This window comes from Ligilactobacillus agilis DSM 20509 (assembly GCF_001436215.1).
GTDB classification, from domain to species: Bacteria; Bacillota; Bacilli; order Lactobacillales; family Lactobacillaceae; genus Ligilactobacillus; species Ligilactobacillus agilis.
In genome coordinates, this window is sequence record NZ_AYYP01000044.1 from 20,468 (window position 1) to 65,699 (window position 45,232).

43 protein-coding genes and 2 tRNA genes are annotated in these 45,232 nt (G+C 41.9%); 13 read left to right on the forward strand and 32 right to left on the reverse strand.

Annotated features, from left to right (window positions below):
* Positions 1-48: 48 nt before the first annotated feature.
* The 3 genes from FC14_RS05475 to FC14_RS05485 all read right to left on the reverse strand — a co-directional run bounded on the left by FC14_RS05475 (position 49) and on the right by FC14_RS05485 (position 2,781).
* On the reverse strand, positions 49-819 hold the full coding sequence (locus FC14_RS05475) for a TIGR02452 family protein (RefSeq protein ID WP_056976811.1): 771 nt from the start codon (positions 817-819) through the stop codon (positions 49-51).
* On the reverse strand, positions 806-1,351 hold the full coding sequence (locus FC14_RS05480) for a dihydrofolate reductase family protein (protein ID WP_056976812.1): 546 nt from the start codon (positions 1,349-1,351) through the stop codon (positions 806-808). The genes FC14_RS05475 and FC14_RS05480 overlap by 14 nt, the downstream gene beginning before the upstream one ends.
* 122 nt (positions 1,352-1,473) lie before the next feature.
* A complete protein-coding gene (locus FC14_RS05485; protein ID WP_056976813.1) occupies positions 1,474-2,781 on the reverse strand; it encodes an NCS2 family permease in 1,308 nt (435 codons plus the stop codon).
* A gap of 304 nt (positions 2,782-3,085) precedes the next feature.
* Here FC14_RS05485 and FC14_RS05490 point away from each other — a divergent pair, with 304 nt between their 5' ends.
* Positions 3,086-5,443: an ATP-dependent DNA helicase gene (locus tag FC14_RS05490; RefSeq protein WP_056976814.1), complete on the forward strand. Its 2,358-nt coding sequence runs from the start codon at positions 3,086-3,088 to the stop codon at positions 5,441-5,443.
* A gap of 61 nt (positions 5,444-5,504) precedes the next feature.
* On the opposite strand, the gene FC14_RS05495 is transcribed toward FC14_RS05490, so the two are convergent.
* The 7 genes from FC14_RS05495 to FC14_RS05525 all read right to left on the reverse strand — a co-directional run bounded on the left by FC14_RS05495 (position 5,505) and on the right by FC14_RS05525 (position 11,966).
* Positions 5,505-5,750, reverse strand: a complete 246-nt coding sequence (locus tag FC14_RS05495) for a type B 50S ribosomal protein L31 (RefSeq protein ID WP_050610852.1) — start codon at positions 5,748-5,750, stop codon at positions 5,505-5,507.
* A 118-nt stretch (positions 5,751-5,868) separates the two neighbouring features.
* A complete protein-coding gene (gene rho / locus FC14_RS05500; protein ID WP_082618694.1) occupies positions 5,869-7,323 on the reverse strand; it encodes a transcription termination factor Rho in 1,455 nt (484 codons plus the stop codon).
* Positions 7,324-7,345: 22 nt separating this feature from the next.
* Complete coding sequence (locus FC14_RS05505) at positions 7,346-8,614, reverse strand: UDP-N-acetylglucosamine 1-carboxyvinyltransferase (protein ID WP_050610851.1); 1,269 nt, start codon at positions 8,612-8,614, stop codon at positions 7,346-7,348.
* A 242-nt stretch (positions 8,615-8,856) separates the two neighbouring features.
* On the reverse strand, positions 8,857-9,054 hold the full coding sequence (locus FC14_RS05510) for an LBP_cg2779 family protein (protein WP_050610850.1): 198 nt from the start codon (positions 9,052-9,054) through the stop codon (positions 8,857-8,859).
* 72 nt (positions 9,055-9,126) lie between these two features.
* Positions 9,127-10,725: a CTP synthase gene (locus tag FC14_RS05515; protein WP_056976815.1), complete on the reverse strand. Its 1,599-nt coding sequence runs from the start codon at positions 10,723-10,725 to the stop codon at positions 9,127-9,129.
* Positions 10,726-10,914: 189 nt separating this feature from the next.
* On the reverse strand, positions 10,915-11,481 hold the full coding sequence (gene rpoE, locus FC14_RS05520; protein ID WP_056976816.1) for a DNA-directed RNA polymerase subunit delta: 567 nt from the start codon (positions 11,479-11,481) through the stop codon (positions 10,915-10,917).
* A gap of 44 nt (positions 11,482-11,525) precedes the next feature.
* The gene (locus FC14_RS05525; protein ID WP_225363593.1) at positions 11,526-11,966 is read right to left on the reverse strand and encodes a YwiB family protein; all 441 of its coding nucleotides are present in this window, start codon (positions 11,964-11,966) and stop codon (positions 11,526-11,528) included.
* A gap of 115 nt (positions 11,967-12,081) precedes the next feature.
* Between FC14_RS05525 and FC14_RS05530 the strand changes: the two genes are divergently transcribed.
* Both FC14_RS05530 and yidA read left to right on the forward strand, forming a co-directional pair.
* On the forward strand, positions 12,082-13,416 hold the full coding sequence (locus FC14_RS05530) for an HD domain-containing protein (RefSeq protein ID WP_082618697.1): 1,335 nt from the start codon (positions 12,082-12,084) through the stop codon (positions 13,414-13,416).
* Between the two features lie 18 nt (positions 13,417-13,434).
* Positions 13,435-14,244: a sugar-phosphatase gene (gene yidA, locus FC14_RS05535; RefSeq protein WP_056976818.1), complete on the forward strand. Its 810-nt coding sequence runs from the start codon at positions 13,435-13,437 to the stop codon at positions 14,242-14,244.
* 53 nt (positions 14,245-14,297) lie between these two features.
* On the opposite strand, the gene FC14_RS10375 is transcribed toward yidA, so the two are convergent.
* Genes FC14_RS10375 through FC14_RS05550 form a run of 3 tightly spaced genes read right to left on the reverse strand, consistent with a single transcriptional unit; the run spans position 14,298 to position 16,549 of the window.
* On the reverse strand, positions 14,298-14,663 hold the full coding sequence (locus FC14_RS10375; protein ID WP_082618695.1) for a DUF3899 domain-containing protein: 366 nt from the start codon (positions 14,661-14,663) through the stop codon (positions 14,298-14,300).
* A 39-nt stretch (positions 14,664-14,702) separates the two neighbouring features.
* A complete protein-coding gene (locus FC14_RS05545) occupies positions 14,703-15,455 on the reverse strand; it encodes a YibE/F family protein (RefSeq protein ID WP_056976819.1) in 753 nt (250 codons plus the stop codon).
* Entirely contained in the window at positions 15,455-16,549 is a 1,095-nt protein-coding gene (locus FC14_RS05550; protein WP_056976851.1) for a YibE/F family protein, read from the reverse strand. The genes FC14_RS05545 and FC14_RS05550 overlap by 1 nt, the downstream gene beginning before the upstream one ends.
* Before the next feature lie 144 nt (positions 16,550-16,693).
* Between FC14_RS05550 and FC14_RS05555 the strand changes: the two genes are divergently transcribed.
* Positions 16,694-17,653 (forward strand): biotin--[acetyl-CoA-carboxylase] ligase, encoded by a 960-nt coding sequence (locus FC14_RS05555; RefSeq protein WP_056976820.1) that lies wholly within the window; start codon positions 16,694-16,696, stop codon positions 17,651-17,653.
* A gap of 52 nt (positions 17,654-17,705) precedes the next feature.
* Here FC14_RS05555 and nagB read toward each other — a convergent pair whose 3' ends face one another.
* From nagB to FC14_RS05570, 3 genes are all read right to left on the reverse strand, one after another.
* Positions 17,706-18,416: a glucosamine-6-phosphate deaminase gene (gene nagB / locus FC14_RS05560; protein WP_056976821.1), complete on the reverse strand. Its 711-nt coding sequence runs from the start codon at positions 18,414-18,416 to the stop codon at positions 17,706-17,708.
* A 121-nt stretch (positions 18,417-18,537) separates the two neighbouring features.
* Entirely contained in the window at positions 18,538-20,163 is a 1,626-nt protein-coding gene (locus FC14_RS05565) for an ABC-F family ATP-binding cassette domain-containing protein (protein WP_056976822.1), read from the reverse strand.
* A gap of 130 nt (positions 20,164-20,293) precedes the next feature.
* Positions 20,294-20,962, reverse strand: coding sequence for a DUF6198 family protein (locus FC14_RS05570; protein WP_056976823.1), 669 nt, complete (start codon positions 20,960-20,962; stop codon positions 20,294-20,296).
* A gap of 143 nt (positions 20,963-21,105) precedes the next feature.
* Between FC14_RS05570 and FC14_RS05575 the strand changes: the two genes are divergently transcribed.
* Both FC14_RS05575 and FC14_RS05580 read left to right on the forward strand, forming a co-directional pair.
* A complete protein-coding gene (locus FC14_RS05575; RefSeq protein ID WP_056976824.1) occupies positions 21,106-21,690 on the forward strand; it encodes a GNAT family N-acetyltransferase in 585 nt (194 codons plus the stop codon).
* Between the two features lie 47 nt (positions 21,691-21,737).
* Positions 21,738-21,971 carry a hypothetical protein gene (locus FC14_RS05580; protein ID WP_056976825.1) on the forward strand — a complete coding sequence of 78 codons (234 nt, stop codon included), beginning with the start codon at positions 21,738-21,740 and terminating at the stop codon, positions 21,969-21,971.
* Positions 21,972-21,990: 19 nt separating this feature from the next.
* Here the strand turns inward: FC14_RS05580 and FC14_RS05585 are convergent, their stop codons facing one another.
* From FC14_RS05585 to FC14_RS05605, 5 genes are all read right to left on the reverse strand, one after another.
* Positions 21,991-22,404, reverse strand: a complete 414-nt coding sequence (locus tag FC14_RS05585) for a GNAT family N-acetyltransferase (protein ID WP_056976826.1) — start codon at positions 22,402-22,404, stop codon at positions 21,991-21,993.
* A gap of 84 nt (positions 22,405-22,488) precedes the next feature.
* A complete protein-coding gene (locus tag FC14_RS05590; protein ID WP_056976827.1) occupies positions 22,489-23,478 on the reverse strand; it encodes a ribose-phosphate diphosphokinase in 990 nt (329 codons plus the stop codon).
* A gap of 94 nt (positions 23,479-23,572) precedes the next feature.
* Positions 23,573-24,979: a bifunctional UDP-N-acetylglucosamine diphosphorylase/glucosamine-1-phosphate N-acetyltransferase GlmU gene (gene glmU, locus FC14_RS05595; protein WP_056976828.1), complete on the reverse strand. Its 1,407-nt coding sequence runs from the start codon at positions 24,977-24,979 to the stop codon at positions 23,573-23,575.
* 107 nt (positions 24,980-25,086) lie between these two features.
* A complete protein-coding gene (purR, locus tag FC14_RS05600; RefSeq protein WP_056976829.1) occupies positions 25,087-25,935 on the reverse strand; it encodes a pur operon repressor in 849 nt (282 codons plus the stop codon).
* Positions 25,936-26,229: 294 nt separating this feature from the next.
* Complete coding sequence (locus tag FC14_RS05605) at positions 26,230-27,282, reverse strand: PTS sugar transporter subunit IIC (protein WP_056976830.1); 1,053 nt, start codon at positions 27,280-27,282, stop codon at positions 26,230-26,232.
* Between the two features lie 411 nt (positions 27,283-27,693).
* Here FC14_RS05605 and FC14_RS05610 point away from each other — a divergent pair, with 411 nt between their 5' ends.
* The 3 genes from FC14_RS05610 (at position 27,694) to FC14_RS05620 (ending at position 30,077) form a co-directional block, all read left to right on the forward strand.
* Entirely contained in the window at positions 27,694-28,581 is an 888-nt protein-coding gene (locus FC14_RS05610) for a polysaccharide deacetylase family protein (RefSeq protein ID WP_056976831.1), read from the forward strand.
* 114 nt (positions 28,582-28,695) lie between these two features.
* The gene (gene ispE, locus FC14_RS05615) at positions 28,696-29,574 is read left to right on the forward strand and encodes a 4-(cytidine 5'-diphospho)-2-C-methyl-D-erythritol kinase (RefSeq protein WP_050610832.1); all 879 of its coding nucleotides are present in this window, start codon (positions 28,696-28,698) and stop codon (positions 29,572-29,574) included.
* Positions 29,574-30,077 carry a methylated-DNA--[protein]-cysteine S-methyltransferase gene (locus tag FC14_RS05620; protein WP_056976832.1) on the forward strand — a complete coding sequence of 168 codons (504 nt, stop codon included), beginning with the start codon at positions 29,574-29,576 and terminating at the stop codon, positions 30,075-30,077. Before ispE ends, FC14_RS05620 begins: the two co-directional genes overlap by 1 nt.
* Positions 30,078-30,115: 38 nt before the next feature.
* Here the strand turns inward: FC14_RS05620 and rsmA are convergent, their stop codons facing one another.
* The 7 genes from rsmA to FC14_RS05655 form a co-directional block, all read right to left on the reverse strand.
* Complete coding sequence (gene rsmA, locus FC14_RS05625) at positions 30,116-31,012, reverse strand: 16S rRNA (adenine(1518)-N(6)/adenine(1519)-N(6))-dimethyltransferase RsmA (protein ID WP_056976833.1); 897 nt, start codon at positions 31,010-31,012, stop codon at positions 30,116-30,118.
* Positions 31,005-31,565, reverse strand: a complete 561-nt coding sequence (rnmV, locus tag FC14_RS05630) for a ribonuclease M5 (protein ID WP_147628730.1) — start codon at positions 31,563-31,565, stop codon at positions 31,005-31,007. Before rnmV ends, rsmA begins: the two co-directional genes overlap by 8 nt.
* 7 nt (positions 31,566-31,572) lie before the next feature.
* Positions 31,573-32,343 (reverse strand): TatD family hydrolase, encoded by a 771-nt coding sequence (locus FC14_RS05635; protein ID WP_056976835.1) that lies wholly within the window; start codon positions 32,341-32,343, stop codon positions 31,573-31,575.
* A 79-nt stretch (positions 32,344-32,422) separates the two neighbouring features.
* Positions 32,423-34,447, reverse strand: a complete 2,025-nt coding sequence (metG, locus tag FC14_RS05640) for a methionine--tRNA ligase (RefSeq protein WP_056976836.1) — start codon at positions 34,445-34,447, stop codon at positions 32,423-32,425.
* Positions 34,448-34,510: 63 nt separating this feature from the next.
* Positions 34,511-35,215 carry an NAD-dependent protein deacylase gene (locus tag FC14_RS05645; protein ID WP_056976837.1) on the reverse strand — a complete coding sequence of 235 codons (705 nt, stop codon included), beginning with the start codon at positions 35,213-35,215 and terminating at the stop codon, positions 34,511-34,513.
* Between the two features lie 17 nt (positions 35,216-35,232).
* The gene (locus FC14_RS05650; protein ID WP_056976838.1) at positions 35,233-36,186 is read right to left on the reverse strand and encodes a hypothetical protein; all 954 of its coding nucleotides are present in this window, start codon (positions 36,184-36,186) and stop codon (positions 35,233-35,235) included.
* A 3-nt stretch (positions 36,187-36,189) separates the two neighbouring features.
* A complete protein-coding gene (locus FC14_RS05655; RefSeq protein ID WP_056976839.1) occupies positions 36,190-37,455 on the reverse strand; it encodes a hydroxymethylglutaryl-CoA reductase, degradative in 1,266 nt (421 codons plus the stop codon).
* Positions 37,456-37,563: 108 nt separating this feature from the next.
* Between FC14_RS05655 and FC14_RS05660 the strand changes: the two genes are divergently transcribed.
* Positions 37,564-38,325 (forward strand): transporter substrate-binding domain-containing protein, encoded by a 762-nt coding sequence (locus tag FC14_RS05660; RefSeq protein WP_056976840.1) that lies wholly within the window; start codon positions 37,564-37,566, stop codon positions 38,323-38,325.
* A 45-nt stretch (positions 38,326-38,370) separates the two neighbouring features.
* Here the strand turns inward: FC14_RS05660 and FC14_RS05665 are convergent, their stop codons facing one another.
* Together FC14_RS05665 and trpS are read right to left on the reverse strand one after the other, a co-directional pair.
* The gene (locus FC14_RS05665; protein ID WP_056976841.1) at positions 38,371-39,294 is read right to left on the reverse strand and encodes a Ppx/GppA phosphatase family protein; all 924 of its coding nucleotides are present in this window, start codon (positions 39,292-39,294) and stop codon (positions 38,371-38,373) included.
* 17 nt (positions 39,295-39,311) lie between these two features.
* On the reverse strand, positions 39,312-40,331 hold the full coding sequence (gene trpS / locus FC14_RS05670) for a tryptophan--tRNA ligase (protein WP_056976842.1): 1,020 nt from the start codon (positions 40,329-40,331) through the stop codon (positions 39,312-39,314).
* Between the two features lie 309 nt (positions 40,332-40,640).
* Here trpS and FC14_RS05675 point away from each other — a divergent pair, with 309 nt between their 5' ends.
* From FC14_RS05675 to FC14_RS05685, 3 genes are all read left to right on the forward strand, one after another.
* On the forward strand, positions 40,641-41,642 hold the full coding sequence (locus FC14_RS05675; RefSeq protein WP_056976843.1) for a cation diffusion facilitator family transporter: 1,002 nt from the start codon (positions 40,641-40,643) through the stop codon (positions 41,640-41,642).
* Between the two features lie 57 nt (positions 41,643-41,699).
* Positions 41,700-43,973, forward strand: a complete 2,274-nt coding sequence (gene helD / locus FC14_RS05680) for an RNA polymerase recycling motor HelD (RefSeq protein ID WP_056976844.1) — start codon at positions 41,700-41,702, stop codon at positions 43,971-43,973.
* A gap of 62 nt (positions 43,974-44,035) precedes the next feature.
* Positions 44,036-44,108: transfer RNA gene (locus FC14_RS05685), tRNA-Thr, on the forward strand.
* A gap of 21 nt (positions 44,109-44,129) precedes the next feature.
* Here FC14_RS05685 and FC14_RS05690 read toward each other — a convergent pair.
* Entirely contained in the window at positions 44,130-44,819 is a 690-nt protein-coding gene (locus FC14_RS05690; protein WP_056976845.1) for a sigma-70 family RNA polymerase sigma factor, read from the reverse strand.
* 282 nt (positions 44,820-45,101) lie between these two features.
* Positions 45,102-45,173: transfer RNA gene (locus tag FC14_RS05695), tRNA-Gly, on the reverse strand.
* Positions 45,174-45,232 lie beyond the last annotated feature (59 nt).

Consider the following 45,232-nt stretch of genomic DNA (forward strand, 5'->3'; position numbering starts at 1 on the left):
CCGATTTTACGTTCCTTTATAAGCAACAATATAAGCAACAATTTAGCGCTATAAAATTGTTACCCGAAAGGCCTGCTCAGCCACCGGATTTTCCAAAATATCAAAATATATCTCAGCAAAGGCCCCTTGAAACTCCAAGCGAGCCAAAACTTGTTTAAAGGCATGCGCCACCATTTTAGGATCGTTGCCAAATACCCCGCAACCAAAAGCTCCCAACACCAAGTGAGTAACCGCATTGTTTTTAAACATGCGTAAGGTCCGTAAAATTTTATTTTCCAAGTCGGTGTAAATTCTACTAGTATTGAGCTTTATTTTTGCTGCTTTCATCGCAGTCACATTCGGAGCCGCAATCGTCACAAAATCGACTAGTCGTCCCATAACGATTCGATCTTCCCGTTCATCCCTAATCACTTTTACTTGGTTAGCGTAGATTAGCGCGGGACTATAGAAAAAATCATTGGGATATAGTTTATTTTGCTGGTAGTAGGTATACCAATACTTCTTCAATTCAGGGTATAGGAAGCTATTACGGCAGATTGCTTCTTCTTGTGCATTGACTCCCAACATAAAGTTTCCCCCGGGAGTAAGCGGGTCTGCAAAGTTCATACAGCCCACCTTTACCTGGGAACCGAACTGGTGCAGCCGGTACAATAAATTCTCATTCTTAACGTAGATTTTAGTTTGGTAATCATAATCTGTCGGAATTTCATCTGGTTCAAACGTCACCAACTCAGATGACTGCTCAAGCTGATACATTTGTACCTGGTATAAATTCATAGCCTTATGTCCTAAAGCTTGTCTCCTTTCAGTTGGCGTCATCTTTTTTCCTCCAAATAGAGTAAGTCATATCTCCGTACTCCTTTAAAGACGCCAACTCTACTTGCGGCGCCGGTAAATTTGTATTAAATAAGGAAATGCCCGTCCCAAATTCTAGCGGCAAAGTCACTAGCCTAATTTCATCAGCTAAATTTTGACTGGTCAGTTCGTTAATCAGCTCATGTCCTCCCATGACCCAAACAACTTGGCCGATGCGCTCTAAGTAGGTAATTACCGCCTTGATTTCACCCTTAATACAGCTGACATTTTGTTCGGCAGCGGTTAACTTTAAAGGCTCACTAGCCAAAACCACCACTGGTAAGTCACTATAACTGCCCACCGTTAACTCCTGCCGGTAACTTTCGAAGGTGTTATGTCCCACTAAAATTACATCGCAGTCTTGGGGCCGCCGCAATTCAACTCCTGCCGGTTGTCTGATAAAAAACGCTTCTTCTAACTGGTTACTGCTCCGATTTTCTTCTGCAATAAAGCCATCCATAGTCACCAATAAGGAGATGATTATTTTTGCTGCCATCCCAACTTCCTCACTATCTCTAAACAATTTCTTATTTTATCTTACAATGTATCCGGCTACTTGGCTAGAGGACAAAAAAACAGCCAGGCCAAAACCCAGCTGTTTTTAATGATAAGTTGCGCTTAACCGCGACCAATCACCCAGAAGAACCCAATAAAGACGAAGAATAAAACGTACATCAAAGCAGGTACTTCCTTGCCACGCTTAGCAGCTAACATTGTAATTGGGTAAAGGATTACCCCTAAAGCCAAACCATCAGCAATACTGTATGTTAATGGCATTGCGGCGATAATGATGAAAGATGGAATTGCGATTTCTAATTTAGACCAATCAACCCGCGCCATATTTTGGGCCATAAGCACCCCAACGATAATCAAAGCGGGAGCTGTAACTTGCGTAGTAACAATCGCAAGTAATGGCGAAAAGAATAAACCGAAGATGAATAAGATCCCAGTTGTAACGGCTGTTAACCCTGAACGACCACCAACAGCAATCCCAGCGGATGATTCAACGTAGGCACCGACTGGTGAAGTCCCTAGTAAAGTCCCAACGAGCATTGCACTTGAATCAGACATCAAAGCTTGGCCAATACGGGGAATCTTGTTGTCCTTAACAAAGCCTGCTTGGGTACATAAACCAACTAAAGTTCCGGCTGTATCAAAGAAAGCAACTAATAAGAAGGTCAAGACCACTACGACCAATTGGAAGCTGTTAATATCCGTAATGTGCTTAGCAGCCACCAAGAAGGTTGGCTTTAAGCTAGGCGCTGCAGAAACGAATGCAGTTGGCATCTTGATTAAATCAGTTGCAATCCCAAAGATAGTTGATAGGACCATCCCGATAAAGATAGCTCCCGGCACCTTAAGTACCATTAAGATTGCAATCGCGATTAACCCAAAGACAGTTACCCAAACTTGACCATGAAAACTACCCAGGCTTACTAATGTAGATTCGTTCTTAACGATGATGCCCCCACCTTGAAGACCGATAAAGGCGATAAACATCCCAATCCCAGCAGAGATAGCATACTTTAAGTCTTGTGGGATTGAATCGATAATCAATTCACGTAATTTAAAGACGGTGATTAAGATGAAAATTAAAGCAGCCGCAAATGCCCCAGCTAAAGCAGTTTGCCATGGAATTTTCATCCCGATACATACAGAGTAAGCAAAGAAAGCGTTAATCCCTAAACTAGGCGCAGTTGCGATTGGATACTTCGCAATTACCCCCATTAACACACAGCCGATGGCACTAGAAAGTGCTGTCGCCGTGAAGACTGCGCCCTTGTCCATCCCGGCTGCGCTTAAAACAGTAGGGTTTACGAACAAAATATAGCACATAGAAATAAATGTTGTGAAACCAGCTAAGATTTCACGCTTAGGATTAGTTCCTAATTTATCTAACTTAAAAAATGAATTGAGTGCATTCATTAATTTTTTCTCCTTTTTCACGAACATTAATCGTGTTTTTTAGTTTAATAATAGCACTCCATTACTATAACTTATCTTTCACCCAATGTAAATAGTTTTTTAGCAAAAAGATTAACGTTCGCCTTTAAAAACTTAACATTAATTCGGAAAATACCTTAACAAGAAACCGTTTTTAATAAAGGCTTTCGTAGTCTACTCTTACTTAACTTAATCATCAAGAAAAGCCGAACTATAATAGTAGTTGCCATTCTAAGTTCAAAGCTTTATGCTAGTTAAGAAACTATTTACGAAGGGAACAAGCACTATGCCATATTCAGTCGGGGTAAGAGAATTAGTCGAATTTATTTTAAAAAGCGGCGATTTGTCAGCTGGTGGTCTTCAAAGCCCCAACAGTGCCCTCGAAGGAACTAAAATTCACCAAACAATTCAGGCTACTTGGCCAAGCGAGACCGAATGCGAAGTGGACCTCAAACAAACGGTTAACCTCGCTAACCAATCTGTTCTTATCCACGGGCGGGCTGACGGCCTTAAAAAAGCAGATAATCACTATACAGAAGTTCTAGAAATTAAAAGCTCGGCTCCTAGTTTTGCTGATTTAAAAGAAAATACGTTAACACTATACTGGGCCCAGGCCAAAATTTACGCCCAGCTCCTAATGCAAGCAGACCCAAGTTTAAATAAATTAGACCTAACGCTCATCTATGTTCAAGTCACTACTGGCTACCAGTGGCAAAAAACACAGTCCATTACCAGAAAAGAAGCACAAGCCTTTTTTGACCAGGTTACTAACGAGTACGCTAAGTGGTTACAACTTAAACAAGACCTGGCTAACCGACAACAAGAAACGTTAACTAAACTCAAATTTCCTTTTCCAAACTATCGCCAAAACCAACGTGAGCTTGCCGCCGTTGTTTATAAAACCATTCTTAACCAAAAGAAACTCTTCGTCCAAGCTCCTACCGGGACGGGCAAAACTATCTCAACCATCTTTCCTGCCTTAAAAGCGATGGGCCAAGGAAAAATTAACCGCCTCTTTTACTTGACGGCCAAACAATCAACCAGGCAAGTAGCTCAAGACACACTGAAACTTCTCGCCCAATCCGAGCCGCTCGTGACAACCATTACCTTAACCGCTAAGGATCAAATTACCTTTGAAGAAGAAAAAGACCTAGCGGATGAAGAAAACCCCTACTTACTTGGCTATTACGACCGTATCAAGCCAGCCTTAATGGACATCCTAAAAAACGAATGGCTAATCACTAAGGAGTTAGTTTGCAAATATGCACGTAAACACCAAGTCGATCCCTTTGAGTACTCATTAGACATCAGCCTCTTTTGTTCCGTAATCATCTGTGATTACAACTACCTCTTTGACCCAATGGTTTATCTCCAACGTTTCTTCAGTAAACCAGATGATAGTAATTGCTTTTTAATAGACGAAGCCCATAATTTGGTTGCCCGCTCACGCGATATGTACACTAAGGAAATTAGCTTACAGACCTTGACTACCCTCAAAGACAAGCTTAAGCAAACAAGCGGTCACCGGGGCTTAATTAACCGTCTTCAACCTATTATTGCTACCCTAACGGAACTTAAACAAACTTTAGTAAAGCATCACCAGCCTTATTTGGTTATGGAAGATGAGTTAATCGAGCTGGCTAAAAGTTGCCGGAAATTCTGTGATTTTACCAGCAATTGGTTGCGTGAGCATCCAGAAGAAACCTTAGCCGAAGAGATTCTTACCGTCTTTTTTGACTTGTACTCCTATTTAAAGGTAGGTGAATTTTACGACCCTAGCTTTCGGACTAAATTAAGCACTGAAGCTGATGACTTGCTGGTTAAAATCTTTTGCCTCAACCCCAGTAAGCTTCTGGCAAAAAGTATGGCCCTAGGCGGAAGTAGTATTCTCTTTTCAGCTACCCTCTCACCGCTTGCCTACTATCAAGAAGTTCTAGGGGGAACAGATAGCCTTTGCTACCAACTGCCATCACCTTTTGACCAAGAACGGCTCGGACTCGTAATTACGGCTAATATCGCCACGACTTACCGCCAGCGCCAGGCTAGCCTTGATGCCGTCGTCGCTACCATTGCCAGCCTAAGCCAGAGTAAAAGTGGGAATTACCTTGTCTTTTTACCCTCTTACGCTTACCTCACCCAGGTCGTCACCGCCTTTAACCAACGCTACCCCTTGGTTAGGACCATTATTCAGCAGCCCGAAATGACCGCCAAAGAACGCAGCGAATTCCTAGCCAATTTCAAGCCAACTAAGGAATCACTCGTTGCTTTTGCCCTCCTGGGCGGAATCTTTTCAGAAGGAATTGATCTCAAAGGCGATTGCCTAAACGGCGTGGCGATTATTGGCGTCGGTCTACCAGGTATCAGTCCAGAAAACGATGCTTTGCGTACCTACTTTGACCACCAGAAAAAAGCCGGCTTCGAATACGCCTACCAACTTCCCGGCTTAAACAACGTTTTCCAAGCAGCCGGACGCCTTATCAGAAGCGCTAGCGATTACGGGCCGGTAATCTTAGTCGACAGTCGCTTTGCTTCAAGTCGTTACCAACGTTTTTACCCTAATCACTGGTCGCACGGTCGCATCGTCTACAATACTACCCAGCTCCAAGAGTATTTAGCCAGTTTCTGGCAAAAATTTACTTCCTAACAAAAAAAGTGTGCTAAGAAAGCTAACTGCCTTCCTAGCACACTTTTTACTTGCAGAAATCTTAGTTTGTAAAACCGTATTTCTTGTTGAAACGATCCACACGACCATCTGCTTGAGTGAACTTTTGACGTCCAGTGTAGAATGGGTGTGAGTCACTTGAGATTTCAACCCGGATTAATGGGTAAGTCTTACCTTCAAATTCAACTGTTTCGTTTGAAGTCTTAGTTGAACCAGATACAAACTTGTAACCTGTAGCTGAGTCCATAAATACAACTTCATGATATTCTGGATGGATTCCTTGTTTCATTATCCTTTTCGCTCCTTTGCCCTGGTCCATTTGCTGAGCCAGAGTTATTTTCTGTGTATTACAACAAAAACCATGATAACATGATTTAAACTAGACTGCAATCAAAATTTTTTTGAATTTAGTCACTCGTAGCCGCCTTTTGTTCTAAGACGTTTGAACAAAACTTACGGTTAGTCGTGGCAGCCTTTAACATCGTTAACACCTGCCGAGTAGTCTGGGCCATATCCACAGTGCGATTATGACTATTTTCACGCCGATCCGCCACCTGTCCAAACTGATCGCGGAGTTGCCAAATCGCCTTAAGGTACTGCTTTTGTAATAACAACTCTTCTTTGCGAGTACCAGATGCCTTAAGATCGATTGCCGGGAAAATCCGCCGTTCTGCTAACTGCCGATCCAATTTAACTTCTTGATTCCCAGTTCCTTTAAATTCCTCGAAAATCACGTCATCCATCCGGCTGCCCGTATCAATTAAGGCGGTAGCGATAATAGTTAGACTGCCGCCTTCTTCTACGTTACGCGCAGCCCCAAAGAATCGCTTCGGCCTATATAAAGCTGCCGGATCAACCCCACCAGATAGGGTTCTTCCACTTGGGCGTTCCGTGATATTCGCAGCCCGTGCTAAGCGGGTGATGGAATCCATTAAAATAACCACATCTTCTTTTTCTTCCACCAAGCGCTTAGCCCGTTCTAAGACAAAGTCCGCCAACCGGACATGATTTTCTGGCCGCTGGTCAAAGGTTGAATAAACCACTTCACCATTAATTGTGCGCTCTAATTCCGTCACTTCTTCTGGGCGTTCATCTATTAAGAGCATAATTAGCTTAGTATTAGGGTAATTCTTACTTATTCCCTGGGCAATTTCCTTCAATAAGGTTGTCTTTCCCGCCTTAGGTGGCGCCACAATTAACGAGCGCTGGCCAAAACCTATCGGTGCAAACAAATCAATCACCCGGGTAGACAAGCGCGCTGGCGTTGTGGTCAGCTTCATTTGTTCGTTAGGATAAATTGCCGTCAAACTATTAAAGGGTGGCCGATGTCTAACTTGGTCGGGCCGTTTACCATTAACGGTGTCCACCCATAATAACGCCCCACTTTTATCGCCTCTTTTGGCTGGACGCGCAACCCCAGCGACCCAATCACCTTGACGTAACCCTAACCGCAGCTGGGAATATGAAACATAAAGGTCCTCTTTAGACGGGCCGTAATTAACCAAGCGCAAGAACCCAAAGGGATCCTTATCCTTGGGTCTAACTATTTCCAAGACGCCCTCTGCATAGTAACGCCCTTCTTCATCGGCCTGTGCTTGGGCCACCGCTAGCACTAGCTCTTGCTTACTCATGTCAGCACCATCTATCCCATACTTATCCGCTTCCGAAAGTAAGTCAGCTAGTGGCTTTTCTTGCAATTCCGCAATGGCTACCCGCCGCTCTTCGGTAATCGCCTGGCGTTCAGCATCGGATAAGGCTACTTCATCTTGCGTTTCCCCTAAATAATGGTCTGTAGGTCCTTGCTTCTTTAATTGTCTAGGCTTACGTTTTCCATGGTCATTCAAATCGTTTTTTTCCACCATTAAAAAAACTCCTTATCTAATTTCAGACAGTTTCAGTTACTACTTCTAAATTAACAGATAGATTTCTAAATTTTTCTACGATGCGATCATAACCACGCAAGATATGGTCTGCATGTTCAATTACCGTCGTTCCCTCAGCCATCAACGCTAACCCTAAAAGCGAAACCCCGGCTCTGATTTCACTAGCATTGACCACCGCCCCAGTTAATTTAGGCGAGTTACCTACCGTAATCACTCCATCTTTACTCTCAATCTTGCCTCCCATCCGCTTCATTTCAGGGATATGCTTGATGCGTTCCGGATAAAGTGTATCTATAATGGTTGACTTTCCGTGGGCTCTCATCAACAAAGGGGTAATTGGCTGTTGTAAGTCAGTTGCAAAGCCTGGAAACGGCGAAGTCTTCACTGTAATCGGAGCCAAAAAGTCACCGCCTGGAACATAAATTTGATCCTCATCGATTTCCAAGTTAACCCCCATTTCTACCAGCTTAGCAATAAATGGATCCAAGTGTTCAGGGATTACGTTCTTTACTAAAACCCCCTTGCCATTAGCAGCCGCAAAGGAAAGGTAGGTGCCCGCTTCGATCCGATCTGGAATAATAGTATGGGTATTCCGTGCTTCTAAGCGGTCAACCCCTTGAATTCTAATGACGTCTGTTCCTGCGCCCCGAATATGCGCACCCATATTATTTAAAAAGGTAGCCAAATCGATAATTTCCGGTTCGCGGGCTACGTTTTCCATAATGGTTGTTCCCTTGGCTCTTACCGCAGCTAATAGTACATTGATGGTTGCTCCCACTGAAACTAAGTCAAAGAAAATCCGGGCCCCTTTTAAGCCTTCTGGCCCCGTGGTAATATGAACTTCATTTTCTCCTTCTTCGACCCGAGCACCTAGAGCTTTAAATCCCTTGATGTGTTGATCAATAGGACGTGGCCCAATATTATCTCCTCCTGGGAAACCAACCGTCGCTTGACCAAATCGCCCTAATAATGCCCCCATAAAATAGTAGGATGCCCGTAAACTCCGAATGGCATTTCCTGGTAAGGCCGCTTCCTTAATCTTAGTTGGATCAATTTCCAACTCACCATGACCAAATTTGGAAGTAACATTTAGCGATTTTAAAATCAGCATCAAGTTGTGCACATCTAAAATATCAGGGACGCTATCAAACTTGACTGGTGTATCAGCTAAAATTGCCGCTGGAATCAAAGCCACCGTACTATTCTTAGCACCGCCAATCGTAACTTCCCCCGCCAAAGTTTGACCGCCCTTAACAATCATTTTTTTCATTTTTTCTTAATTCCTCACTGTAATTAAATAAAAACTCTTAATAAATCAAAAAATTACACACTTAATCACTATCTTGTCAGCTTCAGTGTGCACCGTGCTAAAAAAAGCACCTCTCTTCATATTACAAGATACTTGTCTTAGTTTCAATCAATTATTAGTGGGTATTTTTATTTTTTAATTCCATTAAAAAAAGGCCAACAAAAACTTGGGAGTTTTCGCTGGCCTTTTAACTAAACTAACCTTTAGTCTTTAGAAGCAAATGCTTCTTCTAACATCTGCATTTCTTCTTCATCAGGTAAAGCGTACATTGCTTTTAGCGCATGTACCTTTTCCACTGACAGTCGACTTAACAAAGCAAAGTCAGTATCATTTAAATGGTGTTTCTTTTCAAATTCAACAATCCGCTTGGAAAGTTGACTTAATTGACTCGTCTTTTCCATTACGACCCTTTCCTTTCACTTAACTTAGTCTATAATAACACGTTTTAATAATGTCAAGCTAGTTTAACGAGCTTAAACGTTAGCAGCAGCGTTAATAAAGGCTTGGAATAAACCTTCTGGTCTTTGTGGACGTGATAAGAATTCTGGGTGGTATTGACTAGCAACAAAGAATTTGTGGTCAGTAACTTCCACCACTTCAACTAAGCGATTGTCTGGTGAAGTCCCTGCAAAAGTTAAACCTTTAGAAGCCAATAATTCCCGGTACTTATTGTTAAATTCATAACGGTGACGGTGACGTTGTTGGATAACATCTTGGTTACCGTAAGCTTGGGCAGTCTTAGTATTAGGCTTCAACTTGCATGGGTATAAACCTAACCGTTGAGTCCCCCCCATATTTTCCACGTCTTCTTGGTCAGCCATTAAGTCAATGACACTGTTCTTACCGTGTGGTTCTACTTCAGAAGTATTGGCATCTTCAATCCCACATACATCACGTGCAAATTCGATACATGCCATCTGCATCCCCAAGCAGATTCCCAAGAATGGTACGTTATTTTCACGGGCATAACGGATGGATTGAATCATTCCTTCTAACCCGCGATCGCCAAAACCACCAGGAACAATGATACCATCATAACCATTTAATGTTTCAGCGACATTATCAGCATCAATATTTTCAGAGTTAATGTAAGTAATATCAACCTTGGAGTTAATGTGGTAACCAGCATGCTTTAAGGCTTCGTTGACAGAAATGTAAGCATCTTGTAAGTTCACATACTTCCCAACTAAAGCAATCTTGACTTCACCTTCAAGATTTTGAACCCGGTCGCGCAATTCAATCCAAGAAGTCATGTCAGCTTGTGGTGTATCTAACTTGAGTTTTTGACAAACAATTTCGTCCATACCTTGCGCTTGCAAATTCAATGGAATTTGGTAAAGTGTGTCCACATCCATTGATTCAATTACCGCTTCAGGTTCAACGTCACAGAAGTTTGCAATCTTGTTTCTCATTTCCTGGGAAATTGGTTCTTCAGTCCGCACCACTAAGATGTTAGGTTGAATCCCTAATCCTCTTAATTCCTTAACACTATGTTGGGTTGGCTTAGTCTTCATTTCGCCAGCAGCCTTAAGGTAAGGAACTAAAGTGGTGTGAATGTAGATAACATTGTCACTACCTACTTCTGACTTCATTTGGCGTAATGCTTCTAGGAATGGCAATGATTCGATATCACCGACAGTTCCCCCAATTTCAGTAATGACCACGTCTGCATCACTAACAGTTCCGGCCCGCATGATTTTTTCTTTAATCATGTTGGTAATGTGTGGGATAACTTGAACGGTCGCACCCAAGTAATCGCCACGCCGTTCCTTTTTTAAGACCTCTGAATAAATCTTACCTGTCGTTACGTTTGAGTACTTATTTAAGTTAATATCAATGAAACGTTCATAGTGACCGAGGTCCAAGTCTGTTTCAGTCCCATCATCGGTTACAAAAACTTCCCCGTGTTGGTATGGACTCATCGTTCCTGGATCCACGTTGATATATGGATCAAACTTCTGAATCGTAATCTTCAAACCGCGATTCTTCAACAAACGGCCTAGTGAGGCGGCAACAATTCCCTTTCCTAATGAGGAAACAACACCACCGGTTACAAAAATATACTTGGTCATTATGACTGCTCCTTTAAAATTATTTGGGTTGGCATGAATTAACAAAAATAACAAGCTCCCTATCCAAAGTTGAATAGGGAGCTTGTCTTGCCGTACACTTGGCTTCACCTATAAGTGAAGCGCCCATAAAGCATTCTACATAATTATTATCGTTAGGTCAAGCACTAATGACTATTTTTTTACGAAAGCTTAGTCTAGTTCTTCATCGCTTAATTCTGTTAATTGACCTTCGATGCCATCTGGCAAATCATCATCTTCGTCATCGTCGGTATCACCGATATCACTTAGATCTTTGCTGTAAGCTTTCAATTCAGGATCTGCATCATCGTCATCGTCATCATCACTGTCATAATCAGCGTCTAAATCTTCATCTTCTGGATCATCATCGTTATAGTCAATTACATCATCATCTGAAGCATCTGCCAGGAAGGCATTAACTTTCTTACGTGGGCGGTCGTCATCTTCATCATCATCTGAATGGACAAGTGCCTCATCAATTGAATCAAATGGATACCATGAACGTAAGCCCCAAAGATTATCCCCTAATGAGATGAAGCTACCATCAACATTCAAATCTGTATAGAATTGAGCTAAGCGGTCTCTAATTTCTTGGTCACTGGTACCAAGGAATTCTTGAATCTTGTTAGTTAAATCTGCAAAAGCCATCACGTCGCCATTTTGACTTAAAATAGCGTGTGCAACTTCAATCATTGATAACTCATTTTTATTTGCGTCTTTGAATTTTTCTAGCTCCAAACTGGTACACGTCCTTTCCACAGTCTACTCTTCATCTTACAATATTAACCTTTAAATTGCAATCTAATTTTATAGCGGCCTAACAGCTGTTGCCCCGAATTTAAAGTGTAGTCAATATTAATCTGGCCGATAATCCCCCTTAAAGTATCATCCACCTCTGCTTGTAATTTGCTTGTTCGACTAGTAACTGGTACTACCCCGTAAGGAGTTACATACTTAGCATTAACTTGTTTTCCAGCCACAAAATACAAGCGTAGATTCATCTCATCGGTTTTACGAGTCAGTTGTACTTCCCCGTTAGCCGTTATCTTAAAGGTTACTAGTGCTTCTTGCTCAGCTGTCTCTTGATAACGGAGGTAAATTGAAGCGCCCATCTGAAAGAATTGGCCCTCAAATACTTCATCATAATCGACGACTTGGTTGTCTTGAATATTTTGGGTCACAACGTGAATCGTTACGGGAATGCCGTTACTTAATTCTGCCACCTTAATCATCCTTTCCGCACACATTTCTTTCATTATAACTTTTATCTTGAACTATTTCCAAACACTTGCGTGGTATAATTAAAAAGAAACTGTTCTCTATAAGGAAGTGATTACCATCGTCTGTAAAAATATTAAGTACCTCCCAAAGGAAAAGGTCCTACGTGACCCTATCCATAATTACATCTACATCCAGCACCAGGTTATTTTGGACCTGATTAATACCCGCGAGTTCCAAAGGTTACGTCGAATTAAACAACTAGGCACTAGCAACCTTACTTTCCACGGGGCTGAACACAGTCGCTTCACCCACTCGGTTGGAGTTTACGAAATCACCCGTCGAATCTGTGATATCTTTGTCCGCAATTATCCTAGCCATAATCCTACCGACGGCTTGTGGAATGACGACGAACGCTTAGTGGCACTTTGCGCTGCCCTCCTTCACGATATCGGCCACGGTGCTTACTCCCATACCTTCGAGCACATTTTTAATACTAACCACGAAGAAATGACTGTTAAAATCATAACTTCTGAGCAAACCGAAGTTAACGCCGTCCTACGACAAGTCAGTGACGACTTTCCCGCCCAGGTTGCCTCAGTCATCACCAAGACTTATCCCAACAAGCAAGTTGTCCAAATAATTTCTAGTCAAATAGATGCCGATAGGATGGACTACCTATTGCGGGACTCCTACTACACTGGGACCAATTACGGTTCCTTTGACCTCACCCGGATTTTGCGGGTAATGCGCCCTGCCAAGGAAGGAATCGTCTTTGACATTAGCGGCATGCACGCAGTGGAAGATTATATCGTTAGTCGCTTTCAAATGTATCAGCAAGTCTACTTCCACCCTGTATCGCGCTCAATGGAGGTCATCTTAAACCATCTTTTGCAGCGGGCTAAAGATCTTAGCCGGACCCATAAACTAAAGAGTGCTTTGGGCACCTACTACCTAAAACCATTTTTTGAAGGGCAAGCCGACCTCGAAGCTTACCTTCGCTTAGACGATGGGGTCTTGAATACTTGCTTTGAAGCCTGGCGTGATTCAGACGATGAAATCTTGGCTGATTTGGCCAGTCGCTTCCTAGATAGGCACCCCTTTAAGTCGGTCAAATTTACCGCAACCACCGCTAACTTATTAGACCCTCTGCGGCAAATGGTCGCCCAAGCTGGCTTTGACCCTAATTACTACACCGCTGAAAATGATAGTTTTGACCTCCCCTATGATAGTTACAGTTCCCAAACTGACAAAGGTCAAATCAAGTTAATTCAAAAAGATGGTAGCCTAAGCGAGCTCTCAGCAGTTAGCCCCTTGGTACTTGCCATCACCGGCAAATTCTTAGGCGATAAGCGCTTTTTCTTTCCTAAGGAAATGCTTGGTACCGATGCGGAAGTCGACCTCCTCGTTAACCCGGCATTTAGAACCCACCTCAAAAACGATCACCTTATCTAGAAAGGAACTCTATAAACTATGACAATTAAAATGATTGCAACCGATATCGACGGAACCTTAGTTAATGACAACAAGGAAATTAGTCCTAAAACCCTAGCTGCCTTGAAAGCCGCCCGAAAAAAAGGGGTCTTTGTAGTTCTTTGTACAGGCCGCCCCGTTAGCGGGGTTAAACCCTACTTGGAGCAACTGGGGCTTACCCAAGACGAAAACTACGTTATTACCTATAACGGCGCATTAGCCACTAACATTGCTAGCGGACAAGTAGTTGTTTCTAACACCCTAGACTATTCGGATTTCACTAAGTTAGATTCATTAAGTCACGAACTTAACGTCCACGGGCAAGCCATCCAACCATCATCAGACCTCTACGTAACTACCCCTGACATTAGTTACTACACCGTGTTGGACTCTTTTTACACTAAGATGCCCCTCCACTACCGTCCGCAAGCCCAAATTCCAACTGAATTTCCAATGGCAAAATATATGTGGGCCGACGAGCCAGCAGCTATTGACCAAGCCTTACCTAACCTTCCAACCGCTATTAAGGAAGATTACTATACGGTCCGCAGTGAAGGTTGGTTCTTTGAATTCATGCACAAAGATGCCCACAAAGGAAAAACAACCTTAGAATTAGCAAACAAACTAGGTATTAAGCCCCACGAAATTCTAACTGCTGGCGATCAGCAAAACGACCTAACCTTAATTCAAGCCGGCTTCGGTGTCGCCATGGGCAATGCTATCCCCGAAATCAAAGACCTGGCCCAATACGTCACTGCCGACAACAACCATGACGGTTTAGGATTAGCCGTAGAAAAATTCGTTCTTTAATCACCAAAAAAGTCTGTCTACTTAGTTAATCACTTTTAAGTAGACAGACTTTTTTAAATCGTTATTACTATTGCTAAAACAATGAGGCCCAATCCAATCACTAGACAGTTAGCCGCAAAACTTTGGAAGTGGATGGGTTTATTTTTTTTGCTAGCCACCGATTTAACATCAATTTTTCTAGCTTGATATTCCTCATCGCTTTCGCCGGCCTGTTTTTTCTTAAACCACCCGGCTAATAGACTAGCGTGTAATAAGATATTGATAATCATCAAACAGATTAACAGTAGCCCCACTAAAAACATCACGTTTGAAACCTGGACAGCCACTCCTAGCCACCGTCCGCATAAGGCGGTGGCTAGCGCTAGTAATAATACTGCCCCGTCTAATTTTAACCAGAGTTTGGTCTGTAAATTTCTCATAACTAACCCCCATTTTTCTCAATTATACCCTAGATTGGTCTAGCGTTGGGTGTTTAATTTACGCCCAGTTAGGTAAATAGTTATCCAGATAACTAAAATCACAGCCAAAGCTGAAAATAAAACGGCTAAACATTCACCCACAAAAATTTTGGCATTGAGGTAATAACCAAAGCTAGCATTTAACCTGGCTAATAAAATAAACAAGGCCAAATCGCCACCAAACATCCCAAAAAAGAGGGTGTTAAATGTCATAGCCATAATCTGAAAGCCAATCGCCTTGCCACTCTTGTAAAGTTGAGCTAGTGTTAAATCCGGCTTTTGGCTAAGCAATTCTTCTAGGCCACTAGCGACTGCAATTGAGGCTTCAGCAATTGCTCCCAAAGTAGCTAAAACGGTCGTCGCAATCAACAAGGATTCAAAGTTAACACCTATCAGTAAGTTGAAGGCCTCAATTTCTTCTGATTGTTCATTACCAAACCCTTGAACCTGAGCTAAGTAATCAACTGGAACAATCAAAACCAACATCACTCCAACCACTAATATAGTTGCTATAAAAGCAGTGTTAGTTGCGGCCTCATCATCATTGCCCATGTAAATAGTGATTGCTAAGATACAGATTCCAATAAAGAGACTGACCCCTAGGGGGGGAAAGCCACCGGCAATCAAAATAACCGCTATAAATAGTAAGGCAAAATTTAAGAGGATGCTGATAAAGGAGCTAAGGCCGTGTTTACCTCCCACTAACAGCATCAGAATTAACAGAATTAAACTCAATAAGGTTATTGCTGACATTATTCTTCCCCCAAGACATAAGCAGATAGCAAGCTTGCAGTTGGTACTACCAAACTAATCCCAATCCCACTAATTAAGGACTGGACAACACCTAACGACATGGTCCACTCAAAGGTATAAGCAAATGTATTGCCCGTCCGCAAGTACAACACGGCCATTGCGAAGGTTTCTGCAAAGAAAATTAAAAATAAAACGTTAATCAAAGGCCCCATGATAGCCCGTCCAACCTGCCGTCCCGACAAAAACAACTGGCTGCGACTAAGCTCTGGCTTACTTTCCTTAAGTTCAAATAAGGTTGCCACAATGTCGGTGGCAGCATCCATTACTGTCCCTAATAAGCCAATCAAGGTGGCCGCAAAAAATAACTGTTCTGGCGATTGGGTAGCCATATCTAAGGCTTCATAATGAACCCCTTGGTTATTCGTCAGCCATAAAGCAAAATAACCTAACCCCAGCCCAAGACTTGTTCCCAGTACGATTGAACTAAAGGTTACTAAACACTGTTTGCTAAAGCCCATAATCATCACCAATGATAGGGCTGTAAAAATTAAGGCACTGAGTGCAAATAACCAAAAGAAGTAGGTGAGGTTTAAGGCGATATCTAGCTTGACAAAAATCAAAAAGATCACAAAGTTAGCTACCACGCTAGCTAAGGCCCTAATTCCTTGAAACCTCATTGTTATGTATAACAAGACTATTACTAGCCAGGCTAACATTACTAAAATCGTATCCCGCTTACTATGAGAAAAAGAAGCGGTTAGCTTGCCACCCTCGTGATGAAAGTCGACAAAGATTTCTTGGCCTAACTTTAAGCGCTGATCAAAAGCTTTAGATCCTGAATAGGTATTGGTTACGACCATTTCTTGGCCCCGCTTAGTCCCATTTAGCAGCCTAATTTTTAACCTTTGTTTCACTTGATAATCCTGGTTATTGTACTCGTCTTTGACCACCTGCTTAGGCCCAGTTTTTACAGAAATAATTTTACCTAGGTCTTGGTGGTATAGCCAAGCATCATGACTTGTAAACCAATATAGGCTTAAGCCACTCAAAAAAATTACTACTATTTCAATTACCCAACTTTTTTTGATGATAATCACACCCTTCTTAGTCCATTTCTAAGCCTACCACTTTTAAAGCTAATTCATAGTTGCTACTTAAAAGCTTAACCAATAATTTGCACTTTCATGTGGCTTTTCCTATAATTAAAGCAATATTATTCGATGAAAGAAGCTGATTTAATGTCAACCAGCAGCCAACTACTAAAAATTTTAGGAGAAAAGTCACAGCCCGTCTCTGGTCAAGAGCTAGCCGACCAATTAAATATCTCTCGGACCGCGATTTGGAAAGCCATCAATAACTTAAAAGACGCTGGCTACCAAATTACCAGCCAACCACGGACGGGTTATTTTTTAGAAGATAACGGGTATTTAGACGCCGGGCTCATTAGCCGTTACCTCCCAACTAATTTTAACTTTCCGCTTGAGATTCATCAAACCATCGATTCTACCAACATCCGTGCTAAGCAATTAGCCAACAAGCCCGATTTGACTACTCCTTATATCATTATTGCCAACCAGCAAACTAATGGTTACGGTAGGTATGGGCGCAACTTCACTTCCCCTAGCCAAAGTGGGATTTACCTTAGCATCCTCCTAGCCAATGAGCAAACCGAATTTAATCCCGGCTTACTAACTACAGCGGTAGCCCTCGCCATGTGCCGGGCTATCGAAAAGAAGTTGGCGGCCAGTCCTAAGATTAAGTGGGTCAATGACGTTGTCGTAGATGGTAAAAAGGTTTGCGGTATCCTCACCGAAGGCATTAGCAACCTTGAAACCCAATCCCTATCTAATATTGTTGTAGGGGCGGGAATTAATTACCTCACCGCCGATTTTCCTGAGGAAATCTCCCAGCGGGCCGGTTCACTTAGAAACTACGCTCTCAAGGCGAAAGTGTCTCGGAACGAATTTATCGCCACTTACTTAGAAGAATTCTTTAAACTTTATCAAACCTACCAAACTGGTAACTTTATGCCCGAATACCGTGCTCATTCAAATATTATCGGTAAAGAAGTTACCATCACCCAAGGCACCAAGAGTTTTCAAGGAAATGTTGTCACCATCGATGACGACGGGGCCATTGTCTTAGCCGACGGGCGCAAGTTCACTTCCGGTGAAGTAACTAAAATTCGGGCTAATTAATATAAAAATCCGCCTCTTACTTGGTTTTAGCCAAGTGGGAGGCGGATTTTTGTTATTTTTTAGTTAACAGTGCGGCAGCTTGCTTATCCACAATAACCGTTACGTTAGGATGCTTTTGCAAAATGGTTGCGGGCACATTTGCATCTACCGGCCCCTCAACCAAGGCTTTAACTGCTTGCGCTTTCTTAGCCCCAAATGCTTCTAGTAAAATTTCTTTAGCCTGCATAATTGAGCCAATTCCCATTGAGTAGGCATAGCGGGGAACATCTTCTTCCCGTTCAAAGTAGCGCGCATTAGCCTTTATCGTTGATTCCGTTAAAGCAACTTTGCGGGTCTTTGCATCCAGCGGACTCCCCGGTTCGTTAAAGCCGATATGCCCGTTTTCTCCGATTCCTAGTAGCTGTAAGTCAACCGGATTAGCAGCTAAAATCTGGTTATAACGTTCAATTTCTGCAGCCTCATCTTCAGCTAAACCATTAGGAAGGTAGGACTTAGCAAAGGGCTTTTGATTAAACAAGTGTTGTTTCATGTAATAATTATAGCTTTGGGGATCATCGGCCCCTAAGCCTACATACTCATCTAGGTTAACAGAAACCAACTTAGAAAAATCGAGCTTACTTGCAACTAATTCTTGGTAGGTTGTTTCCGGAGTTCCACCAGTTGCCAAACCTAACACCTTAGCCCCATTTGCAAGTGCGTTGGCAAAAACCTTACAAGCTTCCTTTCCACCAGCAACTTTGTCTTCAACAATAATTACCCGCATGATAATGCCTCCGTTCATTTATTGGTATAGTCCAATTATAATAGGTATAGACCAATTTTGCAAGTGTTTTCTCTTTTTTAGTCCTAAAAAAGACGTAAGCAACTACTTACGTCTTTAATCATTATTCATAAAGGGCTGCCACTTGAGCTTGCACCGTTTCGTGAGCTAAAAATTCATCGTAGGTGGTATCCAACCGCTCAACCACCCCTTTAGCTGAAACCTCAATAATATGGTTAGCAATCGTTTGAATATATTGGTGGTCATGAGAAGTAAAGATGATTGACCCTGGAAATGAAACCATTGAGTCGTTTAGAGCCGTAATTGACTCCAGGTCCAAGTGGTTGGTTGGATCATCCATTAACAGTACGTTGGCCTTTTGCAACATCATTTTAGATAGGAGGCAGCGAACCTTTTCGCCCCCTGATAAGACCCCGACTTGTTTTTCAATATCTTCACCAGAAAAGAGCATCTTACCTAAAAAGCCTCGCAAGAAGGTGTTATCATTTTCTTCCTTGGAAGCAAATTGACGTAACCAGTCAATGATGCTTAAATCACTTTGGGCAAAGTTAGCGTTTAGGTCACGTGACATGTAACTACGGCTAGTTGTTTGCCCCCAAGTTACCGTTCCACCATCAGGTTCCAACTCCCCAGCCAGAATCTGCATCAAAACACTAGTGGCCAGGTCGTTTCTGGAGATGATTGCCGCCTTTTCCCCCGGTCTTAAGATGAAGCTAATATTATCTAAAATCTTAACGCCGTCAATTGTCTTAGAAACGTTTTCGACCTTAACTAGATCGTTACCTAACTCCCGCTCCATTTCAAACTTAATGAAGGGATACTTACGCGAAGATGGCTTAATATCATCTAGCGTAATCTTTTCTAACTGTTTCTTACGCGAAGTAGCTTGCTTGGACTTAGAAGCATTGGCAGAAAAATGGGCAATGAATTCTTGTAATTCCTTAATCTTTTCTTCTTTTTTAGCGTTAGCATTGGCCTGTAATTTAGCAGCTAATTGACTGGATTCTAACCAAAAATCATAGTTACCCACAAATAATTTAATCTTACCAAAGTCTACGTCGCACATCATGGTGCAGACTTGATTTAAGAAGTGCCGGTCGTGGGAAACTACGATTACAATATTGGGATAATCGGCTAAAAAGTCTTCTAACCAACTGATGGTATGAACATCCAACCCGTTAGTCGGTTCGTCTAACAGCAAAATATCTGGTTGCTCAAACAATGCTTGCGCCAATAAGACCTTCACCTTGTCCCGTTCGGCTAACTCACTCATCTTTTGGTCATGCATACTATCAGGAATGTTTAGTGATTGTAAGAGCGTAGCCGCATCAGCTTCAGCGTTCCACCCATCCATTTCGGCAAACTCACCTTCAAGTTCAGCCGCCCGTAAACCATCTTCTTCAGAAAAATCTGGTTTAGCGTATAAAGCGTCCTTTTCCTTCATGATTTGGTACAACTTCTTATGACCCTGGATAACCGTTTCTAAAACCGTATATTCTTCAAAGCCGAAGTGGTCCTGGCTTAAGCTCGAAATCCGTTCATTTGCCCCAATCGAAATGCTCCCACTGGTTGGTTCTAACTTTCCTTCCAACAACTTTAAGAAGGTGGATTTACCCGCACCATTGGCACCAATTACTCCATAACAATTACCAGGGGTAAACTTTAGGTTAACGTCATCGTATAAAAGGCGCCCTGAAAAATTTAAACTTAGGTTGCTAACTGTAATCAACTATCATCTTCCTCGCTTTTCATTTATTCTTGCCTAAATCTACCATATTAGTCACCACGCTGGCAAGCAAAGTTTTCCCTAAAATAAAAAGGTTCACCAGTCAGCTCGTTAATGGCGACTGGTGAACAGACTATTTATCTAAGTTTTGGTGCTTGAGGCTAGGAAAGAGGTACTTATCGGCCAACCCTACTAAACTTCCTTGGAACAATAAGGCAAAGATGGTCCCAACATTTACGGCGTAAATACGGTGACTCACTAACACTGCCACTATAATCGCAATTACCGGAGGCATAAAGACCACTAACTGGGCAATCGTCGCGTTACCCTTGAAATACTTAAAACGGATGATTTGCATCAAATCGTCAACTGGGTGTAGCATCCAGTTAACTCGCTGGTATAAGGAAATGGCTACTGCAATCAAAACCACCCCTAGACAATCTAAGCCGGTACGTACAAGTAAGTTTAAATGGTTAATCCCTAGTTGACTTAAGCCCGCCGAAAAATAGCCGACTAATAAAGAAAATGGCGTCAAAAAAACCAAGTTGCCAATTATTCTTTTGGGACTTAACTTTCCTAAGATTAAGGAATTAACGATAATTACCAAAAAGGCTGGTAAAAACATCATCAAACTCAACGAGACTGCAAAGGCATGGTTTAAGTTGACAGAAGCCGCGGTCCACAGAGCACTTCCTAAATTAATGGCTACCGTTAACCCATTACCTAAGCTATTTAGAAAGATTGATAACACAAAGTAACCTAACAGTTTTTGATTTTCTAACGTATGTTGACTGAATTCCACCGATAACAACCTTCGTTTCCAATAATTTGTTTACCGTTATCTTACGACTCAAACCGATTTCAAAGCAAGTTTTTACTTGCCAAATTTTCAAATAATGTTATATTCTAATCATAATTTATTAATGAAAGAAGGGACCAGTTATCATGACTCCGATTGCCTTTAGAATCGCGCATAGTAGTGATGCTGCTGAAATCCTCCAAATTTATGCACACTATGTCGAGCAAACTGCTATTACTTTGGACACCGTTGTTCCTAGCATTGCGGATTTCCAAACTAAAATTACCACAACACTAGAACGCTATCCCTTTATTGTCGCCGTCCAAGCTAATAAAATTGTCGGCTACGCTTATGCTTCTGCTTTTAACTACCGCAATGCTTACGATTGGTCGGCCGAACTCTCCATTTACTTACTTCCCACGATGAGAAAGCAAGGCCTAGGAAGTCGCTTCTACTCGCTGTTAGAGGACATTGCCAAGGCTCAAAATATTACTAACCTCAACGCCTGCATCACCTACCCTCGTACCAAAGATGATCCCCACGTAACCTTAGCTAGTGTTAACTTCCACGAGAAGCGTGGCTTTAACTTGTGTGGCCATTTCCATAAATGCGCCTATAAATTTGACCGCTGGTACGACATGGTTTGGATGGAAAAACAAATTTTACCTCACTCAGATAGTCCCGCACCAATTAAACCTTTCAACCAAATTGCTAAGCAATTCTTTAGCTAAGAGCTTTGTGCTAAAATAAGGGTAGTAACTAAAAGGATGTGATTTTCATGAGTGAAAATGTCTTCTTTAACCCAGGTCAAGCAATTGCAAGTGACTTTGATTTTAACAAGGCCTACGTTGCTGCCCAAATCTATCACCACAAGGCCAAAAAACCAGTCCTAGTCGTCCAAGAAAAAGACGGACAACCATTTGTCATCTTTGACGAGCAAGCTGCCCTAGATAGCGAAAAAGAGGAAGCAAAGCGTTATTCCTTGGTTAAACGGGTCACTGAATCAGACTAGTCACTAAAAGCTGGAAAAATTACTTTCCAGCTTTTTTGCTGGCTAACTTTAATACGTATTCACAATAAGCCCCCATCTTAAGACTAAGTTCAAAGTCGTTAGCCCTAATAACACTGATGCTAGCTAAGTTATCCCTCCTAACCACGGCGTGAATTGTCTGTACCCCCAAGTCGTGGGCCGCTAAAAAAACTACTTGTGCGACGGCTTGCTTAGCGTAACCTTGGCGTCGGTCTGTCTTTTTTATCCAATAACCCAAATCTGCACTTGTTCTGCTTAGATTATAAAGGCTGACCAGCCCCACTATTTTCCCTCTAAAAGTAATGGCCCACAAATACTGCTTGTCACTACTAAAGAAATCCACCCCAGCGGCAGTTACTTCCTTGTAAATATCATCAGCCAGATTGTCGTCAGTAATTCTTACTAGTTGCACCATCTGCCATCCCTTCCTTAATTTTGCTATAAAAAATGACAGTTACAAAAGCCATTGCTTTCATAACTGTCACTTCAAATCTAATTCTTAGTCTTGATCAGCTTCAATTCCACGGAAACGGTTCTTGAAAAGAGGACTAACTGGTTTGTTTTCATGAATCCGTTTGATAGCTGCCCCAATTAATGGCCCTACGGAAACTTGTACTAACTTATCAATTTGCTTTTCTTCAGGTAATTGAATTGAATCCGTCACCACCATTTGCTTAATTGGTGATTTTTCGATTCGTTCAATTGCAGGACCAGAAAAGACAGGGTGAGTTGCACAAACATAAACTTCAGTTGCTCCGGCATCCTTTAGGGCTTGGGCAGCTAAAGTAATTGTCCCAGCGGTATCAATCATATCGTCGATTAAGATACAACGTTTACCGTCAACGGAACCAATGATATTCATAACTTCAGCCACATTAGCCTTAGGGCGGCGCTTATCAATGATTGCGATTGGTGCCTTCAAAAATTCAGCTAATTTACGGGCACGTGTCACCCCACCGTGGTCAGGCGAAACTACGACTGCATCCTTTTCCAAACCATTAGTCAAGAAGTAATCAGCTAATAGTGGTGCCCCCATTAAGTGGTCAACCGGCACGTCAAAGAAACCTTGAATTTGAGCAGCGTGTAAATCAAGGGCAATTACCCGGTTAGCCCCTGCTTTTTCAATCATATCCGCTACTAATTTAGCAGTGATTGGTTCCCGTGACCGTACTTTCCGGTCCTGACGAGCATAACCATAATAAGGAATGACAACGTTAATCTTATCGGCACTAGCCCGGCGCAAAGCGTCAATCATGATTAACAATTCCATCAAGTTATCGTTAACCGGTGCAGAGGTAGATTGAACGATGAAGATTTCATCCCCACGAATACTTTCTTCAATGTTAATCCTAATTTCACCATCACTAAAACGATCAACGGATGTTTTTCCTAATGGTAAGCCAACAGCAGCAGCAATTTTTTCAGCCAATGGTTTATTTGAGTTCAAAGCAAAAATCTTTAAATTGGACCCAGCATTTTGTTCAGACATAGCAGCCTCCAGTTTTTTTTAGTATTATCCACTAATAATATTATTCATTTATTTCGGCAAAATCAAGCTTTCATTAGTTTTTCTCAAAAAAATCTTATTTGTTTTCGGCTTTTTCAGCTTCTGCAGCCGCTTGGGCAACAGGGTAATGATCAAAGTAGCCCTTCTTATTAACCTGTCTGCTTCTAGCAATCGCCATATCGTGCGCATCTACATCTTCTGTAACCGTTGAACCAGCGGCAACGTAAGCATGATCAGCAATTTGGACAGGGGCGATAATGTTAGAGCCGCTCCCGATAAAGGAGTAATCGCCTACGTTAGTATGGTGTTTGTTAATGCCATCATAGTTGACAAAGACAGTCCCACAACCGACGTTAATATCTTTTCCTAAGGTAGCATCCCCGACATAAGTCAAATGACCTACCTTAGTATTCTTGCCAATTTGTGCTTTCTTAACTTCCACGAAGTTTCCAATATGAACGCCTTCGCCAATATCAGCTTGCGGACGTAAGTGAGAGTAAGGCCCAATATTTGAGCCAGTATGCATTACGGCTTCTTCTAAGAAGGAGGCAGTCACAGTGACACCATCCTTCAAGACACAATCCCTAATCTCAGAGTGCGCCCCGATATGACAATCATTCCCGATTACGGTGTGGCCCTTTAGCTGTACGCCTGGTTCAATCACAGTGTCAGCCCCAATCTTGACATCAACGTCAATATAAGTAGTGGCTGGATCGATTAAGGTTACCCCGTTTTTCATGTGAGTTTCATTAATCCGCTTTTGCATAACTGCAGTTGCCTTTGCCAAAGCCAAACGGTCATTAACCCCCATTGACTCAGAAAAGTCCTTCATCCGGTAAGCAGCCACAATTTTTTCTTCCTTCTTGAAGATTTCCATAACGTCTGTTAAATAGTATTCACCTTGGGCGTTATCATTTTTAATTTGGTGTAACGCGTGAAACAGTTCTTGATTGTCAAAGCAGTAAACCCCGGTATTAATTTCCGTTACCGCCGCTTCTTCCTTAGTGGCATCCTTTTGTTCCACAATCTTTTCAACAATCCCAATTTCATTTCTAATAATCCGCCCGTAGCCAAATGGATTGTCGGTTGTAGCCGTTAGAACAGTTGCAACGGTCCCCTTAGACTTATGGTATTCGAACAATTCTTCGAATGTTTTAGCAGTAAATAGCGGGGTATCACCACAGGCAATAATCGTCATCCCCTCTTTATCGCCTAACAAAGCTTCTGCTTGCAAAACCGCATGACCCGTCCCTAATTGTTCGGCTTGCAGAACATATTGGGTTCGAGTTCCTAATGTTGCTTCTACTTTTTGAGCCCCATGTCCGACCACCGTAACAATTTCGTCGATATCGTTTTTTTCAATTTGGGTTAACACGTGGTCAACCATTGGTTTACCACAAACTGGGTGTAATACTTTGTAGAGTTTAGACTTCATCCGAGTACCTTGACCCGCAGCCAAGATAATTGCATATTTTGCTGTCATCTTAATAATCCATTCCTTTAAAAATTTAGTCTACTTGGCTTGATTATAACACAAAGCAAAAGGGGTCAAAAGCCAAAGACCATTACTTTGACTTTTGACCCCTTAAACTAATCTGCTTTTGAGTCTGTTTGTTCAAAAACCTTTTCCAAGTAATTTCCTGGACTAACATGAATTGCCTTATCCAAGGTATTAACTTTATCAACTTTAAGTAAGGAGGTATACTCGTCTACCATGCGGTGACCTTCAAAAGCTCCTTCAGCAAAAACGGTAATCCCAACGAGTTTAGATTCAAATTCTTCAATCATACTCTTCATCCCGTTAACAGTCCCGCCGCCTTTCATGAAGTCATCAACGACTAAGACATGCGAGCCCCGCTTAAGACTCCGCTTAGATAATTCCATCTTTTCAATTCGTTCACTAGAACCTGAAACATAATTAACGGAAACGGTTGAACCTTCCGTAATCTTAGAATCACGCCGAACAATTACAAAGGGAACGTTTAAGTAACTAGAAACGCTTTGTGCAATAGGCACACCCTTAGTTGCAACTGTCATTACGGCGTCAATTTGCTTGTCAATATATTGGCGGGCAATCACCCGACCTACTTGCCGTAAAACGTCCGGCCGACCTAATAAGTCTGACAGGTAGACATATCCTCCTGGTAAAAGTCGATCCTTTTCCGAAAGTTCCTTAGTCATGTCAGTAATAAACTTCCGGGCTTCTTCTTCTGAGATTGACGGAATATAACGTGCACCACCAGCTGCTCCAGGAATGGTTTCTAAAATACCAATGCCCCGGTACTTAAAGGTCCGCTTGATAATAGATAAATCTTCACTAATTGACGATTTAGCGGATTCATACCGATCCGCAAAAAAAGTCAGTGAAATTAAAGTATGTGGACGCTCTAACAAATAGCGGGTCATATCAATTAATCGATCGCTTCTTCTGGTTTTCACCTAACTAAGTCCTCCCCAAATATATAATCTAATCTACTTTGCTATTATACGTTAATTCTTTGTGTTTTCCTAGCTTTTTTAAACATTTTATTAAAAATGTTCGTTTTTATTTCTAAACGGCTCTGTTTAAGCCTCATTATTTAACCTTATTAACTGCTGGAGTTAACGTTCGGCAATACTGCAACTTTACTAGATTAGCATTGTCCCCCTCATTAGTCAAGGCTAACTTAAAACAAAAAGCTGAACTAAAAGGATAAGCTCCTTTAGTTCAGCTTCTCTCGTCCTAACCCTAACTTAAACCTGAATTAGGAGGTCTTTGGGAACAATACGCTTAGTCTTTTTAACAAAAACATACTTGGCAAGAAACCCTAATAAAATTGGTAAAATCAAGAAAAGGATTGTTACTAAGACTAAGGCGGCCCCATCCACCTTCATTGCCCCTAGGGCAGCCATCGGCCCAATCAAACCACTAAAGCCAAAGCCGGCGCTCATTGCCGTTCCTTGAATATTGAAAATTGCGCCAATCGCTCCCAAAACGGCTGCATTAATCATAACCGGGATAAACAAGAAGGGTTTTTCTAACATATTAGCCATTTGAATCTTAGGCGTCCCCACAAAGTGAGCTAAGGTCGTCCCTAAGGAGTTAACCGAACTTCCCATAATTGCTAGCGTAAAACTTCCGGCTACAATCCCTAAGTTAGCACTTCCGGCTGCAATTCCACTCAAACCAACGGCAGTTGCAATCCCCACTGATGAAATAGGCGAAACAATTAAAACAGCAAAGACCATTCCCATCAAAGCTCCCATCAAAATTGGTTGTAAAGTAACTAGGTTTTTAATCGCCATTCCGATGAAAGTTGTTACCATCTTAATGAAAGGTAAAGTCGTCAACCCAATTCCACCTGCAATCACAATTACTAACAAGGGCAATAGCAACACCGTGTAATTCTTAAATTTATTGCCGATAAACTGAGCAACCAATACGGCCACCGTAATCGTCAAAGCCGTGTTAATTACGTCACCTGTCCCACTTAAAATAAAGCCCTGGGTCGTTTGTTTAATAACCCCCCCTCCAATCATTGCTGCGGCAGCCACGGCACTGGTTTGAATCATATTAAACTTAAATAAATGCCCGACACAAAAACCTGACACAGCGGCTAATAAGGACATCGTAAAGTTAGTCATCGAAATAACTGCCGCTCCCAGTGGAAACACGCCTAATAAAGCCTTCATCAGCTGCCCGGTTAGTGCAGCGGGTACTAAGGTCACCACCACCCCCAGACTAATTCCATTCAAAATATTTAAGGTGAAATCTTTCTTGCTAATTGTCATCTCTACATCCTCCATTTAAATTAAAAACCTGAGTACTATCAGTGATGATAATCCTCAGGTTTAGTTACTAGTATTAATGGTTTGGACTAGACCCACAGATTATCATTTCTCCTGTGAGTCGAACATATCAAAAGTGCTTCTATTTCTCACAGGTGCAAACTTAGCTAATCTGGTTTGCACCCGTGCATAGTCGGCTACAAACCCTTCCTAAAGAAATAGAAGTAGTAATAATTATTCAATTGTAAAGTCGTTTTCTTTAACATTTAAACCACTCCTCTACTTGAATGATTATAATATAAGCTATCTTTTTTAATTAGTCAAGCATTTTTCTCAGTTATTTTTAATTTTATTTTTAACAAATTTAGTTTGCAGCACTAACCACTATGCTAGAATAGAAGTTAGCCTACTAATAAAGGGAGTTTTTTTATGTCAAAAGGAAAAATTATTCTTTGGACCTTAGTTGCTTTGGGCCTAGTTACGGGGATTGGGTTTGCTTGCAAGAAGTTTGCCGATAACCAACATCAAAAACAGGTAGCTAAAATCACCGCGATGGAAAAGAAAGCTAGTCAAAAAGCTACCAAAACTAACAAACAAGCTAAGACTAGCTCTAAAAAAGCAAAGGTTACCTGGGTTAAAGAAGCTAAGCGGGTTTCTTTTCCAATTCTAATGTACCACAGTATTTCCGAATCTAATGGTAATACCTTACGAGTTCCTGCCAATGAATTTGACCAAGAAATGAAGTGGCTTAAAGATCATCATTACTACACTTTAAGCAACAAGGAAGCCTACCGGGTCTTATCTAAAAACGAAGTGCCCGCTAAAAAGATTGTCTGGATTACCTTAGACGACGGTTACCGCGACAACTACACGAATGCCTTTCCGGCTTTAAAGAAATATCACCTAAAGGCCACGATTAATTTAATTACCGACCAAATTAAAAACGGTCAAGCTAACAAATTAACCATGGACCAGATTAAGGAAATGCAGGCTAGTGGCTTGGTTTCGTTCGGAAGTCATACAGTTAGCCACTCCGATTTGTCCGCACTTTCACCTAGCGCTCAGTACGCTGAACTGAAGCAATCACGGACTTGGTTAAACAAAAACCTTCATCAAAATACCATCTATGCTTGCTACCCTGCCGGTAAACACAATGCCGACACCCTGGCAGCTACGAAACGTGCCGGCTATAAGCTTGCTACCACCACCATTCCTGGATTAGCCAATAACGAAGGAGGCCTTTATGGTTTAAGTCGGGTTAGGGTTGAACCTAACCTCAGCCTAAGCGGCTTCCAAAGCTTGCTGGAAAACAACTAAGCTTCATAAGAACTAAGCCTTGCGCTTGGTTCTTTTTGTTTGCTCTACGTTTGCGCCCCCGCTTGCAAATTAGTATAATAGGACTAACATAAATTTAGAAAAAAAGGTGAGGTTATGGAGATTCTCGAAAAAGCTCCAGCTAAATTAAATTTCAGCCTCGATACACCTTTTCGCCATGCCGACGGCAACCACGAATGGCAAATGGTGATGATTGCAATTGATTTAGCTGACTATGTCCAAGTCAGGACAATCCCCACATCCAAACAAATCACGGTTTTAACAGACAGTGGCTTTCTTCCCTGTGACCGGAGGAATCTAGCTTACCAAGCGGCTTTAAAACTCCAACAAGACTACCAGGTCGACCAAGGGGTTGAAATCATTATCAAGAAAAACATTCCAGTTGCAGCTGGCATGGGTGGGGGGTCAAGTGATGCCGCTGCAGTTTTACGCGCTTTAAATCAGGCTTGGAACCTGAAGCTATCTAAGGCTAAACTGGCCCAAATCGGTCTAGAAATTGACTCGGATGTCCCTTTTTGTGTCTACAGCGAACCCGCTTTAGTTACTGGCAAAGGTGAGTTAATTAACCCCCTCGGCGATTTCCCTTCTCTTTGGATTATTGTTGCTAAACCCAAGGCTAGCGTCTCAACACCCACGATTTTAAAACAGATTGACTATTCAAACTTAGCTCATCTTGACGTCACCGGCCTTGTTTCCGCCCTAAAAGAACAAGATTACGCTCAAATTACCGCTAAAATGGGGAACGTTTTAGAACCAATCACTTCCAAAAAACATCCAGATATCCTTAGAATCAAAACTAAAATGCTCAAATTCGGTGCGGATGCCGCCCAAATGAGCGGAAGTGGCCCAACCGTTTTTGGAATTACCCAAAAGTATTCACGTGCCCAACATATTTACAACAGTCTGCGTGGTTTTTGTGATGAAGTTTACCTAGTACGCCCTTTAAGTGCCACTAGTAAGAAAGAGGGATCGTAATGGATTATACCTGTGTTACAATCGCTGACCATAGCTACTACTTAGCCGCCAGCTCCACTGGGTTATGTTTTGTAGGTAGCCCCGACGGCATTTTTCAAGAATTAGTTTCTTTTTACCCGCGGGCTACACTAACCCCTACTACTTCTAATTCGATTTTACTGGCAGCTCAAGCACAGTTGGACGCATATTTTAAAAAAGCAACGCAAAATTTTAATGTCCCCCTAGATTTTACAGTTGGGACCGCCTTTCAACAGACTGTTTGGCAACAATTAACTCAGATTCCTTATGGGCAAACCCTTAGCTACCAAGAATTAGCTACACGACTTGCCCAGCCCAATGCCAGTCGTGCAGTAGCATCTGCGGTTGCTAAAAATCCCCTGTTAATAATTGTCCCCTGTCACCGTATTATCCGCGCCGACGGTAGCTTAGGAGATTTTCGCGCAGGGAAGGCATTCAAACGACAATTACTAGAGCTTGAACAAGCAGACCTTAACTCAAAGTAAAGCGCACTGACCATGAACGGCCGGTGCGCTTTACTTCGTTATTTAACTTTTACCCCAGTAGCTAATAAACAATCTGCTAAGCGGACAAAATCTGCAATGGTCAAGCGTTCTGCCCGTACGCTCGGTTCAATTTCCACCTGCGCCAGTGCTTGACTTAGCTTTTCTTTGACCTCAGCTTGCTTACCGTACAAGCCCTGTAAATTATTCCACAGACTCTTGCGTCTATGCATAAAGGCTCCCCGGACTAACTGGTGGAAGAAGCGTTCGTCTTGAGGTTGATACTCCTTGGCCTTCTTTTTAGTTAAAGAAATGATGGCCGAATCAACCTTAGGTTGGGGAACAAATACCGTCTTCGGAACAATAAAAGCAACCTGACAATCCATCTCGTATTGAACTCCAATCGAGAGTGAACCATAATCCTTAGAACCTGGTTGAGCCGCTAAGCGGTTAGCAACTTCTTTTTGCATCATCACCACGATTTGGTCAAAGGCAAGTTCAGTTGCTAGTAAGTGCATAATAATTGGAGTGGTGATGTAGTATGGCAGGTTAGCAACAATTTTTAACCGGTGCTGGCCATCAAAGTGCTCAGCGATTAACTCCTTCAAATTAGCTTTCAAAATATCTTGGTGAATAACCTCAACATTAGGATAAGGAGCCAATGTTTCTTTTAAAACTGGTAGTAGCCGGTCATCAATCTCCAAGGCTAAGACTTGGTGGGCTGACTTGGCTAACTGTTCTGTTAACGCCCCAATTCCAGGACCAATTTCAATTACATCGTCAGCTTCACTAACCTCAGCTGCAGCCACAATTTTCTTTAACACATTAATATCCGTTAAAAAATTTTGGCCTAGGCTTTTTTTAAAGGTCAAGCCGTAGGTTTCCATAATTGCCCGCGTTCTTGTTGGTGAAGCAATTTCAGGTAAGTTGTTATCCATTTTGTTCTCCTTCGTTAATCTCTTTCAAAGCAGCCGCAAATTCTTCGGGACTAATCTGAAATAGGTTAAGCCGCTTATAGAGTTGCTTGCCGTTGGTATAACCAATGTGTAGATACTCTCCCAAAAGCCGCCGTCTTTTCTTAGCTTCCGGACCAGAAATTAAGCCAGCAAGTGCTAGGTCTTCACGACTAATCTGAATAGGGGCCGCGACATCTTCGGTATAGAGGTTCTTCAAAGCAGCTCTTATTGCTTCTAAACTAGCATGTTCTACCCCTAAGCTGCCTTTATGGTCAGGAGCCGCATCCCGCCGGTTTAAAAAGGCATGTTTTACTCCAGGGACTGCTTCTCTAATAGTCTTTCTGATCTTTTCGCCCGAATAGTCGGGGTCAGTAAATACAATTACCCCCCGTTTTTCATGCAACTCTTCAATCTGTTCTAAGGTTTCCTCGCTAATTGCTGACCCCCGCGTTTCCAGGGTGTCAGCATTAACGGCCAACTGAATACGCTTAGTATCAGATTTACCTTCCACTACAATAACTTCTCTAATTTTCATTCTTTCTTCAGTCATTAATCCTCAAAATTCTTTCTGTATTTTGATACGTTCTGCTAGCTAGACTAGCCGCACTCAAACCCAATTCCTGCGCTAAAAATTCCACCGTGTAGCGGGTTAAAGCCGGTTCATTAGCCCGCCCCCTAAATGGCAAGGGGGTTAGGTAGGGAGCATCCGTTTCAACTAGCATCCTATCTAAAGGGGTACTTAGCGCCGCCTGTTTAACTTCCTTAGCGTTACCAAAAGTCACTACCCCACTGTAAGACAGGTACATTCCTAAATCCAAAAACTTTTTAGCCCAGTCTTGATTTCCATTAAAGCTGTGCATGATTCCACCAAAGCGCCCTAGCTCACTAGCTTTTAAAATTGGGTAAGTATCAGCAATCGCATCCCGGTTATGAATAGTCACTGGTAGGTGGTGTTTAGCCGCTAGCTGTAATTGGCGCTGAAAAACTTCTTTTTGAACTTGGTGATCAACTTCATTATGATAATCCAGGCCAATTTCGCCTAGGACTTTTACCTTAGGGTGGGCCAAGATTGTTTCTAGCCAGTTTTCCTTAGCATCATCATAATTCAAGGCATCATCCGGATGAATTCCAACCGCACCATAAATGTCAGGAAATTGTTCACATAGCTTTAGCATCTGGGTGGCAGAATAATCATCGTAAGCTACTAAGAGCATGGCCGTGACTCCAAAGGCCTGTGCGCGTTTAATTGCATCATATTCATCGCCAGCAAAAAAACGAGCATTAATATGGGTATGTGAATCAAATATCTTCATTTACTTTTACCTCTATATAAAATTACTAAAACTAGGTGGTCGTAACTTTAAAGATACTACCACCTAGTTTTAGAATTGTCTAGCCTACAAGCGACCCTGCAGGAATATTTTCTGGTACCGTAATTAACTGTACCGTTTCACCAAATTCAGCTGATAAGAGCATCCCTTGACTGACTTCTCCCCGCATCTTGCGTGGCTTTAAGTTTGTCACTGCAATTACGTTTTTACCAACTAATTCTTCGAAGTTAGGGTACCATTGGGCAATCCCTGAGAGGATTTGGCGGTCACCTTCATCACCAGCATCTAAGCGGAACTTAAGTAACTTATCTGCCCCTTCTACCTTACTTACTTCCTTAATCTTAGCAACCTTTAATTCAACCTTATCGAATTTATCAAAGCCAATTGTATCCTTGGTCAACTTGAGCGTTGTCGTAGTTGGATCAAACCCTTGCGCGGCTTTTTGGGCCATCGCTTTACGGCCCTTAGCTTTTTCGTTAGCGGTCATCTTGGACTTGATGTATGCAACTTCTTTTTCAACTTCAAGCCGTGGGAAAATAGGTTGCCCCTTAGTAATCACTTGACTTACTTCTAAGTCAGCATAAGCCAAGCCTTTAATAGCAGGTAGGTTTTCACCTAGACCTAATTGGTGGAAAATTTCCTTAGGAGCTTTTGTCATGACAGGCTGTAATAAGACCGCAATCAAGCGTAAGCTAGCTACCAAGTGAGCTAGGACACTATCTAATTCTTGCGCCTTAGCCTCGTCTTTAGCTAGCGCCCATGGTTCCGTTTCATCAATATACTTGTTAGAACGGGAAACAAACTTCCATAAAGCATCTAGCGCGTTGGAGAACTTAACAGCTTCCATTTCGGCTTCATAAGCCTTAATCGTTTCAGCCGCCAATGCTTCTAAGTCAGCATCAAAAGCTGTTACCCCACTAACGAAAGCAGGTACTTGCCCTGCGCGGTACTTGTTAATCATTGCTACCGTCCGGTTTAACAAGTTTCCTAAGTCGTTAGCCAAGTCATAGTTAACCCGCCCCACAAAGTCTTCCGGTGTAAAGATACCGTCATTTCCAAATGGAACAGCGCGCATCAAGTAATAACGTAACGCGTCTAACCCATAACGTTCAACCAACATTTCTGGGTAAACGACGTTGCCCTTAGACTTAGACATCTTGCCATCCTTCATCAGTAACCAACCATGGCCAATGATATGCTTTGGTAATGGTAAATCTAGGGCCATCAAAATAATTGGCCAGTAAATAGTGTGGAAGCGAACAATTTCTTTTCCAACCATATGAACATCAGCAGGCCAGTACTTCTTAAAGAGACTCTCATCATCCCCGGTTTCATAACCAAGGGCCGTAATATAGTTACATAAAGCATCAATCCACACGTAAACAACGTGCTTAGGATTGCTTGGCACCTTGACACCCCAGTTGAAGCTAGTTCTCGTTAGGGCTAAGTCTTCGAGCCCTGGCTTGATGAAGTTATTTAACATCTCAGTCTTGCGGTTTTCAGGAATAATGAAGTCAGGGTGAGCATTGTAGTATTCCACTAATTTGTCGGCATACTTACTCATCTTAAAGAAGTAACAGTCTTCTTCAACCAATTGAACTTCGTGACCAGAAGGGGCCTTGCCACCAATCATCTTGCCGTTTTCATCACGGTAAACTTCAGCTAACTGTGATTCCGTAAAGTATTCTTCATCGGACACTGAGTACCAACCAACATATTTACCGAGATAAATGTCTCCCTTAGCCAATAATTTCTCAAAAATGTTTTGCACCGCACGTTCGTGGTAATCATCAGTGGTCCGAATAAACTTATCGTTTGAAATATCTAACAGTTTCCACAAGGCCTTAATATCAGCAGCCATCTTATCTACATAAGCTTGGGGGGTCATTTCAAGGGCCTTAGCCTTTTGTTCAATTTTCAAACCGTGTTCATCGGTTCCAGTTAAAAAGAAAACATCGAAATCTTGCAACCGCTTGTAACGTGCTAACACATCGCACGCAATCGTTGTGTATGAATTACCAATGTGAAGTTTCCCAGAGGGATAATAGATTGGCGTTGTAATATAAAATGTTGGTTTTTCAGCCATATTTTCAATTCCTTTCACAATTACGTCTTTAGCTAACTATTAGTATACCATAACATTACGGGGTTACGGGTTATCAACTTGCGCAAATTCTTTAACCGCGTCTCCTTGAATCATAATCCCGTCACTAGGTAAACTAATCACCTCTTTGTTGACGGCCACCACCTTAGCCTTAGGTGAACGATACTGTATTAAACCGGCAAAGGGATAAACCACAAAAGAAGTCCCACATACAACTACTAAATCGGCTTGGCTTAAAGCTGTTAGTGCTTGGTTTAGCCTTGCTTGCTTAATTCCTTCCTCATACAAAACAACGTCCGGCCTCAAAATTCCCCCACAATCTTGGTGGTACATATTCTTGAGGTAGGTTTTATAGGTTACAGTTTGACCACACTTTTGACAGTAAAGGTCATAGAGGTTACCGTGAAATTCAACTAGACGCTCTAAGTCGCTACCAGCCTTAGCGTGTAAGCCATCAATATTTTGGGTAATAATCGTTGCCCGCTTGGCCTTAGTAAAAGCTGCCATCTTTTCGTGAATAATATTGGGCTTGGCCTTAGGGTAGTAAAGGTTAGCCTTTAAGTATTCATAAAATACTTCCGGTTCTTTAACTAGGCAAGTGTGACTCAATAAGTACTCAGGCCGCCTTTTATTCGCATAAAGCCCATTTTTAGAACGATAATCAGGAATCCCCGAAGCCGTTGATACCCCGGCCCCAGTCAAAAAGACAATCCTCTTGGCAGTGGTTAACAAATCATTTAACTGGGTCATAACCATCCTTCTTTCCCTTAACGTTTTAGGTAATAAAAGCCGTTAGCCTGTAAATAGTCACTAACCTTACTTTCATAAACCTTAGCAAATACTTCTTTGTCCTGTCCCTTTGGAACGGTAAAAACAAACGTATTCTGTTGATCTCCTTGATAGCGCCCAATGTAAGCATCCTTAAAGACTGTATTATCTTGGAAAATAGAGTGATAAATTTCAAAAACTTGGGAAATTTGCAAACGACTTTGCCGTTCACTCAAAACAGCCGTCAACGTCACAAATTCATTTAGATTCATTTTCATTAAGTTCCAGGCTTGAAGCTGTTCATCAAAGGCGGCAAACACTTTTACAATCGCTCGCCGCAAAGCAAAGGCAGATTTTAACTCTTTAGCCGTCGCTATTTGATAGAGCTTTTGGGCAGCTTGGAGTGACTCTGGATATAACTCTTGTAATTTTGGTAAAATACTTTCTTCTTGTCCCTTAAAAAAGATGAGGCAATCAAACAAGGTTAAAGTCCGTAAGACCATCCATGAATCCCTTTGATCCTTAGGCTCTGGCTTCAAAATAGCCAAGATTCCTTTAAAGTAAAGCTCCTCGACGGATTCATCCACCAAGCCTAACTGCCGTTGTTGTTCGTAAACTCGAAAATGAAGCAGACTGTCATATAGTTCCGTTGCTGTTACCATAATGCGCTCATCTAAAGCTTGATTACCACTAGTTACGTTAAATGAAATCCGGGGCAGCTGCTTAAACTGCAATAAAAAGTGTAATAATTCATGGGCAATCGTGTAATTAGGGTTAGTCAAATCAAAGACTTCCACCGTAATTTGACCATTATCTACATACTCTTGTGCTTGATCGTGCCTTAGATAACCAACCTTTTTATCATGATACTTAAAATTGATTTCACCAGGATGAATTGCTTGAACCTGCTTAACTAAGTCTGTGACTGCTTCATTTAAAACTACTTCTACCATTAACTAATCTTCCTTTCGTCGTAACTCGGCTAATAATCGTTTGGCGCTATTAGAATCACGCACCCCAGCTGATTCTAGTGCAGAAATTAAAGGGGCAAGCTCTGCTTGTTTGGCCCCCACACTAACAGCTAGTGATTTTAATTGCAAGTGCATGTGGCCCTTCTGAATACCCTCAGTTACCAAGGCTCTTAACGCTGCTAAGTTTTGGGCTAAGCCAACGCTAACACAGATTTTTTCTAACTCCTCTGCGCTTTCTAATTGTAATAACTGGTGGTTAAGTTTAACTAAGGGAACAATTCCAATCGAACCGCCTACAAAGCCAACCGGTAAGGGTAAGGTCAACTTACCTTCCAAATTATCACCGACTACTTGCCACTCACTAAGACCACGATACTGACCATCCCTTGCAGCATATGCGTGTACCCCCGCTTCAACTGCCCGCCAGTCATTCCCACTGGCAATCAAGACGGCATCAATTCCGTTCATGATGCCCTTATTATGGGTAGTTGCCCGGTAAACGTCTAGCTGAGCTAGCCGACTAGCTTGGGCAATCTTTTGGCCTACTTCTTTGCCAGCTAGCTGTTTGGTTGCCAGTAACGCTAACGGAATTTGGCAGTGGGCTGTCACTAAACAGGAAGTAGCATAATTAGACAAAATACTCATTAAAATTTCTTGTTGATAATTAGTCCTCACGTAGTCTGCTACCGCCTCTAACATGGTATTTAGCATGTTAGCCCCCATTGCCTGCTTGACATCTACCGCCAAATCTAGCGAAATTAGGTCAGCCGCCAAAATCCGGACCCGGATAAATCGCGCTCCGCCACCTCGTTTTACAATTGAGGGGTGCGCTGCATTAGCTACCTGTAAAAGCTGCTCTTCAGCTTTCTTTAACTTTGTAGCTAGTTCGGTGGGAGCAACTACATTTTCTAAGACCACTTGGCCAATCATTAACCGTTCCGTTAAGTTAGTTTTAAACCCGCCTGCCTGTTTAACCAGCTTAGCACCATTGCTGCTAGCCGCGATGACAGACGGTTCTTCAGTCACCATCGGCACCACGTAGTCTTTACCATCAATCATATAATTTAAGGCCAATCCTTCTGGTAAGGAGTAACTAGTAATAAAGTTTTCAATCATTGTTTCTCCCAATTTGGGATTTACCGCCACCGCTTTTAAGCTTGCTAGTTGATCAGCGGTTAGTAATTGCTCAGTTTGTAAAACTTGCAGCCGGTCGGCCCAAGGCTTTTGATAATACTTTTTAAATCCAGACACACTTATACCCTCACTAATTCTTTGGTTAATTTTAAAACGAAAATACTCAGTTATATTATATAATAAGTTAAGAAAAATTTGTTTCTAGAAAATCGAAAGGACCGTATCATGAAACGTTTTTTAACCTTGCTACTAGCTACTTGCTGCCTGTTTTTAGGATTAACTTCACTCACAGCCACCGCTAATAGCTTAAAAGTGGGGGTCCTCGCTAACAATCCCCCCTATACTATTCAAAACAATTCCGGCTTTGATTTAGCTTTAAGTCAGCAACTCGCTGCCAAAGTTAAAGTTATCCCCCAAAAGTCTAACTCCCAGCTAATAACTGCCTTAAAAAAGGGGCGAGTTGACCTTATTATTTGTGATGTTAGCTTACTTTCTAAACAAATGAGCCACTCACAAAGTTTCTTACACCCTGCTAACGTCTTATTTACTCGTCACGATAGCAAAACAAAGAGCATTTTGAAATTAAATCAAAAAAAAGTTGGTTACCTAAAAAATAACCCCCACCATGCCTTGCTAACGACTTTAGCCACTAAGCCCCAAGGATTTGCAACTGAGTCTGCTTTACTAACAGCCTTGAATACAGGCAAAATTAAAGCTGCAATCTTGACTGACTATCAGTATAATCAGTTGTTAGCTGCCAACCCCCAGTTAGTAACTGCTCAAGATGAGACTGACCAAAAACAAGTGGGCCAGGTGCTAACTAAAATTAGTGACCCTAAGTTAACCTCGCAATCCCTAGTCGTTGCAAGCTTTAAAAAGCCTCGGCTTCAAAAGAAAATCAACCACAAATTAAAGCAACTCCAAGACAACGGTACCCTCAGTAAGTTATCGATGAAATACTTCCACCAAGATTGGACCTACCAATAAGCAAATCCCCTCACAAGCATGCTGAAGTGCTCTGAGGGGATTTGCTTATTCAGTTACCATCGAATACAAGATTCCTTCCCGGACACCACTTTCAGAAAAAATTAGCTCGGGAATGTCTAATTGCTGTATCAATTGTGCGATTGGTGTCAGACCGCCTAATATAATGTCGGCCCGGTCTGCTTCAACTTCCAACCGTTCCTGGCGTTGGCTAAAATCAAGGCCTAACCAGTCAGTGTAAATATTTAAGAAACTGCGGGCAGACATCTTAACCCCGTGGAATTCATCAAGGTTTTTTTGGCCCCGACGCATCATCTCAGTCCGAGCCACCGTCCGATTAGCCCCACCTAATAACACTAGTGGAAGATAACGCCCTTCTAGTAACCATAATTGCTCGTTAAATAAGCCTTGGACAAAGCCTTGAAACCTAAATAGGTCTTTAGCTGACAGCAAATCTTGGGCATTAAAGCGCTCGGTTAGACTCACCGCCCCAAAGGGAATACTTGCCAAATTGACGGCTTGCCCGTCTTTAACGACCGCTAATTCAAAGCTACCGCCACCCATGTCACAAAGAATAAAGTCATTTAACTTAAGCGAGTTCTTAACCCCAACGTAGTCATAGTAGGCTTCGGCATCGCCGGATAAGACTTCTACGTCGACTCCAGTTAACTCTTTGACCTGGTTTAAAAAAGCTTGACTATTGCTAGCAGCTCTAACGGCCGCAGTAGCAATTCCCTTCACCTTCAAGTTGGGTAGGTCTTGATATTCCTTTTTAAAGTCGGTTAAAGCAGCTAGCGTCCGTTCAATCGCTGCTTTCTTGAGGACTTTTTCGCCTAAAGTCTTCCCCATCCCTTCTGCCATCCGGGTCATCACTTTTTGGCGCCTAACTTCCCTAAAGAAACCATTGGTTACCTCATTAATTGATAAGCGGGTAGAATTAGAGCCTAAGTCAAGTATTACCACATTTTCCATTTGATTACCCCCGTTTTTTAATCGAAGTAATTAACCCCAATCGCAGCCCTAACTTCTGCTAGCGTTTGGTTAGCAACTTCGTTAGCCTTAGCACTACCTTCTTTTAGCATTTGGTAAACTGCTGCAATATCCGCTTCGTATTCAGCCCGCTTAGCCCTAATTGGAGCCAATTTAGCCTCTAAAACTTCGTTTAGATAACGTTTAATCTTAACGTCCCCTAGTCCCCCAGCTTGGTAGTGTTCCTTTAGTTCGGCGACCTTTTGCTTGTCATCGTCGAAAACATCAAGGTAGGTAAAGACCATATTGCCTTCAACTTGCCCTGGATCTTCAACGTGGATATGGTTAGGGTCAGTGTACATTGACATTACCTTTTTGCGCAAAGTATCAGCGTCATCGGAAAGGTAGATAGCATTTCCAAGCGACTTACTCATCTTAGCATTACCATCCAAACCTGGGAGGCGTCCCATCCCCTTAGGTGGGAAGACCCCTTCTGGTTCGACTAAAACTTGCTTTTGGTAGATGGAATTAAACGTCCGCACGATTTCACGAGTTTGCTCTAACATTGGTTCTTGGTCGTCACCAACAGGAACTAATTCCGCCTTAAAGGCAGTAATATCGGCAGCTTGGCTAACTGGATAGGTGAAGAAGCCTGCTGGAATTGAGCGTTCAAAATTCTTTTGTTGAATTTCCGCCTTAACCGTCGGGTTACGTTCTAGCCTAGAAACGGTTACCAAGTTAAGGTAATACAAGTTTAATTCTGCCAAAGCCGGAATTTGTGATTGGACAAAAATAGTCGATTTGGCAGGATCCAAGCCGACTGAAAGGTAGTCAAGTGCCACTTGGATTAAAGAATTACGAATCTTTTCGGGGTTACGGGCATTATCAGTCAAAGCTTGTTGGTCGGCAATCATGATAAAGGGCTCGTATTTACCCGAATTTTGCATTTCTACCCGGTTACGTAATGAACCAATGTAATGCCCTAAGTGCAGCTTACCAGTGGGTCTATCACCCGTTAAAATTACTTTTTTGCTTGTCATAAAAAAACCTCCATTTACATAAAAAAGCACCATCACCCCAATAGGACGACAGTGCCGTGGTACCACCTATATTGCAAGTCTAACTTGCCACTCAAAAACAATCTTATTAATTTGTAAACTTAGCTTAGCCCACTTCGGTCAGCTTTAGGACTTTTCAGCTACCGTCCCATCTCTGTCTTAGCTTCCTACTTATCTAAGCCTAGATTACTTTTATTTTAGCCGACCACGCTTGATTTTTCAACAAGTTAAAGATTTTTGTTTCTTAGCAATCTAGGTGCTAGAATTAAAGACGTTTAGGAAGTGATTTTTATGCGTAATATTGACCGCCACTTGGAAAAAGAATATCAACTTTGGGAAAAAATCCAAAGTCAGGAGTTGGCTAAGTTAACCGCCGCACTCCACCACCTCTTTCTTAACCTCGGGGCTTATTTTTTAATTTCCATAATTGAATACGTTTTAGCAATAATCAGCCACTCACAGACCCTACGCGCGGATGCTTTCAATAACCTTTCTGGAATTATTTCAACGATTTTATTGATGGTTGGCTTGCACATTGCGCGTGACATTGACGACGACGACATTGCTGGCCTAACCCCTATGCCCAAAATTTCTCTCCACAAACGGGGCAATGATCAGCGCGTACAATTTACCCGTTTTCGCTATGAAACCATCTTTACCTTAGTTACAGGAATTATCATGGTAGCAATTTCTTTAGGGGTAATTTTAGCCGGTATTAGTAACCTCTTAAATCCTGCTAAACATCTGATTCCTGATAGAATGGCCCTACTAGGAGCAGCAATTGCGAGCGCCATTATGTTGGGCGTTTGGTACTATAACAAACAAGCCGGCAAAAAACTCCAAAATGCGGCACTTATTGCCTCCGCCAAGGATAGTCTTAGCGATGCTTGGATGAGTATCGCCACCTTTGTCTCAATTCTAGGCGCCCTAGTTTTTAAAATCACTTGGCTGGATGGCGCTGGTGGAGTCTTAGTTGGCCTCTTCATTCTTTATTCAGGCATTAGTATTTTTTGGGAAAGCAGTTTGAATCTAGCTGACTACTTCGATCCCGAAGCAGAAGCACAATACCGCCAAGTCTTAGCAACTTTTCCTGAAATTGTTGAAGTTGACGAACTCAAGACCCACTACAACGGAAATATCATTACGCTTGACTTAGTTTTGGTCGTCGATTCCCAAATGACTGTTTTAAGCAGCTACCAACTGGCCGAAAAAATTGAACAGCTGATGATGCACCGTTTTGGAATTATCGATACCGACGTTTCCTTTATCCCTACCGATAAAACTAAATTTTAGCATCTAACCTCACTGCGTGTTACTATAAAAACTGACACCTAAAAGGGAGGAATTTTAATGCACCCAGAACAACCAGCTGAACAAGTACGAGTTGACAAGGTTGAACAAGTTATTGCTGAGCATTTAACAACAACTGAGCTTGCCCACGCTAAAGCCAAGGCGGAACTCTCTTCTGTTGAACGTAACTACGTACAAAATGCTCGCATTAACACCTTAGAAGTTGATGACCGCATGGAAACTAATGCGGAAGTTCAACAGCAAAAGCAATTGGTTGCTAAAAATGTTGCCGATGAGGAAATTTTAAACCGGCAATTGACTACCTTAAAGCAGCTAAAAAAATCCCCTTACTTCGGCCGGATTGACATTTTAGAAACTGGTGAATCCCAGGCTGAGACTTTATATATTGGTACCGCCTCCTTGGTTGATGACCACCAGAACTTTTTAATCTACGATTGGCGTGCACCTATCTCATCAATTTACTATAACGGGACTCTCGGTCAAGTTGAATACGAAACCCCTGGGGGAATACAAAGCGCAGAGCTTAAAAAGAAGCGGCAATTTACCATTGTTAATGGTCAAATTACAAATATGTTTGATACTAACGAAACAGTGGGAGACGAAATTTTACAAAGTGTCCTAGGGCAGCAAAGCGACGAATATATGCGCAACATTGTTGCCACCATTCAGCGTGAGCAAAACGATATTATTCGGGATACTAAGCACGACTTGCTCTTAGTTCAAGGAGTTGCTGGTAGTGGTAAGACTTCTGCTATCCTCCAACGGATTGCCTTTTTACTCTACCATAGCCGGACTAGCTTGGTTGCGGATCAAATTATCCTCTTCTCACCTAACCGGCTGTTTAGTCACTATATTTCAGAAGTGCTACCTAGCCTAGGGGAACGGAATATGCGACAATTAACCTTAGCAGAATTTTTAAGCCAACGTTTTCAAGGCTTACAGGTTGAAAGTCTCTTTGAACGTTACGAACGTAAGGAATCGTTAAGCCTGGGCAACCAAGCACTACAAGCAAAGAAGGAAGCAGCCGCTTTCATGAGTGAACTTGAAAAATATGTTAACGCCCTAACTTCCTCTAAGCTTTGTTTCACGGATATTTTGTTAGATGGCCACGTCTTTTTTAGCAAGGAAGAGATTTACGAAACCTTCGCTTCACTACCAGCCGCTATGAAAATTACCCACCGCTTTTTAGAAACCAAGAATCTCTTGATTAAGCGACTTAAGCATAGAATTAATCAAGAAGCACAAAGCGAAGCGGTGTTAGAGCAGGTAGACTCATTGTCAGATGCCAAGTACCGTAAGTACCTGGGGACCAAAAGACGTGGAGCTTTTCAAGAGGTGGCTGCAGAAGTAGAGTACATTGCAAAACAAATTGTTAAAGAACGATTTGCTGTTATTTACGATGCCATCTACAACAATCACTTCATTGATATCTATGAGCAATACGCGGCTTTCTTGACTACCCACCTTCCAGAAGCAGCGGCTACTTTTAACCAAAATTTGGAATACCATCGCTTAGCGCTAGAAGATGCGGCCCCCTTATTGTACCTACGTGATTTAATCACCGGAGAAGGTCAAAATAATACGATTGCGCACCTATTTATCGACGAAGTTCAAGATTACTCTAGTGCTCAACTTATTTACCTGAAGCACGTCTTTCCTAAGGCTAACTTAACGCTTCTAGGCGACGGGGAACAAGCCCTGTTTAATCCCTTGATGCAAGCTCAAACCATGTTGACAAAACTCGCTACTAGTCTAGATGCTAAAAAGCCACGCTTGATTGCTTTGAATAAGAGTTACCGGTCAACTAGTGAAATAACTAATTTTATGAAGGCCCTCTTACCCGATGGAGATAAAGTCATCGCCTTTAGCCGTCCAGGTCCTAAACCTAAGCTAATCTTCACCCAGAATGCTGCTGAAAGTCTAGCCAGTCTTAAAAAGGAAGTGACTTTAAGGTTAACCGACTCCAAACAGGTAGCACTAATTACTAAAAACTTGGCTGAAAGCAAGTACTTATATGAACAACTACACCGTGACTTTAACACCCACTTATTAACGGACGGTGACCGGGCATTGCCAAGCGGCTTGATTATCCTGCCTATTTACCTTGCTAAGGGGTTGGAATTTGATAATGTTATCAGCTACGATGTCTCTGCAAGTAACTACCCAGATGAAGAAAGTATCGGGATTTTATACACCATCTGCTCACGGGCCATGCACAATTTAACTTTAATTACTAATGGTCCCGTTGCCCCAATCCTTAAAAAAGTTGCTCCACATTTATATACTAGTCAGCATACTTTTAAACTTAGTTAATCTGCATTTTTTACTTGCATTACCTACTTACATATAATATACTATTTAGGTAATGCAAAAGTGCCACTTTAGCTCAGGAGGTAGAGCATCACCATGGTAAGGTGGGGGTCGCCGGTTCAAATCCGGCAAGTGGCTTTCTTATAACACGATTTTATATTAACTACTAGATGTATTGTCCTCGTCTGAATTTGGCGAGGGCTTTTTTATTGCCTCTTCCTTGCTGCTTGGATAATAATAATCGCCCCCCTGAATATAACCCTCTAGCTTACGATGACATCTTCCTAAAGCATTATACACAGCGGTAGGAGTAACTTCTAGCATCTCCGCAATCTCCGCTGCGCTATAGTCTTGCAATATCTTTAGTTTAAACACCCTTAGTTCAAACTTCGATAATAAAACGGGCGCTTGCTTGGTGATAAGTTCGTTTAATTCATCACTGATACTGCCTTCGTTAGTCGAAACGTAACCGAGAATTTTTTCCTCCCCCGCTTCTAGTAACATCTCTAGTGATAAGTCACGTTTTTGATTCCGACGTTTATCTGCCCCATCGAATCTAGTTAAACTATTATAGCGATTTACTAAGCACTGGATAAAATAAGTTCCGTACTTGGTATTAAAAGACTCTTGGTAAGTTTGGGCAGCTTTAAAGCAAACTATTTGTGCTTCTTGAATCAGATCATCTTCATCTAAAAGGTTAAAAGAAAAGCGGTTAATAACCGTCTGGATTAAGGGACGATACGCTGCAAATAAAGTTAATAAATTACTTCCGCATGGATTTTCCTTATAAGCTTTTAATGCTATGTCGCCAGCACTCTTCTTTTTTTCAGACCTAGTATTCAAGTCCATTAAACAGGACCTCCTTTTCAGTAATACCTTCATTATATACGAAAGCGTTTTCTTATATACGAAAATAAACTTTTTTAAGTTAAAATATAATTATTTTCCACAACCATTTAATCTTGAATTTCTAGGATATGAATAAATTTACATTATTATAAGGTTATTCAAGGATAATTTTACTAAACCGAAAATTAAGTTTTAATTATAAAACGATAAAATATCTTCAGAAATTCATCTAAAAAAAAGCTGTAATCATCAAACGACGATTACAGCTAAGAAATAAAAAGAAGCGGAAGACGGGATTCGAACCCGCGACCCCCACCTTGGCAAGGTGATGTTCTACCACTGAACTACTTCCGCATAATGGAGGATACAGGGCTCGAACCTGTGACCCTCTGCTTGTAAGGCAGACGCTCTCC

Excerpts from the sequence above, each read along its gene's own strand:
- FC14_RS05475 (WP_056976811.1), bottom strand. The coding sequence starts at position 819 with ATGACGCCAACTGAAAGGAGACAAGCTTTAGGACATAAGGCTATGAAT.
- FC14_RS05480 (WP_056976812.1), bottom strand. The coding sequence starts at position 1,351 with ATGGCAGCAAAAATAATCATCTCCTTATTGGTGACTATGGATGGCTTT.
- FC14_RS05485 (WP_056976813.1), bottom strand. The coding sequence starts at position 2,781 with ATGAATGCACTCAATTCATTTTTTAAGTTAGATAAATTAGGAACTAAT.
- FC14_RS05490 (WP_056976814.1), top strand. The coding sequence starts at position 3,086 with ATGCCATATTCAGTCGGGGTAAGAGAATTAGTCGAATTTATTTTAAAA.
- FC14_RS05495 (WP_050610852.1), bottom strand. The coding sequence starts at position 5,750 with ATGAAACAAGGAATCCATCCAGAATATCATGAAGTTGTATTTATGGAC.
- rho (WP_082618694.1), bottom strand. The coding sequence starts at position 7,323 with ATGGTGGAAAAAAACGATTTGAATGACCATGGAAAACGTAAGCCTAGA.
- FC14_RS05505 (WP_050610851.1), bottom strand. The coding sequence starts at position 8,614 with ATGAAAAAAATGATTGTTAAGGGCGGTCAAACTTTGGCGGGGGAAGTT.
- FC14_RS05510 (WP_050610850.1), bottom strand. The coding sequence starts at position 9,054 with ATGGAAAAGACGAGTCAATTAAGTCAACTTTCCAAGCGGATTGTTGAA.
- FC14_RS05515 (WP_056976815.1), bottom strand. The coding sequence starts at position 10,725 with ATGACCAAGTATATTTTTGTAACCGGTGGTGTTGTTTCCTCATTAGGA.
- yidA (WP_056976818.1), top strand. The coding sequence starts at position 13,435 with ATGACAATTAAAATGATTGCAACCGATATCGACGGAACCTTAGTTAAT.
- FC14_RS10375 (WP_082618695.1), bottom strand. The coding sequence starts at position 14,663 with ATGAGAAATTTACAGACCAAACTCTGGTTAAAATTAGACGGGGCAGTA.
- FC14_RS05545 (WP_056976819.1), bottom strand. The coding sequence starts at position 15,455 with ATGTCAGCAATAACCTTATTGAGTTTAATTCTGTTAATTCTGATGCTG.
- FC14_RS05555 (WP_056976820.1), top strand. The coding sequence starts at position 16,694 with ATGTCAACCAGCAGCCAACTACTAAAAATTTTAGGAGAAAAGTCACAG.
- nagB (WP_056976821.1), bottom strand. The coding sequence starts at position 18,416 with ATGCGGGTAATTATTGTTGAAGACAAAGTTGCTGGTGGAAAGGAAGCT.
- FC14_RS05575 (WP_056976824.1), top strand. The coding sequence starts at position 21,106 with ATGACTCCGATTGCCTTTAGAATCGCGCATAGTAGTGATGCTGCTGAA.
- FC14_RS05580 (WP_056976825.1), top strand. The coding sequence starts at position 21,738 with ATGAGTGAAAATGTCTTCTTTAACCCAGGTCAAGCAATTGCAAGTGAC.
- FC14_RS05585 (WP_056976826.1), bottom strand. The coding sequence starts at position 22,404 with ATGGTGCAACTAGTAAGAATTACTGACGACAATCTGGCTGATGATATT.
- FC14_RS05590 (WP_056976827.1), bottom strand. The coding sequence starts at position 23,478 with ATGTCTGAACAAAATGCTGGGTCCAATTTAAAGATTTTTGCTTTGAAC.
- glmU (WP_056976828.1), bottom strand. The coding sequence starts at position 24,979 with ATGACAGCAAAATATGCAATTATCTTGGCTGCGGGTCAAGGTACTCGG.
- FC14_RS05605 (WP_056976830.1), bottom strand. The coding sequence starts at position 27,282 with ATGGAGGATGTAGAGATGACAATTAGCAAGAAAGATTTCACCTTAAAT.
- FC14_RS05610 (WP_056976831.1), top strand. The coding sequence starts at position 27,694 with ATGTCAAAAGGAAAAATTATTCTTTGGACCTTAGTTGCTTTGGGCCTA.
- ispE (WP_050610832.1), top strand. The coding sequence starts at position 28,696 with ATGGAGATTCTCGAAAAAGCTCCAGCTAAATTAAATTTCAGCCTCGAT.
- FC14_RS05620 (WP_056976832.1), top strand. The coding sequence starts at position 29,574 with ATGGATTATACCTGTGTTACAATCGCTGACCATAGCTACTACTTAGCC.
- rsmA (WP_056976833.1), bottom strand. The coding sequence starts at position 31,012 with ATGGATAACAACTTACCTGAAATTGCTTCACCAACAAGAACGCGGGCA.
- rnmV (WP_147628730.1), bottom strand. The coding sequence starts at position 31,565 with ATGAAAATTAGAGAAGTTATTGTAGTGGAAGGTAAATCTGATACTAAG.
- FC14_RS05635 (WP_056976835.1), bottom strand. The coding sequence starts at position 32,343 with ATGAAGATATTTGATTCACATACCCATATTAATGCTCGTTTTTTTGCT.
- metG (WP_056976836.1), bottom strand. The coding sequence starts at position 34,447 with ATGGCTGAAAAACCAACATTTTATATTACAACGCCAATCTATTATCCC.
- FC14_RS05645 (WP_056976837.1), bottom strand. The coding sequence starts at position 35,215 with ATGACCCAGTTAAATGATTTGTTAACCACTGCCAAGAGGATTGTCTTT.
- FC14_RS05650 (WP_056976838.1), bottom strand. The coding sequence starts at position 36,186 with ATGGTAGAAGTAGTTTTAAATGAAGCAGTCACAGACTTAGTTAAGCAG.
- FC14_RS05660 (WP_056976840.1), top strand. The coding sequence starts at position 37,564 with ATGAAACGTTTTTTAACCTTGCTACTAGCTACTTGCTGCCTGTTTTTA.
- FC14_RS05665 (WP_056976841.1), bottom strand. The coding sequence starts at position 39,294 with ATGGAAAATGTGGTAATACTTGACTTAGGCTCTAATTCTACCCGCTTA.
- trpS (WP_056976842.1), bottom strand. The coding sequence starts at position 40,331 with ATGACAAGCAAAAAAGTAATTTTAACGGGTGATAGACCCACTGGTAAG.
- FC14_RS05675 (WP_056976843.1), top strand. The coding sequence starts at position 40,641 with ATGCGTAATATTGACCGCCACTTGGAAAAAGAATATCAACTTTGGGAA.
- helD (WP_056976844.1), top strand. The coding sequence starts at position 41,700 with ATGCACCCAGAACAACCAGCTGAACAAGTACGAGTTGACAAGGTTGAA.
- FC14_RS05690 (WP_056976845.1), bottom strand. The coding sequence starts at position 44,819 with ATGGACTTGAATACTAGGTCTGAAAAAAAGAAGAGTGCTGGCGACATA.